This is a genomic window from Pseudoponticoccus marisrubri, from assembly GCF_001482405.1.
Lineage (GTDB): Bacteria > Pseudomonadota > Alphaproteobacteria > Rhodobacterales > Rhodobacteraceae > Pseudoponticoccus > Pseudoponticoccus marisrubri.
Genome location: NZ_LPXO01000009.1, coordinates 112,012 through 161,052 on the forward strand (window position 1 = coordinate 112,012; position 49,041 = coordinate 161,052).

At 68.9% G+C, this 49,041-nt stretch carries 46 protein-coding genes (1 of these 46 only partly in view); 20 read left to right on the top strand and 26 right to left on the bottom strand.

The genetic code is table 11. The annotated features are described in order from the left end of the window. A protein-coding gene (locus AVJ23_RS14880; RefSeq protein WP_058863000.1) for a hypothetical protein crosses the window boundary here: on the top strand, positions 1-615 show its 3' portion. 69 nt of this gene lie to the left of the window's left edge; 615 of the gene's 684 nt are visible here — the last part of the coding sequence; its start codon lies off the left edge, out of view; its stop codon occupies positions 613-615. A 375-nt stretch (positions 616-990) separates the two neighbouring features. On the opposite strand, the gene hemA is transcribed toward AVJ23_RS14880, so the two are convergent. From hemA to bchF, 14 genes are all read right to left on the bottom strand, one after another. Continuing rightward, a complete protein-coding gene (hemA, locus tag AVJ23_RS14890) occupies positions 991-2,205 on the bottom strand; it encodes a 5-aminolevulinate synthase (protein ID WP_058863002.1) in 1,215 nt (404 codons plus the stop codon). Then, a complete protein-coding gene (gene puhE / locus AVJ23_RS14895; protein ID WP_058863003.1) occupies positions 2,195-3,007 on the bottom strand; it encodes a putative photosynthetic complex assembly protein PuhE in 813 nt (270 codons plus the stop codon). Before puhE ends, hemA begins: the two co-directional genes overlap by 11 nt. 96 nt (positions 3,008-3,103) lie before the next feature. Beyond that, positions 3,104-4,228: a magnesium-protoporphyrin IX monomethyl ester (oxidative) cyclase gene (gene acsF, locus AVJ23_RS14900; RefSeq protein WP_058863048.1), complete on the bottom strand. Its 1,125-nt coding sequence runs from the start codon at positions 4,226-4,228 to the stop codon at positions 3,104-3,106. A gap of 11 nt (positions 4,229-4,239) precedes the next feature. After that, positions 4,240-4,536 (bottom strand): O2-dependent cyclase accessory protein, encoded by a 297-nt coding sequence (locus AVJ23_RS14905; protein ID WP_058863004.1) that lies wholly within the window; start codon positions 4,534-4,536, stop codon positions 4,240-4,242. A 20-nt stretch (positions 4,537-4,556) separates the two neighbouring features. Further along, the gene (puhC, locus tag AVJ23_RS14910) at positions 4,557-5,030 is read right to left on the bottom strand and encodes a photosynthetic complex assembly protein PuhC (RefSeq protein WP_058863005.1); all 474 of its coding nucleotides are present in this window, start codon (positions 5,028-5,030) and stop codon (positions 4,557-4,559) included. Between the two features lie 5 nt (positions 5,031-5,035). Continuing rightward, positions 5,036-5,647, bottom strand: coding sequence for a photosynthetic complex putative assembly protein PuhB (puhB, locus tag AVJ23_RS14915; protein WP_058863006.1), 612 nt, complete (start codon positions 5,645-5,647; stop codon positions 5,036-5,038). A gap of 16 nt (positions 5,648-5,663) precedes the next feature. After that, a complete protein-coding gene (gene puhA / locus AVJ23_RS14920; protein ID WP_058863007.1) occupies positions 5,664-6,428 on the bottom strand; it encodes a photosynthetic reaction center subunit H in 765 nt (254 codons plus the stop codon). A 19-nt stretch (positions 6,429-6,447) separates the two neighbouring features. Next, on the bottom strand, positions 6,448-7,878 hold the full coding sequence (locus tag AVJ23_RS14925; RefSeq protein WP_058863008.1) for an MFS transporter: 1,431 nt from the start codon (positions 7,876-7,878) through the stop codon (positions 6,448-6,450). Beyond that, positions 7,875-8,567, bottom strand: a complete 693-nt coding sequence (gene bchM, locus AVJ23_RS14930; protein ID WP_058863009.1) for a magnesium protoporphyrin IX methyltransferase — start codon at positions 8,565-8,567, stop codon at positions 7,875-7,877. The genes AVJ23_RS14925 and bchM overlap by 4 nt, the downstream gene beginning before the upstream one ends. After that, entirely contained in the window at positions 8,567-9,466 is a 900-nt protein-coding gene (gene bchL / locus AVJ23_RS14935; RefSeq protein WP_058863049.1) for a ferredoxin:protochlorophyllide reductase (ATP-dependent) iron-sulfur ATP-binding protein, read from the bottom strand. The genes bchM and bchL overlap by 1 nt, the downstream gene beginning before the upstream one ends. Positions 9,467-9,572: 106 nt before the next feature. Next, on the bottom strand, positions 9,573-13,136 hold the full coding sequence (locus tag AVJ23_RS14940; RefSeq protein ID WP_058863010.1) for a magnesium chelatase subunit H: 3,564 nt from the start codon (positions 13,134-13,136) through the stop codon (positions 9,573-9,575). Then, positions 13,126-14,670, bottom strand: coding sequence for a ferredoxin:protochlorophyllide reductase (ATP-dependent) subunit B (gene bchB, locus AVJ23_RS14945; RefSeq protein ID WP_058863011.1), 1,545 nt, complete (start codon positions 14,668-14,670; stop codon positions 13,126-13,128). The genes AVJ23_RS14940 and bchB overlap by 11 nt, the downstream gene beginning before the upstream one ends. Before the next feature lie 46 nt (positions 14,671-14,716). After that, the gene (locus AVJ23_RS14950; RefSeq protein ID WP_058863012.1) at positions 14,717-15,982 is read right to left on the bottom strand and encodes a ferredoxin:protochlorophyllide reductase (ATP-dependent) subunit N; all 1,266 of its coding nucleotides are present in this window, start codon (positions 15,980-15,982) and stop codon (positions 14,717-14,719) included. Next, positions 15,979-16,467, bottom strand: a complete 489-nt coding sequence (gene bchF, locus AVJ23_RS14955; RefSeq protein ID WP_058863013.1) for a 2-vinyl bacteriochlorophyllide hydratase — start codon at positions 16,465-16,467, stop codon at positions 15,979-15,981. Before bchF ends, AVJ23_RS14950 begins: the two co-directional genes overlap by 4 nt. Before the next feature lie 307 nt (positions 16,468-16,774). Here bchF and AVJ23_RS14960 point away from each other — a divergent pair, with 307 nt between their 5' ends. The 6 genes from AVJ23_RS14960 (at position 16,775) to AVJ23_RS14985 (ending at position 23,017) form a co-directional block, all read left to right on the top strand. Beyond that, positions 16,775-17,557 (top strand): cobalamin-dependent protein, encoded by a 783-nt coding sequence (locus AVJ23_RS14960; RefSeq protein ID WP_058863014.1) that lies wholly within the window; start codon positions 16,775-16,777, stop codon positions 17,555-17,557. Between the two features lie 41 nt (positions 17,558-17,598). Beyond that, complete coding sequence (gene ppsR / locus AVJ23_RS14965; protein WP_240484665.1) at positions 17,599-18,978, top strand: transcriptional regulator PpsR; 1,380 nt, start codon at positions 17,599-17,601, stop codon at positions 18,976-18,978. Between the two features lie 112 nt (positions 18,979-19,090). Then, on the top strand, positions 19,091-19,999 hold the full coding sequence (chlG, locus tag AVJ23_RS14970; protein WP_058863016.1) for a chlorophyll synthase ChlG: 909 nt from the start codon (positions 19,091-19,093) through the stop codon (positions 19,997-19,999). Next, positions 19,996-21,300 (top strand): BCD family MFS transporter, encoded by a 1,305-nt coding sequence (locus AVJ23_RS14975; protein WP_058863017.1) that lies wholly within the window; start codon positions 19,996-19,998, stop codon positions 21,298-21,300. The genes chlG and AVJ23_RS14975 overlap by 4 nt, the downstream gene beginning before the upstream one ends. Positions 21,301-21,305: 5 nt before the next feature. Beyond that, a complete protein-coding gene (locus AVJ23_RS14980; RefSeq protein ID WP_058863018.1) occupies positions 21,306-22,484 on the top strand; it encodes a geranylgeranyl diphosphate reductase in 1,179 nt (392 codons plus the stop codon). Continuing rightward, positions 22,481-23,017 (top strand): isopentenyl-diphosphate Delta-isomerase, encoded by a 537-nt coding sequence (locus tag AVJ23_RS14985; protein ID WP_058863019.1) that lies wholly within the window; start codon positions 22,481-22,483, stop codon positions 23,015-23,017. Before AVJ23_RS14980 ends, AVJ23_RS14985 begins: the two co-directional genes overlap by 4 nt. On the opposite strand, the gene AVJ23_RS14990 is transcribed toward AVJ23_RS14985, so the two are convergent. From AVJ23_RS14990 to AVJ23_RS15000, 3 genes are all read right to left on the bottom strand, one after another. Further along, positions 23,005-23,244: a hypothetical protein gene (locus AVJ23_RS14990; protein ID WP_058863020.1), complete on the bottom strand. Its 240-nt coding sequence runs from the start codon at positions 23,242-23,244 to the stop codon at positions 23,005-23,007. The genes AVJ23_RS14985 and AVJ23_RS14990 overlap by 13 nt on opposite strands. A 230-nt stretch (positions 23,245-23,474) precedes the next feature. Continuing rightward, a complete protein-coding gene (locus tag AVJ23_RS14995) occupies positions 23,475-24,500 on the bottom strand; it encodes a Gfo/Idh/MocA family oxidoreductase (protein ID WP_058863021.1) in 1,026 nt (341 codons plus the stop codon). A gap of 186 nt (positions 24,501-24,686) precedes the next feature. Then, a complete protein-coding gene (locus tag AVJ23_RS15000) occupies positions 24,687-26,891 on the bottom strand; it encodes an NADP-dependent isocitrate dehydrogenase (protein WP_058863022.1) in 2,205 nt (734 codons plus the stop codon). A 317-nt stretch (positions 26,892-27,208) separates the two neighbouring features. Here AVJ23_RS15000 and AVJ23_RS15005 point away from each other — a divergent pair, with 317 nt between their 5' ends. Next, positions 27,209-28,309 (top strand): AI-2E family transporter, encoded by a 1,101-nt coding sequence (locus tag AVJ23_RS15005; protein WP_084794622.1) that lies wholly within the window; start codon positions 27,209-27,211, stop codon positions 28,307-28,309. Positions 28,310-28,315: 6 nt separating this feature from the next. On the opposite strand, the gene AVJ23_RS15010 is transcribed toward AVJ23_RS15005, so the two are convergent. From AVJ23_RS15010 to AVJ23_RS15030, 5 genes are all read right to left on the bottom strand, one after another. Beyond that, on the bottom strand, positions 28,316-29,125 hold the full coding sequence (locus tag AVJ23_RS15010) for an N-acyl homoserine lactonase family protein (RefSeq protein WP_058863023.1): 810 nt from the start codon (positions 29,123-29,125) through the stop codon (positions 28,316-28,318). Beyond that, a complete protein-coding gene (locus AVJ23_RS15015) occupies positions 29,122-29,406 on the bottom strand; it encodes a putative quinol monooxygenase (protein WP_058863024.1) in 285 nt (94 codons plus the stop codon). The genes AVJ23_RS15010 and AVJ23_RS15015 overlap by 4 nt, the downstream gene beginning before the upstream one ends. Further along, positions 29,406-30,917, bottom strand: a complete 1,512-nt coding sequence (locus AVJ23_RS15020; RefSeq protein ID WP_058863051.1) for a tripartite tricarboxylate transporter permease — start codon at positions 30,915-30,917, stop codon at positions 29,406-29,408. The genes AVJ23_RS15015 and AVJ23_RS15020 overlap by 1 nt, the downstream gene beginning before the upstream one ends. Continuing rightward, a complete protein-coding gene (locus AVJ23_RS15025; protein ID WP_058863025.1) occupies positions 30,917-31,681 on the bottom strand; it encodes a hypothetical protein in 765 nt (254 codons plus the stop codon). Before AVJ23_RS15025 ends, AVJ23_RS15020 begins: the two co-directional genes overlap by 1 nt. An 89-nt stretch (positions 31,682-31,770) precedes the next feature. After that, positions 31,771-32,766 carry a Bug family tripartite tricarboxylate transporter substrate binding protein gene (locus tag AVJ23_RS15030; RefSeq protein ID WP_169795946.1) on the bottom strand — a complete coding sequence of 332 codons (996 nt, stop codon included), beginning with the start codon at positions 32,764-32,766 and terminating at the stop codon, positions 31,771-31,773. 143 nt (positions 32,767-32,909) lie between these two features. On the opposite strand from AVJ23_RS15030, the gene AVJ23_RS15035 reads away from it, so the two are divergent. The 11 genes from AVJ23_RS15035 (at position 32,910) to AVJ23_RS15085 (ending at position 44,630) form a co-directional block, all read left to right on the top strand. After that, entirely contained in the window at positions 32,910-34,007 is a 1,098-nt protein-coding gene (locus AVJ23_RS15035; protein ID WP_058863027.1) for an isocitrate/isopropylmalate dehydrogenase family protein, read from the top strand. Next, complete coding sequence (locus AVJ23_RS15040) at positions 34,004-35,050, top strand: Gfo/Idh/MocA family protein (RefSeq protein WP_058863028.1); 1,047 nt, start codon at positions 34,004-34,006, stop codon at positions 35,048-35,050. Before AVJ23_RS15035 ends, AVJ23_RS15040 begins: the two co-directional genes overlap by 4 nt. After that, positions 35,047-35,724, top strand: coding sequence for a GntR family transcriptional regulator (locus tag AVJ23_RS15045; RefSeq protein ID WP_058863029.1), 678 nt, complete (start codon positions 35,047-35,049; stop codon positions 35,722-35,724). Before AVJ23_RS15040 ends, AVJ23_RS15045 begins: the two co-directional genes overlap by 4 nt. Positions 35,725-35,813: 89 nt before the next feature. After that, a complete protein-coding gene (locus AVJ23_RS15050; protein ID WP_058863030.1) occupies positions 35,814-36,794 on the top strand; it encodes a substrate-binding domain-containing protein in 981 nt (326 codons plus the stop codon). A 110-nt stretch (positions 36,795-36,904) separates the two neighbouring features. Next, complete coding sequence (locus AVJ23_RS15055; protein ID WP_058863031.1) at positions 36,905-37,873, top strand: TAXI family TRAP transporter solute-binding subunit; 969 nt, start codon at positions 36,905-36,907, stop codon at positions 37,871-37,873. A 76-nt stretch (positions 37,874-37,949) separates the two neighbouring features. Next, positions 37,950-39,854 (top strand): TRAP transporter permease, encoded by a 1,905-nt coding sequence (locus AVJ23_RS15060; RefSeq protein WP_058863032.1) that lies wholly within the window; start codon positions 37,950-37,952, stop codon positions 39,852-39,854. Between the two features lie 119 nt (positions 39,855-39,973). Further along, positions 39,974-41,305 (top strand): histidinol dehydrogenase, encoded by a 1,332-nt coding sequence (hisD, locus tag AVJ23_RS15065; RefSeq protein ID WP_058863033.1) that lies wholly within the window; start codon positions 39,974-39,976, stop codon positions 41,303-41,305. Then, positions 41,302-42,057, top strand: coding sequence for an SDR family NAD(P)-dependent oxidoreductase (locus tag AVJ23_RS15070; protein ID WP_058863034.1), 756 nt, complete (start codon positions 41,302-41,304; stop codon positions 42,055-42,057). The genes hisD and AVJ23_RS15070 overlap by 4 nt, the downstream gene beginning before the upstream one ends. A 41-nt stretch (positions 42,058-42,098) precedes the next feature. After that, positions 42,099-42,809, top strand: a complete 711-nt coding sequence (locus AVJ23_RS15075) for an RraA family protein (RefSeq protein WP_058863035.1) — start codon at positions 42,099-42,101, stop codon at positions 42,807-42,809. Then, on the top strand, positions 42,806-43,777 hold the full coding sequence (locus tag AVJ23_RS15080; RefSeq protein ID WP_058863036.1) for a 2-hydroxyacid dehydrogenase: 972 nt from the start codon (positions 42,806-42,808) through the stop codon (positions 43,775-43,777). The genes AVJ23_RS15075 and AVJ23_RS15080 overlap by 4 nt, the downstream gene beginning before the upstream one ends. Before the next feature lie 97 nt (positions 43,778-43,874). Further along, positions 43,875-44,630, top strand: coding sequence for an HpcH/HpaI aldolase family protein (locus tag AVJ23_RS15085; RefSeq protein WP_058863037.1), 756 nt, complete (start codon positions 43,875-43,877; stop codon positions 44,628-44,630). A gap of 14 nt (positions 44,631-44,644) precedes the next feature. Here AVJ23_RS15085 and AVJ23_RS15090 read toward each other — a convergent pair whose 3' ends face one another. The 3 genes from AVJ23_RS15090 to AVJ23_RS15100 form a co-directional block, all read right to left on the bottom strand. Next, positions 44,645-45,661, bottom strand: coding sequence for a proline racemase family protein (locus AVJ23_RS15090; protein ID WP_058863038.1), 1,017 nt, complete (start codon positions 45,659-45,661; stop codon positions 44,645-44,647). Positions 45,662-45,703: 42 nt separating this feature from the next. Further along, on the bottom strand, positions 45,704-46,945 hold the full coding sequence (locus AVJ23_RS15095) for an NAD(P)/FAD-dependent oxidoreductase (protein WP_058863039.1): 1,242 nt from the start codon (positions 46,943-46,945) through the stop codon (positions 45,704-45,706). Between the two features lie 97 nt (positions 46,946-47,042). Further along, complete coding sequence (locus AVJ23_RS15100) at positions 47,043-48,002, bottom strand: dihydrodipicolinate synthase family protein (protein ID WP_058863040.1); 960 nt, start codon at positions 48,000-48,002, stop codon at positions 47,043-47,045. A gap of 96 nt (positions 48,003-48,098) precedes the next feature. On the opposite strand from AVJ23_RS15100, the gene AVJ23_RS15105 reads away from it, so the two are divergent. Next, entirely contained in the window at positions 48,099-48,740 is a 642-nt protein-coding gene (locus AVJ23_RS15105) for a helix-turn-helix domain-containing protein (protein ID WP_058863041.1), read from the top strand. A 153-nt stretch (positions 48,741-48,893) separates the two neighbouring features. Here the strand turns inward: AVJ23_RS15105 and AVJ23_RS23500 are convergent. After that, positions 48,894-49,041 (bottom strand): FCD domain-containing protein (locus tag AVJ23_RS23500; protein WP_157772680.1); only part of this gene is annotated, 148 nt, incomplete at its 5' end.

Here is a 49,041-nt window from a genome sequence, read left to right on the forward strand (position 1 = left end):
GCCCATGCGCTGGCGCAGGACAAGACGGTGCAGCGCCGGGTGCTGCGCCTGCTGACATTGATCACCGCGCGCTACAACTGGGCCCGGGACGAGCTGGCGGTGGGCCAGCGCGAGATCGCGCGGCTCTGGTCGGTGGATGAGCGCACGGTCAAGCGCGAGATGGCCCGGCTGCGCGCCGATGGCTGGCTGGTGGTGCGCCGGCAGGGGGCGCGCGGACGGGTGACCGAGTACCGGCTGGACCTGGAACGGGTGCTGGAGGACACGCGCCCGCAATGGGACGCGGTGGGCCCCGATTTCGCGCTGCGCATGGGCACGGCGGACGGCGAGGCGGCGCAGGTGGTGCCCATGCCGGTCAAGGGCCGCGTGCCGGCCCCGGAGGTGCGCGAGGGCACGGAATGGGCGCTGGCCCGGGCCCTGCTGCACGGCGAGGACGAGGCGCTCTATGCCTCGTGGCTGCACGGTCTGGAGCGCGCCGAGCGGGCAGGGGGGCGGCTGACCCTGCGCGCGCCCTCGCGCTTCCACGCGGCCTATGTGCAGACCCACCTGGAGCGGCAGGTGCTGGCAGCCTGCCAGGCGGTGGATGACGGCGTGACCGAGCTGCGCGTGACGTGGTGAGGGGGCGACAGGAAGGGCTGTGACGGAGGCTACAAGAGCTGGGCACGTGGTGGCACGAGGCTTTCGTTGTCAGGAGCGTCGCGCAGAGCCGGGAGCTGTTTGAGGGTGGGACATGAGCCTGTCTCCAGCGTGACCAGCCTTTGGGACTAGGAGTGCAAGCGCGGTCGGCCGCCGGACTTCGTGGCTGAACCCGGCGAGCTCTTGGCAAACGGATACCGGGAATTGCCGGCGGAGGGGCGCCACATGCTGGCGCTGCGTGGCCCGCTCGATTGAGTCCTGCTGTCGCAGGTCCTGGAAGAGGGCCTGCAGCTGGTGACGGAGGACCGCAAGCTGGCGGTCCATGACGGGCCCGTGGAGCCCGTCTGAGACGCCGTCTCAGGCCACCGCGTGGGCCAGCGCGCATTGCTTCCACAGCACGGTCAGCGCGTCGACCAGGTGGTCGATATCGGCATCGCTGTGCAGCGGGCCGGGGGTGAAGCGCAGCCGCTCGGTCCCCTTGGGCACGGTCGGGTAGTTGATCGGCTGCACGTAGATCCCCCAATCCTTCATCAGGATATCGGCCAGCATGCGGCACTTGACCGGGTCCTTGATCATCACCGGAATGATGTGGCTGGGATTGTCCAGATGCGGGATGCCCTGCCGGTCGAGCAGGTGGCGCAGCCGGGCGACCTGGGCGCGCTGCTGCTGCCGCTCGGCATCCGAGTTCTTCAGATGCGCGATCGAGACCTGCGCCGCCGCCGCCACGGCCGGGGGCAGGGCGGTGGTGAAGATGAACCCGGACGAGAAGGAGCGGATGAAGTCGCACAGCGCGTGGCTGCCGGTGATATAGCCGCCCATGCAGCCATAGGCCTTGCCCAGCGTGCCCTCGATCAGGGTGATGCGGTCGGCCAGGCCCAGCTCCTCGGAGATGCCGCCGCCGCGCGGGCCGTAGAGCCCCACGGCATGCACCTCGTCGAGATAGGTCATGGCGCCGTGCTTCTCGGCCACCTCGACGATCTCGGCCATCGGGCAGATGTCGCCATCCATGGAATAGACCGACTCGAAGGCCACGATCTTGGGCGCGTTGGCGGGCAGCGCGGCCAGCTTGCGGTCGAGATCCTCGGGGTCGTTATGCTTCCAGATGACCTTCTGCGCGCGGGAATGGCGGATGCCCTCGATCATGCTGGCATGGTTGAGCGCGTCCGACAGGATCACGCAATCGGGCAGGCGCGCGCCCAGCGTCCCCAGCGCCGCCCAGTTCGAGACATAGCCCGAGGTGAAGAGCAGCGCGCTGTCCTTGCCATGCAGGTCGGCCAGCTCGGCCTCGAGCTGCACGTGATGGTGGTTGGTGCCCGAGATGTTGCGCGTGCCGCCCGCCCCGGTGCCGCATTGCTGGACGACCTCGGTCATGCGGGCGATCACGTCGGGGTGCTGGCCCATGCCCAGATAGTCGTTCGAGCACCAGACGGTGACCCGGTCGGGCGCATCGTCATCGTGGCAGCGGGCGGCCGGGAAGGCGCCGCAATCGCGTTCCAGCTCGGCAAAGATGCGGTAATTGCCATCCGCCTTCAGGGTGTCGAGCTGCGCGGTGAAGAGTGCGTCAAACTCCATTTGGATCCTCCCGGGTGGTCTCGTTCAAAGCAGGGGGCGCGGGCAGCATCCAGCGCCAGAGTTTCGCGTCGGGCAAGGGCAGCACCATGAGCCAGTGCTCGGCCAGTGCCAGAAGGGTGATCGCGGTCAGCAGGGCAAAGCCGGTCGCGGAGCCTGCGGTCTCGGCGGCCAGCAGCCGTTCCAGCCAGCAGGCGGCGGCGAGGCTCAGCGCGGTGACCGAGGCGGGAAAGAGCCAGTTCAGGCTGCGCTGCCGGAAATGGCTGGGCAGATGGGCCAGCGCGGCGGGCAGGAACTCGGTATTGATGTGCGGCACGCCGAGATAGAGGTTCAGCTTGGCCGAGACGCGGGCGAAATAGAGCACCACGAATGTCCAGAGCCCGGCGGGATTGGCCGCGCCCCAGCCGGTCAGAAGCAGCCCGGCCAGCGCGGCGGCCAGTGCCATCTCGTGATAGGCGACCGTGCCCCAGGCGCGCAGGAAGCGCTCCCATTCCGGCAGGCGGGGCGGGCAGGGACGGCGCACCGGGCCGGTCACGGTGCCGGTGAGAAACGCGAACTCGATCCAGCCCCAGATCAGCAGCGCCGCGACGAAGCCCTGGTAGGCGGCGCCCGTGCCGGTGCCGGGCAGCGAGACGAGGTAGAGCCAGAGGCCCAGCCCCAGCACCGGCAGCCCGGCCAGCGTCGCGGCCTGCGCGGCGCGCGGGCCGCGGCGGTCGACCATGCGCACCACGACGAGGATCGCCCCGGTGGAGAACCACCAGAGAAAGAGCGCGGCCAGCCCCGCGATCCAGGGCGACCCGGTCATGCCGGGGCCCCGGGCGCAAGGGTACGCGCCGCGCAGCCCTGCCGGCCGGCGCGGGCGCCGGGAAGGATGGCAGAGGAAGGCGCGGCGCGACCCATCTCAGTAGGCCGGCTGCAGCCGGACCTCGGCCGGGCGGTCATGCCGCTTGGCCGGGATCGTGTAGAGCGCGGCAAAGGCGCGGGCCGCCCGCGCGCTGCCCCAGAGATTGCCCAGCCAGCCCGAGAGCCCGCCGCGCGTCTTGGCGGCGGCGATATCGACATTGGCCTTGTGCAGCCGCTCGAGATTGCGCTGCCAGCGCGGATGCTCGATATCCAGCGTGATCGGGAAGATCTGCGTGGTGATCGCCGAGGTCTTGGTGAAGACCTCATGCGCGTACCAGTCGGGATCGACGCCAAGCGCCTCGTGGAAGGCCGGGCGCTGATGGTCGCGCACATACATGGTGGCATAGACCGCGGTCAGGAAGAACTTGATCCACCAGACATTGTGGCCCGAGGTCAGCTTGGGGTCGGTCTTCATCAGCAGGGCAAAGGCCTCGCCATGGCGGAACTCGTCATTGCACCATTCCTCGAACCATTTGAAGATCGGGTGGAAGCGGTGCTCGGGATGCTGCTCGAGATGGCGGAAGATCGTGATGTAGCGGGCATAGCCGATCTTTTCCGACAGGTAGGTGGCGTAGTAGATGAACTTGGGCCGGAAATAGGTGTATTTCTTCTTCTGCGTCAGGAAGCCCAGGTTCACCGCGACACCGGCCTCGCGCAGCGCGTCATTGATGAAGCCCGCATGCCGCGCCTCGTCGCGCGCCATCAGCTGGAAGAGCTGCGTGACCTCCTTGTTCGATCCGCGGCGCTTCATCTCCTTGTAGAGCACGCAGCCCGAGAACTCGGCCGTGCAGGAAGAGATCAGGAAGTCGATGAATTCCTTCTTCAGCCCCGGCTCCATGTTGTCCCAGTCGACATGGTCCCAATCCGCGGTCTTGCGGAAATGGCCCTTGTTGGGGTCGGCCACCATCTCGGCGATCAGCGGGTCCCACTCGTCGCGCACGCCCTCGACGCTGATGGCGTCCAGCTCGTCGAAATCGGTGGTGTAGAAGCGCGGCGTCAGCAGGGTGTTCTGCATCGCGATGGCGGTGGCGCCGGCGCTGTCCAGCTTGGCCTGTTCCTCCTGGATGGCGAGGCTTTCCTCGGCCGTGGTGGCGTCGGCGGTGTGGCGGGCGGCCTCAGGCATGTTCTGGACGTTCATAGCGTCACCTCTTCGGAGAAGGAGAACTCGCACAGTTCCATGACCTCGAAATCGCCGGTCATGCGGGTCCAGAGCCGTTCCAGCGCCGAGGCGCGGACGATGATCGCCTCGCGGTCCTCTGTCACGATCTCGCCGAAGGGGGCCATGATCTCGGGGCCCTTCACCTGCACCTCGTCACCGGGATAGATCACGGCGCCGTTGTTGAAGCGCACATGCGCGTGCAGGCTTTCGAATTTGTGAGAGATCTCGACGGTGCAGGGCGCCCGTTCGATCTCGCGTGTCAGTAGTCCCATTATGCTGTCCTCCCAAGGTTTCAGCGTGTCGCGAGCAGCTTGGCGAAGGCGCCCGCGTTGTCGGCACCGAACCCCATCAGGTCGGCGCGCCACCCCGTGACGGGGTCGATGAGGGCCATGCGGCCGTTCTCGTAGGCTTGCAGCAGGACCGGCCCGTCATCGGGCAGGCGGGCCTTGCCGCGTTCATGCAGGATCACCCGGTGTACCCCGGCGATGAAGCCGCCCTGCTCGGGCGCGAGCCGGGCCAGAAGCGTGCCGGTCTCGTCCAGCACGGTGACCGCGCCGGACATCTCGCTGGACAGGTGCAGCAGACGTTCGGCCTTGACCGGCGAGACCGGTGGCACGGCTTCCAGCGGGCGGTCGGTCAGCCGCGCATAGGTGACGATCAGCAGCGCCGCGACGCACATCCCGGCCATGGCCCGCACGAGGATGCGGGGCACCATCGTGTGCCGGTCGGCATGGATGCGCGGGGGCCGGATCTCGGTCTGGGTCATGCCGCTCACTCCGCCGCCATCGCGATGGCCGTTTCCGGCGCGGCACGCTCATGCGCGCTGACCGCCAGAAGCTGCGCGACCTTCTCGGCATCGGGAATGCAGCGCAGCGCGGGCTTGGTGCGGAAATGCCAGGGCCGCACATGGGGCCAGCACACCAGGTAGGACAGCCGCGTGTCGCCCAGCGTGGTCAGCGCGATGGTGCCGGTGCCGTCCCGCGACAGGCTGAGATCGGCGGCGCCGATCTGCCGGTAGGGCAGGTTCAGCGTCACGGTCAGCGCCGCCCCGATGCGCATGGCGACGCGGCGGTTGGTGATCGTGTAGACCGTGGCGCGCGCCTGCACCCAGGCGGTGAGGATCAGCAGCGCCGCCACGATCCCGGCCAGGATGGCAAAGGGCAGCGCGGCGCCGATCGCCTGGCCCAGCGGCAGCTGGTCCATCACGGTGGCGAAGCGCCACAGGGCGAGCACGCCGAAGTACCCCATCACCCACCAGAACCCCAGCGCGGACCGGGTCAGGGCCCACCAGTCGGGGCGGCCCTGCCAGAGGATGCGCTCGCCCTCGGGCGGGCGCTCGGGCAGGCCGCGGACCGGCTCGGTGGCGAAATCGTCGTGGCTCATTGTGCCCTCCCTTGGCTTACAGCTGCGGTTCCAGCCGCGACGGGGTGGCATACAGGACGCCGCCGCCGTAATAGGCCGAGATCTTCTCTTCCTCGAGCTTGGTCACCCGGTCGTCATGCGCGTGGCGCGGCACGCCGGCGAACTGCGCGGCATAGAGCGTCTTGACGATCGCCTTGGAGCCCCAGAGCCGGACCAGCGTCATCGGCACCAGCCGCGACCCGCCGCCATCCTCGAGCGTGTATTCCAGGTAGCGCACCAGCTGCTCGGGTTCGTCGACCCACATGTCGGTGACCATGCCCACGATCTCGCCATCGCCCGACACCACGGGCAGCCCGCGCGGATCCTTGCCGGCGGCCATCACGAAGCTGTCCAGCTTGGCCATTGGCACGATCTTGGGATGGCCGCGCGCATCCAGCTCGGGCTCGTCGCGGCGCGGCGCCCAGGAGGCCGGCCCGACCCCGTCGGCCAGCGGATCGCCTGTGGGCTCGTAGGGAAAGCCGTTCGCCGTGGCGGTGCGCGCCAGCGCGATGTCGCTGCGGTCCGGCGCCTGGCCCGAGGGCACGGTGACCGGGTCGCGGCCATGCGGCAGCAGGAAGGTCTTGTCGTCCGGCACCGGGAACAGGCCCTGGTTGGCGGCCTCGTTGCCTTCCTCGTCCTGAAGGGGATAGCCCTCGCGCATGTTCTCGCGCTGGATGTAGAAGATCAGCAGGGCGAAGAAGCCCCAGAACAGCCAGAGCGTCAGGCTGGCGAGGTCGAAATTGCCGAAAAATGGTTCTGACATGGCTAAGGTCCTCCTGCCGTCAGGTGGGGAAATCGGCGAGGCCGATCCGCGACTGGGTGGGGATGCGCGCCGAGCGGCGGCGCACCAGCGGTCCGAGCGCGATGAGCGTGGCGAAGATCAGCGCGATCTCGGTGTGGTAGACGAAGGAATAGCCGGTGGAGGGGGTGGCCAGCACCTCGCCCCAGCGGCCCGACAGGGCGGCGGCATTGATCGCGTCGCGCATCCCGCCGCCAAGTGCGATGGACAGGCCTGCCGCCGTGGCCTGCGCCGCGCCCCAGGCCCCCAGCGCCAGGCCACGCCCGGCGCGGCCCTCGGTCGCCATGGTCATGGCCGCGGTCAGCGTGGCCACCGCGAACAGGCCCCCGCCGAAGCCGATCAGCCCGGCCCCGGCAAAGAACAGCGCGGCGGTCTGCAGGGGGGCTGCGAAGATCACCGCCGAGAAGGCCACCAGCCCGGCCAGCAGCGCCTGCCCGGCCAGCCGGTAGGGGTTCATGCCATGCGCCAGCTGCCGCGCGGCCAGCGCAAAGCCCGCCAGCGCGCCCGCCGCCCACATCGCCGTCAGCAAGGTGGTGGAGGAGACCGACAGGCCGAGGATCTCGCCGCCGTAAGGTTCCAGCAGCACGTCCTGCATGTTGAAGGCCATCGTGCCCAGGAAGACCACGACCAGCAGCCGCCCGGCCTCGCCGCCCACGGTCAGATCGGCCCAGGCGTCGCGGAACAGCGGCCGCGGCGCGGCGCGCTCCTCCCGGCTCATGGGGCGCACGCGTTCCTGCCGCCAGAGCGCCACCACGTTCAGCAAGAGCCCCGTGATCGCCGCGCCCTGCACCACGCGGATCAGCGTCAGCGGCGCGTAGTCGCTCAGGAGCCAGCCGATCACCAGCGCCGAGACGCCCATGCCGGCCAGAAACATCACGTAGAGCAGTGCGACGACGCGCGGTCGCGTCTCGTCCGAGGCCCGGTCCGAGGCCAGCGCCAGCCCGGCGGTCTGCGTCATGTGCAGCCCCAGCCCGGTCATCAGGAAGGCCAGCGCGGCCAGCACCTCGCCGGCGAAGGGCACGTGGTGGATCGGGTCGCCGCCCAGCACCAGCAGCGCGAAGGGCATCACCGCCAGCCCGCCCATCTGCCAGAGCGAGCCGAACCACAGGTAGGGCACGCGCTTCCAGCCGATGGCGCTGCGATAGGTGTCGCTGCGAAAGCCCAGAAGGGCGCGGAAAGGCGCCACCAGCACGGGCAGCGCGATCATCACCGCGACCAGCGTGGCGGCCAGGCTCATCTCGACGATCATCACCCGGTTCAGCGTGCCCAGCAGCATGACCGAGGCCATGCCCACCGAGACCTGGAACAGCGACAGGCGCAGCAGTTGGCCGAGCGGCAGGTCATCGCTCGCCGCGTCCGCGAAGGGCAGCAACCGGGTCGACAGGCGCTTGATCTGCTGCGGGCCGAGGATCATGGCGCGATCTCCAGGGCATGGCTGATGTAGAAGCCGCTGGTCACGCGGCCGAGATCGGTCACCTTGCCGGGCAGACGCCGGGCCAGCCGGCGCGGCGCCTGCGGCACCATGGTGGGCGAACGGTCGGCGCGCGGGAACAGCCGGCCGGCCTGCCACATCGCCATCAGCAACGGCGTGCGCGGCGGCACGGTGAAGACCACCGGCCCGTCACAACGCGCGGCCAGCCGTTCCAGCGCGGAGGCGATGTCGGTCGCGTCGTAATAGATCAGGCTGTCCATCGCGATCACCGCGTCGAACCGGCCCAGCTGCGGCATCAGCATGTCGCCGGCCTCGAACTGCACGCGCGCCGCCAGCTCCGGCGCCAGCCGGTCGCGCGCGATCTCGATCAGCGCGGGCGAGATGTCGACCGCCACCACCTCGGCGCCGCGCACGGCCAGCTCGGCCGTGGCCAGCCCCGTACCGCAGCCGGCATCCAGCACCCGCGCGCCGGCCAGGTCGGCCGGCAACCGCTCCAGCAGCCGCGCCCGCATCGCGTCACGGCCCGCCCGCACGGTCTGGCGGATCTTCGAGACCGGCGCGTCCGAGGTCAGCCGCGCCCAGACCTGCGTCGCGGTCTGGTCGAAATAGGTCTCGACCCGGGCGCGGGTGGCCTCGTAGCCCGCCGGTGCAGATGACAGCCGCCCGCCCATCAGTCGAAGCCCAGCAGTTCGAAGATGTCGCGGTCTTCCATGGGCGCGGGCGCCAGCGGCTCGGTGCCGCGCCACAGCGTCTCGGCCAGCCGCACGTATTCGGCACGGGCGGCGACGATGTCCTCCTCGTCGGGCATCTCGAACAGGGTCTTCTTCTTCAGCCGCGAGCGGCGGATCGCGTCGACATCGGGCAGGTGCGCGATGCGGTCGAACCCCACGGTGCGGCAGTAGCGGTCGACCTCGTCGGTCTCGCGCGAGCGGTTGGCGATGCAGCCCGCCAGCCGCACCTTGTAGTTCTGCGACTTGGCCTGCACCGCGGCGATGATCCGGTTCATCGCGTAGATCGAGTCGAAATCATTCGCCGTCACGATCAGCGCGCGGTCGGCATGCTGCAGCGGCGCGGCAAAGCCGCCGCAGACCACGTCGCCCAGCACGTCGAAGATCACCACGTCGGTGTCCTCCAGCAGGTGGTGCTGCTTGAGCAGCTTCACCGTCTGGCCCACGACATAGCCGCCGCAGCCGGTGCCGGCGGGCGGGCCGCCCGCCTCGACGCACATCACGCCGCCCCAGCCCTCGGTCAGGAAATCCTCGGGGCGCAGCTCCTCGGGGTGGAAATCGACCTCCTTGAGGATGTCGATCACCGTGGGCTGCAGCCGGCCGGTCAGGGTGAAGGTGCTGTCATGCTTGGGATCGCAGCCGATCTGCAGCACGCGCTTGCCCATCTTGGCAAAGGCTGCCGACAGGTTCGACGAGGTGGTCGACTTGCCGATCCCGCCCTTGCCGTAGACCGAGAACACCTTGGCGCCCTCGATCTTCATGTTGGCGTCCTGGTGCACCTGCACCGACCCCTCGCCATCCTGTCCCCGCTTGAGGGCGGGGATGTCGTCGCGTGGGCTCATGATGTCCTCCAAACGGGGCGAAGCGCCCCTGCTTTCATCTTTCCGGAAATACTCCGGGGTCCGGGGCAGCGCCCCGGTGCGGTGGTGGTCGAGGGCGCCTGCCTGCTCATTCCGCGGCCACCCCCTCGACCCGGTCTTCCAGCGCATCGGCCGCATCCTGCAGCGCGGCCAGCGTCGCCGCGTCGGGCTGCCAGTAGGCCCGGTCCGAGGCCTCGATCAGCCGGTTGGCCATGCGCGACGAGGCGACCGGGTTCAGCGCGGCCAGCCGGTCGCGCATCTCGGCATCCAGCATGAAGGTCTCGGACAGGCGCTGGTAGACCCAGGGCTCGACCGTGCCGGTGGTGGCCGACCAGCCCATCGTGTTGGTCACATGCGCCTCGATCTGCCGCACGCCCTCGGCGCCGTGATCCAGCAGCGCCTCGTAGAAACGCGGGTTGAGCGCGCGCGACCGGGTCTCCAGCGCGACCTGGTCGGCCAGGGTGCGGATGCGCCCCGCGCCGCGGGTCTGGTCCGAGATATAGACCGCCGCCTCGGTGCCGCGGGCGCGCTTCACCGCGCGGGAAATCCCGCCCAGCGTGTCGAAGTAATGGTCCACCGTGGTCACGCCCAGTTCGACGCTTTCGAGGTTCTGGTAGGCGACCTCGACGGTCTTGAGCGTCTCCTGCAGCAGCTCGGGCCGGGCGCTGGCGCGGCCATCGGGCCCGTAGGCATAGCTCTTGCGGGACTGGTAGGCATCGGCCAGTTCGTCCTCGTCGCCGAAGGCCGAGCTGTCGACCAGCTGGTTCACGTTGGAGCCATAGGCCCCCTCGGCATTGGAGAAGACGCGCAGCGCGGCCTCCTCCAGCGTGCAGCCGGTGCGCGTGGCATGGGCCAGCGCATGGGCGCGGACGAAATTCTGCTCCACCGGTTCCTCGGCAAAGGCGGCGGCGCGCGCCACTTCGGCCAGCAGGCGGGTCTGCAGCGGCAGCAGGTCGCGGAAGATCCCCGAGAGCGTCATGATCACGTCGATGCGCGGCCGGCCCAGCTCGGACAGCGGGATCAGGTCGCCGCCGGCCAGCCGGCCGAAACTGTCGAAGCGCGGCCGCGCGCCGATCAGCGCCAGCGCCTGCCCGATCGGGCTGCCATCCGACTTGATGTTGTCCGAACCCCAGAGCACCAGCGCCACGCTGCGCGGCAGCGTGTCATGGGTCTCCAGCAGGAGATCGGCCTGTTTCGCGCCCTCGCGGCAGGCGAATTCCGAGGGCATGCGGAACGGGTCGAAGGCATGGATGTTGCGGCCCGTGGGCAGGATGTCGGGATTGCGGACCAGATCGCCGCCGGGCACAGGGGGCGTGAAGCCGCCGGCCAGCGCGTGCAGCAGCGCCGGCATCTCGGCCTCGCGCGACAGGGCTTCGGCGGCGCGGTCGCGCGTCTCGCCCGGGCCCATGAGTTCGAGGTAGGAGGTCCGCGCGCGGTCCGACAGCGGCCGGCCCACCACGTGCAGGCCTTCGGGGATCAGCGCGTCCTCGGTCTCCAGCAGCTTGAGCCAGAGTGTCTCGGGCGCGCCGGACAGGTCCACCGCCTCGGCCTGTTCGGCAATCAACGCCTCCAGCTCGGCGCGTTCGGGCGCGTCGGGGGCGGTACCGCGCCAGCGGGTCAGGCTGTCCTTCAGCTCGGCCAGCCCCTTGTAGAGCCCCGAGGCCGCCAGCGGCGGGGTCAGGTGCGTCACCGTCACCGCGCCCGAGCGGCGCTTGGCCAGTGTCGCCTCGGAGGGGTTGTTGGCGGCGTAGAGATAGACGTTCGGCAGATCGCCGATCAGCCGGTCGGGCCAGTCGCCCGGCCCCGGCCCGGCCTGCTTGCCCGGCATGAATTCCAGCGCGCCATGCATGCCGAAATGCAGCACGACGTCGGCCTGCACGGTGTTGCGCAGATAGAGGTAGAACTGCGCGAAGGCATGGGTCGGGGCAAAGCCCTTCTCGAAGAGCAGGCGCATCGGGTCGCCCTCGTAGCCGAAGCCCGGCTGCAGCCCGACGAAGACATTGCCGAACTGCCGGCCCAGCACGAAGACGCCGCGCCCGTCGGATTGCACCTTGCCCGGCGCGGGGCCCCAAGCGGCCTCGATCTCGTCCAGGTGCGGGGTACCGGCCACGATGCTCTCGGCGTCGATGCAGGCGGCGACATTGGCCTCCTGCCCGTATTGCCCGGCATTGCCGCCCAGCACGGCGTCGCGCAGCTCCTCGACCGTCTCGGGCGGGGTCAGGTCATAGCCCTCGGCCGCCATCTCGTGCAGCGTGTTGTGCAGGCTTTCGAAGACGTTCAGATAGGCGGCGGTGCCGGCCGCACCGGCATTGGGCGGAAAGCCGAAGAGCACGATGGCCACGCGGCGCGTCGCGATGTCGGCGCGGCGCTGGCGGATTCGGGCGGTGACCTTGTCGGCCAGCCGATCGATCCGCTCGGGGCAGGGCGCCATGGCCTTGTCGGTGCCGGGTTGCGGCAGGCAGCCCTGCGCGCAGCCCTGGCAGCCGCCGGCGCCGTGACGGCCGCCAAAAACGCTGGGCTGCGTGGCGCCGTCCAGTTCCGGCAGCGCGATCAGCATGGTGGTCTCGATCGGGCCCAGCCCCTGGCTCGAGGCGGCCCATTGGCCCAGCGTCTGGAATTCCAGCGGATGCGCCGCGACATAGGGCAGGTCCAGCCCGCACAGCGTCTCGATCGCGGCGTCATTGTCATTATAGGCCGGCCCGCCCACGAGGCTGAACCCGGTCAGCGACAGCAGCGCGTCGATCTTCGGGCCACTTTCACCGCGAAAGAAAGCGTCGATCGCCGGGCGCCCGTCCAGCCCGCCGGCAAAGGCCGGCAGCACGCGCAGACCGCGGGCCTCGAGCGCGCGGATCACCGCGTCGTAATGCGCCGTGTCCGAGGAGAGCACGTAGGAGCGCATCATCAGAAGCCCCACCGTGCCCTGCGTGCCTTGGGACGCGGGCAGATCGGCGGGGTCGGTGGTGATGCGCCCCTCGAGATCGGGGTGGTAGAGCCCGGTTTCGGGGTATTCCAGCGGTGCCGGCGCCTCGCCCCCGCGCCAGTTGGCCTCGCGGCTGTAGCGCGACAGCAGGAAGCGGATCAGCCCCTCGATATTGTCGTCCGACGAGCCCAGCCAGTACTGCATCGACAGGAACCAGGCGCGCAGGTCCTGCGCCTTGCCGGGGATGAAGCGCAGGATGCGCGGCAGCCGGCGCAGCATCTTCATCTTCTGCGCGCCGCTCTCGGTCGAGGGCTTCGAGGATCCGCGCAGCTTCTTGAGCAGCTTCATCGTGCCCGAAGTGGGCGCGGACATGTCCAGCGTGCCCATCCGGGTCAGCCGCACGATCTGGGCATCGGCGATCATGCCGATCATCGCGTCGCAATGCGGGCGGCGGGCCTGCAGCGCGGGCAGGATCGGGGTGATGTGCTCTTCGAGAAAGAGCAGGTTGGCGATGACGATATCGGCGCTGCCGATGGCCTCGATGGCGCGGTCGCGCCGGTCGGGCGCCTCGCCCCATTCGGCCGCGGCATGCACGGTGACCGAGAGCCCGGGGAAATCCCGGGCCAATCGCCGCGCCGCGCGGTCGCAGGGGCCGGCGGCGTGGGAATCCAGCGTCAGGATCACCACCCGGTAGCCCGCCTGCGGGCCTGTCATGCCGAATTCATCGCGCATAGTGAGCCTTGGCCTCGTAGAGCGTGTCGATGTCGATCTCGTGCTGGCCGCGCATGGCGGCGAAGCTTTCGGTGTTGCGCCGCGCCTTGCCGCGCACGAAGAAGGGGATTTTCTTCAGCTCGCGCTCGGCCGCGGGGTGCCAGAGGATCTCGGCGCTTTGCGGGGGGTGCGAGAACTCCGCGGCCTCGGCGGGCGCGCCCTCGGGCTCGGACAGGGGGCGGGGCGCGTGGCCGCCATGGTGGCTGGGCCCGGCGGCGTCGTGGAACTCGAAATCCTCGCGGAACATGGTCAGCAGATGCTCTTCCAGCCCCATGACCAACGGATGCACCAGCGTGTCGAAGAGCACGTTGGCGCCCTCGGGGCCCATCTGGGGCGAGTAGCGCGCGGGGAAGTCCTGCACGTGCACGGGGGCCGAGATCACCGCGCAGGGAATGCCGAGGCGCTTGCCGATATGGCGCTCCATCTGAGTGCCGAGGATCAGCTCGGGCGCCAGCTCGGCGATGCGCTGCTCGACATCGAGATAATCGTCGGTGATCAGCGCCTCGACCCCGTAATCGCGGGCCAATGCACGGATCGGGCGGGCCTGTTCGCGGTTGTAGCAGCCCAGCCCCGCCACCTCGAAGCCCATCTCGTCGCGCGCGACGCGGGCCATGACGGCCACATGCGTGCCGTCGCCGAAGATGAAGACACGCTTGCCGGTCAGGTAGGTGCTGTCGACACTTGAGGAATACCATGGCAGGCGCAGGCGCGACGTGTCGAGCCGCGCCGGCTGGCCGGTAATCGCGGCCAGCTCCGCGACGAAATCGCGGCAGGCGCCGACGCCGATGGGCACGGTCTTCGTGAAGGGCAGGCCCAGCTCGCGCTCCATCCAGCGGCAGGCGGCCTCGCCCGTTTCGGGATACATCAGCACGTTGACATGGGCGGCGCCCAGCCGGGCGATGTCGGCGGGCGTCGCGTCATAAGGGGCGGTGACGTTCACGCCGATGCCCATCTCCTCGAGCATGGCGGCGAGCTCGGTCAGGTCGTCGCGGTGGCGGAAGCCGAGCGCGGTGGCGCCGATCAGGTTGGCCGTGGGGCGCGCGGTCTTCTCGACCGGGCGGGCGAGGGCCCGCACGATCTGGAAGAAGGTCTCGTCGGCGCCGAAATTCTCCTTGCGCTGGTAGGAGGGCAGCTCGAGCGGGATGACCGGGATCGGCAGGCCCATCGTCTCGGCCAGCCCGCCCGGATCGTCCTGGATCAGCTCGGCCGTGCAGGAGGCGCCGACCACCATGGCCTGCGGCGCGAAGCGGTCATAGGCGGCATGGGCCGCCTCGCGGAAAAGGGTGGCGGTGTCCGAACCCAGGTCACGCGCCTGGAAGGTGGTGTAGGTGACCGGCGGGCGGTGGTCGCGCCGCTCGATCATGGTGAAGAGCAGGTCGGCATAGGTGTCGCCCTGCGGCGCGTGCAGCACGTAGTGCAGCCCCTTCATCGCGGTGGCGACGCGCATGGCGCCCACATGGGGCGGGCCTTCATATGTCCAGACGGCGAGCTTCATGAGCGGGCGGAGCGCCTTTCGTGAGTATTTGGGAAGAGAAGAAGCCTCATGTCGCGCCCTCCAGCCGGAGCGCGTCGCGGCGGCGCAGCGGGCGGGCGAAAAGCCCCGCGAGATCGCCGGCCTGCTCGTAGAAATGCACCGGGGTGAAGACCAGCTCGATCGCCCATTTGGTGGTGAGCCCCTCGGCCTCGAGCGGGTTGGCGAGGCCGAGCCCGCAGACGCTGAGATCGGGCCGCGCGGCGCGGGCGCGGTCGAGCTGGCGGTCCACGTCCTGCCCCTCGGAGAGCGTCGGGCCGGGGGCGATGGCGGCGAGGTCGGGGCCCATGACCTGGCGGTGCAGGAAGGGGGTGCCGATCTCGACGGCCTGCATGCCGCATTCGACGGTCAGGAAGCGGGCCAGCGGGATCTCCAACTGGCTGTCGGGGAAGAAGAAGACCGAGCGGTCGGCCAGCGGCGCGGCGGCCTGGGCCACGGCGCGGCGGGCCCGGGCGCGGGGTGCGGCGGTCACCCGCTCGAAGACCGCGTCATCGACGCCGAACTCGGCCGCGATGGCGGCGAGCCAGGCGGTGGTGCCCTGTTCGCCGAAGGGGAAGGGGGCAGGCAGGTGGCGCGCGCCGCGCCGTTCCAGCGCGGCCAGCGTGTCGCCGAGAAAGGGCTGGGCCAGCGCGACCACCGTGCCGGGGCCGATGGCGGGCGCGTCCTCGGCCCGGGCGGCGGGCAGCAGGGCCACGTCCTCGATCCCCATGCCGGAGAGCAGCGCCAGCATCTGGTCCTGCACCGCGTCGGGCAGCGCGCCGGCCACCAGAAGCTGGCGCTTCTCGGTCGCGGCGAGCGCCGGCACCATGGCGGCGAGGCAGGCATCCTCGCCCTGGGTGAAGGTGGTCTCGATCCCCGAGCCGGAGAAGTTGATCACGCGGGTGCGGGGCCCGTGCTGGGCGTTCAGCCGCTCGGCCGCCTTTTCGAGATCGAGCTTGATGACCTCGGAGGGGCAGGATCCGACAAGGAAGAGTTGACGGATGTCAGTTCTGCGTGACAGGAGCCGCGCCACCTCGCGGTCGAGCTCGTCCTGCGCGTCGGCCAGCCCGGCCAGGTCCGTCTCTTCGAGAATCGCCGTGCCGAATCGCGGCTCGGCGAAGATCATCACCCCGGCGGCGCTTTGCAGCAGATGCGCGCAGGTGCGCGAGCCCACGACAAGAAAGAAGGCGTCCTGCATCTTTCGGTGCAGCCAGACGATCGAGGTCAGCCCGCAGAAGACCTCGCGCTGGCCGCGCTCGCGCAGGACGGGGGCGGATTGGCAGCCTTGCGCGCTCATGCCGGCACCTCGGCCTCGCGGCGGGCGACGCGCAGTTTCCACAGGAACTGGCCGGCATTGATGACATAGGCGAGATAGGCCGCCAGCGCCGCGATCATCAGCGCGCCGGGGCCGAGCGTGCCGGTCAGCAGCGCGTAAATATAGAATGAATGCAAGGCGATGACGGCAAAGCTGAAGACGTCCTCCCAGAAGAAGGCGGGCGCGAAGAGATACTGTCCGAAGACCTCCTTCTCCCAGATCGCGCCGGTCACCATGATCAGGTAGAGGCAGCCGGTCTTGACCAGGATCGACACGGTCGCGGCCTCGTAGCCGGCGCCGGTGGCGAGATAGCGCAGCACGAGCGCGAGCGAGACCAGGAACACCAGGAATTGCAGCGGGGCGAGCACCGCCTGGACGACGGTCCAGGGCGATGCGTCGCGGCGGGCGCGTTCCTCGCGTGTGTAGAGCGCCGTGGCGGCGCCCGGCTGGCTGGCGCGGTCCTGCATGGCCGACTCCCCCTCGTGTTCCGTGATTGACGGTAGCGGCTGTTTTCACGAAGTGTCAATTGAAACTTACAGTCTGACGTTGACACCGGGCGGGACGAATGACGTTGCGACCGATCCGCCCGATTGCTTGACTCTTTGTTTTCAATAAGAAATATTCTCTTGACCAAGCGCCCGAGGTCATCTCTGTGAGAGTCTGTCCATTCTCTTTGACATTTTGGCGGCCGTCCCTGACACTGAAGGGGTGGATATCGCAGGCGATCACGGAGCTTCGTCGGTGTGAGTATCCCCAGGGGGGAAGGCGGAACCGATGCACGGCGACGATCATACCTCGTCAACACAAGACAGCAGCGGCAAGCCGCGCCTCGCGTCCTTTGCGCGCCAGGTGCTGGGCGAGGTCAGTCAGCGACCCGGCCAGAACCGCAGCGAACGGCATGATGCCTATGGTGTCTGGTTGGCGGATTTCAGCATCACCACGGCCTATACGGACCGCGCCGCGCTCGACGAGCTGGAGCGGCGCCGCATGAGTGTCGACGACCTGATCCTGCAGGGCATCCCGCGCGCCTCGGCGCTGCTGGGGCATCGCTGGATGACCAACGAGCTGAGCTTTGCCCGGGTGTCGCTGGGCTCGGCGCGGCTGTTCGGGCTGTGCCGCTCGGTGACGGCGGACTGGTCGCGGGTCAGCCCGCTGGAATCCGGCCTGTCGGTGCTGCTGTGCACGATCGATTTCGAGGATCACCTGATCGGCGCTTCGGTGCTGGCCTACAAGCTGCGCAAGGCCGGGCACTCGGTGCGCAGCATGACCAAGGCCACGCCCGAGCAGATTGTCGAGAAACTGGACGTCGGGTCGTATGATTGCCTGATGCTGTCCGCCTCGACCCTCGACAGCCTTGCATCCATCGAACGGGCGGTTAAACACGTTCGGACCGCTGCTTGCGTCCAGCCGACGATCATCCTGGGCGGCGCGATCCTGTCCGAGGTGGACGGGTTGAAGAACAAGACGGGCGTGGACCTGGTGACGAGCGACATCAATACGGCCCTCGGCCAACTGGTCGGTGCGGCACCTGCTCCGCTGCCGAAAGTGGCTGAGTGATGACGGCAAACAACGCAAACTGGCCCCGCGGATACATTCCCATGATCGAGCCGGATTTCCTGCCGGGAATCCTCTCTGCGGCGTCCGACCTTGCGTTCGTGCTGTCCAAGACCGGGATCGTCACCTCTGTCGTGCTGGACGAGGACCAGCCCGAGCGCGAGAGGCTGAGCCACTGGGTGGGCCGGTCGATGCGCGATTTCCTCGCCGTCGACAGCCAGTCCAAGTTCGACGACATCCTGACCCGCATGGCCGATGAATGGGCGATCTCGACCCCGGTCGAGCTGAACCATGTCGACGAGGAGGCAAGCTGGACATACCCGGTCAGCTACACGGTGCACCGGGTTGGCCCGGATGGCGACATCCTGCTGCTGGGCCGTGACCTGCGCATCGTGGCCGAGACCCAGCAGCAGCTGGTGCAGGCGCAGATCGCGCTGGAGCGCGGCTACGAGGAGCGGCGCGAATATGATGCGCGCTACCGGATGTTGCTGGCCAGCACCTCGGACGCATTCCTTTTCGTGTCGGCCAGCGACGGGCGCATCCGCGACCTGAACGCGCCGGCCGCCAACCTGCTGGGCGGCGCGCGCGACGAGCTGACCGGCGCGCCGGTGGCGCAGGAGTTCAAGGATCGCCGCCGCGGCGAGTTCGTCGAGAACCTCGTCAGCCTCGCGCTGTCGGATGTCTCTTCCGAGCTGGCGGTGCAGACGCGCCGGTCACGCCGCGACGTGCTGATCACACCGACGGTGTTCCGCGCGGCGGGCGAGCGGTTGATCCTGTGCCGGCTGACGGTCGAGGCCGGGCGCCACCAGGTGAACGACCGGCTGACGCACAATCTCAACCTGCTCTTTGCCAAGGGCACGGACGGGATGGTCTTTACCGACACCAAGGGCATTGTCGAGGCGGCGAACGAGGCGTTTCTCGAGTTGATCGACGCGGCCAATGTGTCAGAGGTCAAGGGTCGCTCGCTGGGCGATTTCATGGCGCGCGGGCAGATCGACCTGTCGGTGGTGCTGGAAAACGCCATGCGTTCCGGGCACATGCGGATCTACTCGACCAAGATGACCAACGAGTTCGGCACCCGCACCCCGGTCGAGATGTCGGTGGTGCATCTGAACAACGGCGCCAAGCCGGCGATGGGCTTCCTGATCCGCGATGCCAGCCGGGTCGAGGCGGTGCGTTCGGCGGTGCAGATGCCGGTGCCCAACATGGCCGATCACAACGTGGCCGAGCTGGTCGGGTCGGCCACGCTGAAGGAAATCGTGGCCGAGACCAATGACGTGATCGAGAAGATGTGCATCGAGACGGCGGTGGAGCTGACGCGCAACAACCGCGCCGCGGCCGCCGAGATGCTGGGCCTGTCGCGTCAGAGCCTCTACGTCAAGCTGCGCAAATACGGCCTGCTCAAGAAGGACGAGGACAGCTGAGCCCGCCCGGGCCCGCCGTCGTCCCCCCGATCCCCCGCGAAATGCCCCCTGCGCGCAGCTGACACACAGGCTTGGCTTGCGCGACTCGGAAGTGTCAGGCTAACATGACACTATGAGTGTCACGTACAAAGCAGAGCCCCGCCGCTGGCCCGAGCCCGCCGCCGCGCTGCGCCTGATCAAGCCGATCACCTGGTTCCCGCCCATGTGGGCCTATCTCTGCGGCGCCGTCTCGGCCGGGGTCGCGGTGGACGGGCGCTGGGGGCTGGTGCTGCTGGGCGTGATCCTGGCCGGCCCGGTGGTCTGCGGGATGAGCCAAGCCGCCAATGACTGGTGCGACCGGCATGTCGACGCCATCAACGAGCCCGACCGGCCGATCCCCTCGGGGCGCATTCCCGGCCGCTGGGGCCTCTGGATCGCGCTGGCCATGACCGTGCTGTCACTGGCCATCGGCTGGCAGCTGGGCCCCTGGGGCTTCGGCGCGACGCTTGTCGGCGTGGCCGCCGCCTGGGCCTATTCGGCCGAGCCGGTGCGCCTGAAACGCTCCGGCCTGCTGGGGCCGGGACTGGTGGGGCTGAGCTATGAGAGCCTGCCCTGGTTCACCGGTGCCGCGGTGCTCAGTGCGGGCGCGCCCGGCTGGCCGGTGGTGATCGTCGCCGCGCTCTACGGGATCGGCGCGCATGGCATCATGACGCTCAACGATTTCAAGGCGCTGCAGGGCGACCGGCAGATGGGCGTCAACTCGCTGCCCGTGACGCTGGGCCCCGAACGCGCGGCGCGCGTGGCCTGCTGGGTCATGGCGCTGCCGCAGCTGGCGGTGATCGGGTTGCTGCTGCTCTGGGGCCGGCCGTGGCACGCGCTGGCCGTGGCCGCGGTGCTGGCTGGACAGGCGGCGGCGATGCGTGTTCTGCTGCGCGACCCCGAGGGCCGCGCGCCCTGGTACAACGGCACCGGCGTCATGCTTTATGTCTCGGGCATGATGGTCGCGGCCTTCGCAATCCGCACTTTGGGAGTTTCTCCATGACATTGAGCTGGCTGGGCATCCTCAGGCTGGGCCTCGTGCAGATGGCGCTTGGCATGATCGTGGTGCTGACCACGGCGACGATGAACCGGGTGATGGTGGTCGAGCTGGCCCTGCCGGCGATCCTGCCGGGGCTGCTGGTGTCGCTCTATTACGGGACGCAATTCCTGCGCCCGCATTTCGGCCACGGGGCCGATACCGGCGGCAAGCGTACCCCCTGGATCATCGGCGGTGTCGCGGTGTTGGGTCTGGGCGCCATCGGCGCGGCCCTGTCGGTGGGGCTGATGGCGCGGTCCGTGCCGCTGGGCATCGCCGCCGCGGTGCCGTCCTTCCTGCTGATCGGGCTGGGCATCGGCGCCGGGGGCACCAACCTGCTGGCGCTTCTGGCCGCGCGTGTGGGCGAGGGCCGGCAGGCCGCCGCGGGCAGCGCGGTCTGGATCATGATGATCTTCGGCCTGGCCGCGACCGGCATCACCGCCGGGCAGCTGCTCGACCCCTACAGCCCCGCGCGGCTGGTCGCGGTGACCGCCGGTGTCGCCGCCCTCGCGCTGAGCCTGACCGTGCTGGGTGTCTGGGGGCAGGAGCGGCGCACCGCCCCGGCCGCCTCGGCCGAGACGCGCCCGCTGGCCTTCCGCGCCGCCGCGCGCGAGCTTTGGGCCGACCGCCGCGTGCGCGGCTTCACCATCTTCGTCTTCGCCTCGATGCTGGCCTATAACTTGCAGGACCTGATCTTGGAGCCTTTCGCCGGTCATGTCTTTGCGCTCAGCGTCGGGGAAAGCACGGCGCTTGGCGGCATGCACCATGCCGGTGCGCTGATCGGCATGCTGGCGGTGCTGATCTCGGGCACGGCCCTGCGGCGCTGGGTGGTGGTGCCGATCCGGGTCTGGATCGTCGGCGGCTGCCTGCTGTCGGGGGCCGCGCTGATCGCACTGGCCTATGGCGGCACCCGCGCGCCCGACTGGCCGCTGGCGGCCAATGTTTTCACGCTGGGGCTGGCCAACGGCGCCTTCGCCGTCGCCGCCATCGGCGCGATGATGGGCCTCGCCCGCGAGGGCGACGAGGCGCGCGAGGGGATCCGCATGGGCCTCTTCGGCGCGGCGCAGGCCATCGCCTTCGGGCTGGGCTCGTTCCTGGGCACGGCGGCGGCGGATGTGATGCGGGGCCTCGTGGCCTCGGACGCGCTGGCCTATGGCGCGGTCTTCGCCGCCGAGGGGGGCGTCTTCCTGATCGCCGCCCTGCTGGCGCTGTCGCTGGGACGCGACGAGAAACCGGCCGGATCGGCCACCATGGTACCGGGGGAGTGAGCGAGATGTATGATGTGGTTGTCGTGGGAGGCGGCCCGTCGGGCGCCACCGCCGCCGAAGACCTGGCCCGCGCCGGCAAGCGCGTCGCGCTGCTGGACCGCGACGGGCGGATCAAGCCCTGCGGCGGGGCCATCCCGCCCCGGCTGATCGCCGATTTCGCCATTCCCGACGATCTGCTGGTGGCGCGGATCACCACGGCGCGCATGATCTCGCCCACCGGGCGGCGCGTGGACATCCCGATCGAGAACGGCTTCGTCGGCATGGTCGACCGCGCCGATTTCGACGAGTTCCTGCGCGTGCGCGCCGGCGAAGCCGGGGCCGAGCGCAAGACCGGCACCTTCCAGCGGATCGAGCGGGATGGCGGCGGCACCCATGTCGTTTATCGCGACAAGGCCAGCGGCGAGAGCACGCGGCTGACCACCCGGCTGGTGATCGGGGCCGATGGCGCGCGGTCCAACGTGGCGCGCGGCGAGGTGCCGGGCGGCGACACCATTCCCTATGTCATCGCCTATCACGAGATCATCGCCGCCCCGGAAGCGCAGGGGGCCTATGATCCCGACCGCTGCGACGTGATCTATGATGGGCGCATCTCGCCCGATTTCTACGGTTGGGTCTTTCCGCATGGCAAGCAGGCCAGCGTCGGCATGGGCACCGGGATCGACGGCATCGACCTGAAGCAGGCCACGGCCGACCTGCGCGCCGCCTCGGGGCTTGCGGGCTGCGAGACGATCCGGCGCGAGGGCGCGCCGATTCCGCTGAAGCCGCTCAAGCGCTGGGACAACGGGCGCGACGTTGTGCTGGCCGGTGATGCGGCCGGCGTCGTGGCGCCCAGCTCGGGCGAGGGGATCTACTATGCCATGGCCGGGGGCCGGGTGGCGGCCACCGCGGCGATCGCCTGCCTCGCCTCCGGACGGGCGGCCGACCTGCGCCTGGCGCGGCGGCTCTTCATGCGTGAGCACAAGACCGTGTTCCACGTGCTGGCCTCTATGCAGAACGCCTATTACCGCAGCGACAACCGGCGCGAGCGCTTCGTCTCGCTCTGCCATGACATCGACGTTCAAAAACTCACCTTCGAGGCCTATATGAACAAGGCGCTGGTGCGGGCGCGCCCGATGGCGCATATCCGCATCGGACTGAAGAACATCGCGCATCTGACCGGGTTGGTGAGGCCGGACTACACATGACCATCATGATCCCCGCCTGGATCGACGGCACCTTGCAGCCGGTCGAGAAGCTTGACGCCCATATCCGCGGGCTGCGGCACAAGGCGGTGTCGGTCTTCGTGACGAAGGGCGATCAGGTGCTGATCCAGCGCCGGGCGATGGGCAAGTACCATACGCCGGGCTTATGGGCGAACACCTGCTGCACCCATCCCGACTGGGAGGAACCCGCCGCGGCCTGCGCGCTGCGCCGGCTGAAGGACGAGCTCGGGATCACCGGCGTCACGCCGGTGCATCGCGGACGAGTCGAGTACCGCGCCGATGTGGGCGGCGGTCTGACCGAACACGAGGTGGTCGAGATCTTCCGCGCCGAGGCCACGCCGGCCATGACGCTGCAGCCCAACCCGGACGAGGCGATGGATGTGCGCTGGATCGGGCGCGCCGCGCTGGAGGCCGAGATCGCGGCCAAGCCCGAGCGTTTCACGCCCTGGCTGCGGATCTACCTGGCCCGTCACGCGGCACTGGTTTTCGGCGAAAGCCCGGTTCAGAACGCGTAGACCATCATCAGCACGTTCGGCGTGATGAAGGCGAAGGCGATGCAGAGCAGCTGCGCCACGTGAACGGCCTTCTGTGCGCGCGGCTTGCGGCGTTCCTCGTCGAAGGCGGCAACCGCCAGCATCAGCGCTGCGGTCTCGCCGGTGCGCGCCTGTTTCTCGCGTTCGATCTTGCTCTTGGCGGCATTGAACCGGGCGCGCAGTTCCTCTTCACTGAGCCTGTTGGACATGGTCGTTCCTCTCGTCTCCCTCTGACCCGATTTAAATGGCGCGTTTCCGTGGCGTGACCAGAGCCGCGCGGGCAGAAAATGCGGCCTGCACCCGGGCCCGGCACAAACCTCCTGCGGTTTGAAACCGGCCGGCGCCGCGGGTCCGCGCCCTGTGGCAGTGGCGCGGAATTCTCCCGCCCGGCCAGCGCGTTGCGGAGCATGCCCCTCGCTGTCCTGCGCGAGCCCCGGTGTCACCCCGACGCTCCCCCATCGCGGTCGTAGAAGGCGGGCCGCGCGATCATCTCGACCGGCATCCGCTGCCCGGTCTCCAGCGCGCGCACCCCGGTCTCGGCCACGAGGGCCGCGCAGTAGCCGTCCCAGCAATCCGCGGCGGTGGCGGGAAAGGCCCCCGTCTGCACGAAGCGCAGGAAGTCGCGGTTCTGGCGGCGATAGGCCTCGGCATAGCGGCCGCGCCAGTCGCTGTCATAGCGCGTGGCAGAAGACAGCGCGGCGTCCAGCCGGGTATGCACCACATTGTTCATCGAGACGGACCCGGCTTCGCCCACCAGTTCGGCGCGCACGTCATAGCCATAGGCGGCGTTGTTGTTGACCTCGATCGTGACCAGCTGGTCATCCGTGGTCTCGAGCATCATCACCACTGGCGCGACGCGGTCATCCGAGCGCTGCGGCTGCGCGGCCCAGATGCTGCGATACTCGGTGCCCAGCACGTGGCGCGCCACGTCGAATTCATGCGGGGCGGAATTGGTGATCGCCATGGCGCCGGTGAACTCGGCATTGGGTGTCTCCACGTTGCGGTGGAAATTGTGCATCATCAGCGCGCGTCCCAGCGTGCCGTCGCGCAAGGCCCGTGTCATCTCGACATAGGATTGATCGTAGCGGCGCATGAAACCGATCATGATCCGGCGCGCGCCGCTTTCCTGCTCGGCCTGCATGACCTCCAGGCATTCTTCGGCGCTTTGCGACAGGGGCTTTTCGCACATCACCGGCTTGCCGGCCCGCAGCGCGGCCAGCGACAGCGGTGCATGGGTGACATCTGGGCTGGCCACGATCACCGCATCGACATCGGCGCGCGCGATGACCGCCTCGGGATCGGTGGCGGTATCGACGGCGCCGAGCGCCTCGGCCACCGATCGTGCGCGCGCGGCGTCCCTGTCACAGACCACCTGCAGCTGCGCGCCGGGCAGGTCCTCGGCCACAATACGGGCGTGATCGGCCCCCATCACCCCGGCGCCGATCACGGCGATGCGTATGCTCATCTCTCCCCCCCGTTCGATGGCGTGCTGGCGGGTAGATTGGACCGGAAGGGGCGCGGGCGTCAAAGCCCGATCCGTCGGGGCGCGCCGTCATTCGGCGGGGGGTGACGAACCCAACAAAAAGGACGGCGCGCGATGCCGCACGCCGTCCCCTGTTCTCTGCCACCCCGTCGGGGCGGGCACCGCTTGTCAGCCGATAATGCCGTTCAGCGTCGCCGAGGGGCGCATCACCGCGGCGGTCTTGGCCGCGTCGGTGTGGTAGTACCCGCCCAGATCTGCCGGCTGGCCCTGTGCCGCGGCCAGTTCGCCGGTGATCGCGGCCTCGCCTTCGGCCAGGGCCTTGGCGATGGGTGCGAAATGCGCCGCAAGCTCGGCATCGTCACCCTGCGCGGCCAGGGCCTCGGCCCAGTAGCGGGCGAACCAGTAATGGCTGTCGCGGTTGTCGGGCTCACCCACTTTGCGCGAGGGTGACCGGCCATGGTCGAGAATGCCCTGCGTGGCGGCATCGACCGCCTCGCCCAGCACGCGGGCCTTGGCGTTGTCCTTCTGGTCGGCGAGGAACTTGAAGCTTTCCCCCAGCGCGCAGAATTCGCCCAGGCTGTCCCAGCGCAGGTGGTTCTGTTCCATCAGCTGCTGCACGTGCTTGGGGGCCGAGCCGCCGGCGCCGGTCTCGAACAGCCCGCCGCCCTGCATCAGCTTGACGATGGACAGCATCTTGGCGCTGGTCGCCAGCTCGAGGATCGGGAACAGGTCGGTCAGGTAATCGCGCAGCACGTTGCCGGTGATCGCGATGGTCGACTCGCCCTTGGTGATCGTCTCGAGCGAGGCGACGGTGGCCGCGCGCGGTGCCATGATCTCGAACTTGTCGGCCACGCCGCGCGCTTCGAGGATGGGCGTGACGTACTTGATCAGCTCGGCGTCATGGGCGCGGCTTTCGTCCAGCCAGAAGATCGCGCGGTAGCCGGTGGCCTTTTGGCGGTCGATGGCCAGGTTGACCCAGTCCTCGATCGGCGCCTTGCGCGCGCTGGCCGAACGCCAGATGTCGCCGGCCTGCACGTCGTGCTGGTGCAGCACCGTGCCGTCATCCAGCACCATCTTGACGGTGCCGGCCTCGGGCATCTCGAAGGTGGTGGGGTGCGAGCCGTATTCCTCGGCCTTCTGCGCCATCAGGCCGATATTCTGCACGGTGCCGGCGGTGGCCGGGTCGAGCTTGCCATTGGCCTTAAAGAACTCGATCGCGGCGTCATAGACCGGCGCGTAGGAGCTGTCGGGGATCACGCAGTTGGTGTCGTGCTGCGCGTTGTCCGGGCCCCAGCCCTTGCCGCCATCGCGGATCAGCGCCGGCATCGAGGCGTCGATGATCACGTCGGACGGCACGTGCAGGTTGGTGATGCCCTTGTCGGAATTCACCATGTACATCGGCGGACGCTCGGCGCGCACGGCCTCGATGGCCTGCTCGATCTCGGCATGGCCCTTGACGCGCTCCAGCAGGTCGCCCAGCCCGGAATTCGGGTTCACGCCCAGCTCCTTCAGCTTGGCGCCATGCGCCTCGAAGACCGGCTTGAGCCAGGCCTTGACCGCGTGGCCGAAGATGATCGGGTCCGAGACCTTCATCATCGTAGCCTTCATGTGCAGCGAGAACAGCGTTCCCTCGTCCTTGGTCTTGGCGATCTCGTCCTCGAGGAACGCATCCAGCGCGCTGGCCGACATGTAGGTGGCGTCCACCACGGTGCCCTCGGGGTAGGAGACGCCCTCTTTCAGCACGGTCTCGCCCGCGCCGGTTTCCAGCACGATCCTGGCGGTGGCCGCCTTGGGCAGCGTGGCCGAGACCTCGTTGGAGTAGAAATCACCGCCCGACATCGAGGCGACGCGGGTCTTGCTCTCGGCCGTCCACTCGCCCATGCGGTGCGGGTTGGACTGGGCGAATTTCTTGACGGCGGCGGCGGCGCGGCGGTCCGAGTTGCCTTCGCGCAGGACCGGGTTCACGGCCGAGCCCTTGATCCCGTCATATTTCGCCTGGACGGCCTTTTCCTCGTCGGTCTTCGGCTCGTAGGGGTAGTCGGGCAGCGCGTAGCCCTGCGACTGCAGTTCCTTGACGGCGGCGACCAGCTGCGGCACCGAGGCCGAGATGTTGGGCAGCTTGATGACGTTGGCCTGCGGCGTCTTGACCAGCTCGCCCAGCTCGGCAAGGTCGTCGGACTGGCGCTGTGCGTCGGTCAGGTATTCGGGGAAGGTGGCGAGGATCCGGCCCGCCAGCGAGATGTCCTTGGTGCCGACCGACACGCCGGCGGCGGCGGCGAAGGTCTGGATGATCGGCAGGAGCGAGGCCGAGGCCAGTTCCGGTGCCTCGTCGACCTTGGTGTAGATGATATCGGGAACGGTCTGATCTGACATGGGCTTCCCCCTTTCGCTGAGTCGGCCCTTGCATAGGCCATGCGCCGCCCGCCGTCTACAGTATGCGTCGGTATACAATGCCGCATCGTGCCATGTTTTTCGGCAGGCAGGGGGTGGATCGGCACATGGGCTGGCCCGTGTCGTCGCGGCCTCGGGCGGCCGATAGCGTTACCGGTCCGGGCCGCGCGATGCGCGGGTTGAGCAAGACGTGAAGGCGCGGCGCATGGTCTTGCCCGCACCCCTGTCCTAACGTACCGTGAAGGCTGGACAATATACGGGGAAGCCGCCCCCTCTCCGCCGGGGGCCGATCTGAGCGCATGACACAACTTTCCGGCAACCCGGGCACGCCGAACCATTTCGAACGCCTCCAGCTGTGGTGCCTGGGCATCATCGCCTTTGCCGTGATCCTGTTCCTGCTGGTGCAGGCCAAGTTCCTGCTGATCTCGCTGGCCATCGCGATCATCCTGTTCTCGCTCACCTCGGACGCGATCGGCTATTTCCAGCGGATGCGCATCGGCGAGGCGCGGTTCTCGGTCGGCGTGGCCTCGGCGCTGGCGGTACTGCTGATCGCCTCGGTGCTGATCTCGATCTCGGCCGTGATCCTGACCCAGGCCAACGCGATCGTGCAGATCGTCATGCAATATGCCGTGCCCGCGCAGCAGGCGCTGGCCGAGCTGTTCGGCTGGATGGGCGAGGATGTCGAGCAGGCGGTGCTGGACTGGCTGAACGGCGTCCGGCTGGGCCCGTGGCTGACCGCCATGGCGGGACAGGCGGGCAACATCGTCTCGGGCGCGGTGCTGGTCACGCTGTTCGTCGGGTTCCTGTTCCTCGAACGGCTCTGGTTCTCGCGCAAGCTGACCAGCCTGATGGGGGACGCGGAGAAGGCGAAGCGGGCCGAGCGCATCATCTCGTCGATCATGCACCGGGTGAACCGATACCTCGTGGTCAAGACGCTGATCAGCACGCTGACCGGCGCGATCGTCTACGCGGTGATGTGGCTCTTCAACCTCGAGCTGGCCTTCGCCATGGCGGCGCTGACCTTCATCCTGAACTTCATTCCCAACGTGGGCTCGATCGTCGCCACCTTCGCGGTGGCCATCGTGGCCTATGTCCAGACCTCCGACACGCTGGTCGGCGCGGCGATGTTCACCATCGTGGGCGCCATCCAGTTCTTCATCGGGCAGGTGCTGGACCCGTTCCTTCTGGGTAAGACGCTGCGGCTGTCCTCTTTCGGGATCATCGCGTCGCTGGCCTTCTGGGCGGCGGTCTGGGGGGTGCCGGGCATGTTCCTGGCGGTGCCGATCATGGTCTCGGTCATGATCGTCTGCGCGCATACGCAGGGGCTGCGCCCCGTGGCGGTGCTGCTGTCGCGCCAGGGGCTGATCGACCCGGATGTCGATTCCGAGACGGACGGCTAGGCGCGTTCAGCCGAAGAGGTCGGCGTCGGGCTCCTGCCGCGGCCCGTGATCCAGGCGGAAGACATGCGCGGCATGTTCCGACGGGTAGAGCCGGCGCACCAGCGGGTCATGCCCCGGCACGATCAGCCCGGGGCGCGAGGCAAGCGCGCGCAACGTGTCGAACCCGTCCAGCATGGTCTGCAGGTCGACCACGATGGGAAAGGGCTTCCGCGTCAGCACGTTCTCGTAGTAATGCGCCGCGTCCGAGGCCAGCACCAGCCAGCCGGCCTCGGTGCGCACGCGCACGCATTGCAGGCCGCGGGAATGGCCGCCGATGCAATGCACCGTCACGCCCTCGGCCACCTGCGCATCGCCCTCGTGAAACACCACCTTGCCGGAATAGAGCCGCTGCACCGCCTCGCAGACATGGCCCGCCGAGAAGGGCGCGCGCAGCGTGCCGTGGTACATGCAGGGGCCCGTCGCATAGTGCATCTCGGCCGCCTGCATGTGCAGCACCGCGTTCGGAAACAGGTGCAGCCCGCCGGCATGGTCATAATGCAGATGGGTGACGATCACGGTCGAGACCGCTTCGGCCGCGATCCCCAGCGGCTTCAGGGCGTCGCGGGGGTCCAGCTCGATCGGGCGGCCCCGCGTGGTGCCCTCGGCCGTATCATAGCCGGTATCGACAAGGATCACCTCGTCGCCCCGGCGCAGCACCCAGATGTAGTAATCCATCGCGTGCGGCGCGTCGTGATTGTCGTCGAACAGGAAGCTGTCCGCCCGGGTGCGGCTGTTGCGCTCGGCATATTTGACCGCGTGAACCTGCCATGTGCTCATCGGATCACCTCGTCCCAGGTGGTCACGGTCTTCTCGGCGATCATCCCGGCCACCTGCGCGTCGAAGGCCTTGAAATGCGCGCTGTCGAGATGCGCATCGAAGGCGGCGGCGCTGTCGTAGATCTCGTAGAGGAACACCTGCTCGGCGCCATCGGTGCAGATGTCGAACTGCCGGCAGCCGGGCTCGTCGGCCAGCGAGCGGCGGGCATTCTCGGTCATCAGCGGCAGGAAGGCGGCGCGCGTGCCGGGGTGCAGGGTGAGGGTCACGGTGACGGCGAACATCAGGTCATGCGTCCTTTCAGGCGGTAAAGCGCCCGTTTCGCCCCCGGCAGCGGGCCGAGGATCAGGGCGAGGATCAGTGCCAGCAGGATGGCCGATCCGGGGCGCGAGACAAAGACCGAGAGATCCCCATCCGACAGCAGCAGCGAGCGGCGGAAGGTCTCGTCGAACATGCCGCCCAGGATCACGCCGATCACCAGCGGCGCGATCGGGTAGCAGAGCAGGTTCATCAGGTAGGCGACGAAGCCGATCCCCAGCATCAGGTAGAGATCGTTGAGCCCGCCGCCCACGCTGAACGAGCCGATCGTCGTCAGCACCATGACCAGCGGCAGAAAGACGGTCTGCGGCAGGCGCAGCACCTTGATGAAGACCCGCGCGGTGAACAGGCCCATGATGAACATGGTGCAGCTGGCAAGCACGAGGATGGCGACGACGCGCAGGATGATCTCGGGGTCGATGGTGGGGCCGGGGATCACGTTGTTGATCTTGAACGCGCCCATCAGCGCCGCGGCGGGCGGCGAGCCGGGGATGCCCAGCACCAAGAGCGGGATCAGCGCACCGCCGATGCAGGCATTGTTGGCGGTCTCGGAGCTCAGCAACCTCTCGAGGCTGCCCTTGCCGAAGCGGTCCCCCTCGGCCGAGACGGTCTTGCCCACGCCGTAGCTGACCCAGCCGGCCACGTCCTCGCCCACGCCGGGCAGCGCGCCCACGCCGGTGCCGATCACGCCTGACCGCCCGATCGTGGGCAGGTAGCGGCGCAGCGCGGCGGTGTTGGGGAGGATCCGCCCGGTCAGCGCGGCGACCTCGCCGGTCTTGGCAGGGCGCATCCCGGCGATGATCTGCGGCACCGCGAAGGCGCCCATCAGCACCGGCACGACGGCGATGCCGCTGAGCAGGTAGGACCAGCCGAAAGTGTAGCGTGTCTCGCTCAGGATCGGGTCCATGCCGACCATGGCCAAGGCCAGCCCGACCAGGCCGGCGATCCAGCCCTTGATCGCAAGATCCTCGCTCATCAGCGTGCCCGACAGAAGGATGCCGAACAGCGCCAGCAGCGCCTTTTCCGGGCTCGCGATGTTCTTGGAGATTAGCAGCAGCACCCAGACGAAGACCAGCAGCGCCAGCGTGCCCACCAGCGTGCCGATGAAACTGGCCGTGGTGGTCAGCCCCAGCGCCTCGGCCCCGCGGCCCTGCCGGGCCAGCGGGTAGCCGTCCATCGCGGTGGCCGCGCTGGCCGCGGTGCCGGGGATGTTGAGCAGGATCGACGGGTAGGAGCCGCCATAGATCGCGCCGACATAGGCGCCCAGGAGCGCGATCAGCGAATAGTCCAGCGGCACCTTGTTGCCGAAGAACCCGGTCAGGATGGTCACCGCCAGCGTCGCGGTCAGGCCCGGCAGCGCGCCGAAGCTGATCCCGAGGAAGACCGAGACGATCAGGTAGAGATAGGTCCAGGGGTCGCTGACCAGCGCGGCAAAGGCGCTGCCGAACCCCGCAAGCTGGCCGAACAGGAACTCCATCAGGATCTCCACACCGGGCGCAGGTGCACGTAATAGCCGTACTCGATCTGCGAGAAGATCAGCCCGCCCCGGTTGGGCACGTTCTGGCGAAAGCCGAAGGCCATGGCGCAGACCAGCAGCAGCGGCACCCCCACGGCCAGCACCGGCGTCAGTCGCCGCGCCGGGCCGCGCGGGCCGGTCCACTGGTGCCAGAGCGTCAGCGCGACCAGCAGCGCAAGCGTCACCCAGTCATCGCCGTGCTGGCCCCAGCTGGCACGCGGGAAATACAGCACAAGGGCGGGTAGCGCTGCCGCGCCCATGGCCAGCAGAGGCACCAAAGGGCGGGGCTGCGCCCGGCCGTGAAACGCGGCGATCATCGCGGTGATCAGCAGCGCCGAGGCCAGGATGAAATCCACCCGCGGCACCAGCGCCGCGATATAGGCCAGCAGCATCAGCGCCAGCGCTGAGAACCGCGCGATCTCGGCACCCGACCAGCCAAGCCCCGCCGCGCTCAGCGCGCGTGCTGCCCCGCCCGACCGGATGGAGATCCCCAGCAGCACCAGCGACAGGCAGAACAGTGCCCCGAACAGGCCCAGCGGCACCATCGCGGCCGAGGTGTACCAGGCCGCGCTGTTCACGCCGGCGCTGTTGGCCCCGCCCAGCGGGATGTCCAGCGTGCGCCACAGGAAGAAGAGCGACAGCGCGATCAGTGCCAGCGCGCTCCAGAAATCGCGCGCGCGCAGTTGCGCCCGGGCCTCGGCCTCTGCTTCTGATGATACCTGCACGCGTGCCCCTCCCCTGGCCGGACGTGGTTCGGGCGGGCGCGTCCGCCCCGCCCCGTGACGGGCCCCGACGATCGCGGGGCCGGCCCGTGTCAGGGCTTCTCGATGCCCAGCTCCTCGGGCATGACCTTGGCAGCGCCCAGGTCCTTGAGCGTGTAGGCAAAGGTGCTTTCCAGCGTCGAGAACAGCGCCTGCGCCTCTTCCCCGAACTGCCCGCCGATGTCATAGTTGTTGGCCACGGCCCAGTCTGCCACCGTGTCCGAGGCCATGGCCGCCTCGAATGCCTGCGCCAGGGTGGCCTTCACGTTATCCGAGGCCGAGTCATGCACGGCAAAGCCAATGGCCTGTTTCAGCGGCAGCACCTCGGCGAGGCCCGGGTAGCTGTCGAAGGCCGAGGGCACGGTCATGCCGGCGATCTCGGCGCTCTCGGCGGTCAGCATGGCCAATGGCTTCAGCTCGCCCCCCTCGATCAGCGGCGCCTGCTCGGCCAGCGAGGTCACGACCAGCGCCACCTCTCCGGCCAGCGCGGCCTCCTGCCCGGGGGCGGACCCCTTGTAGGGGATGAATTTGAAGCTGACATCGGCGCCCTGTTCCAACGCCAGAAGGTTCAGGTGGTGGATCGAGCCCGCCCCGCTGGCCGCCGCCGGGATGCTGCCCGGGTCGGCCTTGGCGGCCTCGACCAGGTCGGCCAGGCTGTCATGCGGGCTGTCGGCGGGGACCGAGATCAGGTCGGGCGAGCCGCCGACGATGAAGGGATACCAGTAGTCGAATGTCTTGTCCCAGCCGCCCTGCACCGCGGCGGTGACGTTGGATTCCGACAGGCCCACCAGCGTGTAGCCGTCATCGGGCTGGTTGGCGACATAGACCATGCCGTTCGATCCCGCGACGCCGCCGGTCTGGTTGATCACGTTGATCGAGACCGGCAGGTGCTTTTCCATCTCGGCCATGATCATGCGGTTGATCGTGTCGGTGCCGCCGCCCGCGCCCCAGACCACCGCCGTGGTGATGTCGCGATAGGGGTAGTCCTGCGCCGCCGCCGCGCCGCCCAGACCCGTGGTCAGGGCCAGCGCGGCCAATGTCTTCGTCATCGAAACCGTCATGTCGTCAATTCCTCCCGATTGGCTTTGCGTTGTTTATTGCGTAATTTTGTGTATGCATTAATAAACGCGCTGTCAACGCCCCGTGCCGCGGGGTGTCGGCGTTCCCGAACACAGAAGAGGCCCAGCCAGAGATGAACAGTACATTCGAAATCGCGGTGTTCGAGGGCGACGGCATCGGCCCCGAGATCACCGCGCCCACGGTCGCCCTGCTGAACCATTTGGCCGGCAAAGCCGGAGGCTATGACCTGCGCTTTGTCACCCTGCCCGCCGGGGCGGGGCATTATGCGCGCACGGGGGAATCGCTGCCGGCGGAGTCGCTGCGCCAGGCCGCGCAGGCCGACGCGATCCTGCTCTCGGCCATGGGTCTGCCGGATGTGCGCTATCCCGACGGGACCGAGATCTCGCCCCAGATCGAGCTGCGCATCGCCTTCGACCTGTTCGCCGGGGTGCGGCCGGTGCGCGTACGGCCGGGCCAGCCCGGCCCGCTGACTCTGCCTGAAGGGCGGGAGATCGACTTCGTACTGGTGCGCGAAAGCACCGAGGGGCTGTTCCACTCGATGGGCAAAGGCGAGGTGACCCGCGACGAGGCGCGCGAGACGCTGCGCATCACCCGCGACGTCTCGGAAAAGTTGTTCCGCTTCGCCTTCGACCTTGCAGCCACGCGCAAGCAGGCCGGGCGCGGGCCGGGACGGGTGACCTGTGTCGACAAGGCCAATGTCTTCCGCGCCTTCGCCTTCTTCCGCGGCATTTTCGACGAGATCGCGCAGGACTATCCCGATCTGACGGCGGATCACGCCTATGTCGACGCCACCGCGCTGTGGATGGTGCAGAAGCCGTGGGAGTTCGACGTGCTGGTGACCGAGAACATGTTCGGCGACATCCTCTCGGATCTGGGCGCCGGGCTGATGGGGGGCCTGGGCCTTGCGCCCTCGGCCGATATCGGGCTGCGGCAGGCGGTGTTCCAGCCCTGCCACGGCTCGGCCCCCGACATCGCGGGACAGGGCGCGGCCAACCCGCACGCGATGATCCTCTCGGCGGCGCTGATGCTGGACTGGCTGGGGATCCGGCACGAGAATGCCGAGATGCGCGCCGATGGCCGCCGCCTGCGCGAGGCGGTCGAAGCCGTGGTCGCGCGTGGCGACAGCCTGACCCGGGATCTTGGCGGCACGGCCGGCACGGCGGCGGCGGCCGAGGCGGTGCAGCGTGCGCTGGACGGCGCCCCGGCATGACCGCCGCGGCCCCCAGGACCCCGCTGCGCGTCGCGTGCATCGGCGCGGGCTATTTCGCCCGGTTCCACTATGACAGCTGGGCGCGCATGCCGGACGCCCAGACCGTCGCCGCCTGCGATCTCGACCGCGCGCGGGCCGAGGCGACCGGCCTGCCCGCCTATACCGATCCCGCGCGGATGCTGAGGGAGGTGGCGCCCGACCTGCTGGACATCATCCTGCCGCCGCAGGCCCATGCGGCGACGATCCGGCTGGCGCTGCGGGCCGGGGTGCGGCGGATCATTTGCCAGAAACCCTTCTGCGCCGATCTCGACGAGGCCCGTGCCGTCACCGCCGAGGCCGCGCCGGCCGGCGCGGTCATCGTCGTGCACGAGAATTTCCGCTTCCAGCCCTGGTACCGCGCGGTGAAATCCGCGCTGGAGGCCGGCGCGGTCGGCACGCTGCAGCAGGTGACCTTTCGCCTGCGCCCCGGCGACGGGCAGGGACCGCGCGCCTATCTCGACCGGCAGCCCTATTTCCAGCAGATGGAGCGCTTCCTGATCCACGAGACCGGCGTGCACTGGATCGACACGTTCCGCTGGCTTCTGGGCGACCCGACCCATGTCTATGCCGACCTGCGCCGGCTGAACCCTGCGATCCGCGGCGAGGATGCGGGGATCGTGCTGTTCGATTTCCCGGGCGGCGTGCGCGCGGTGTTCGACGGCAACCGCCACGTGGACCATGCCGCCGACAACCAGCGCCGCACCATGGGCGAGGCGCTGATCGAGGGCACCGGGGGCGTGCTGGAGATCGGCGGCGACGGCGCGGTGCGGCTGCGCCGGCATGGCAGCCTGACGCAGGAAGAACTGTTGCCGCCCGACCGGCATGACGGGTTCGGCGGCGATTGCGTCCATGCCTTGCAACGGCACGTGGTTTCGGCTTTTCTTTCGGATACGCCGCTCGAGAACACGGCGCGCGACTATCTGAGGGTGATCGAGATCGAACACGCCATCTATGCCTCTGCCGCCTCGGGACGGAAGTGCCCGCTGGAGCCTGTCGGCGCGTGAACGAGGCGCGCCGCAAGCCGATCTCCAACGCGCATCGCGCGGTTCTGCAACTGCGCGAGATGATCTTCTCGGGCGAGCTGGCCGCCGGGTCCGATCACCTCGAGACCGAACTGGCCGACCGGCTGGGCATGTCGCGCACCCCGGTGCGCGAGGCGGCGCTGCTGCTGGAAAGCCAGGGGTTGCTCGAGATGCGGCCGCGCAAGGGCGTGCGCATCCTGCCGGTCTCGGCCGAGGACATGCGCGAGGTCTATGACGTGCTGACCGAGCTTGAAAGCCTCGCCGCCGAGCGCGCGGCCGAGCGCGGGCTGACCGAGCAGGACCTTGCCGCGCTGCACGCCGCGATCGACGACATGGAGCGCGCGATTTCCGCGGATGACCTCGAGGCCTGGGCCGCGGCGGATGACCGGTTCCACGCCGAGCTGGTCCGGCTGGGCGGCAATTCCCGCATCCGCATGATCGTCGCGATGATGAGCGACCAGGTGCGCCGGGCCAAGGCCTCCACCCTGTTCCTGCGCCCGGTGCCGGTAAAGTCGAACGAGGATCACCGCGCGGTCTATGCCGCCATCCTCGCCGGTGACCCCGCCACCGCCCGCCGCATCCATCGCAACCACCGCCGACAGGCGCGCGACGTGCTGACCGGCATCCTTGAACAGATGCGGCTGCGCACCTTGTGACCGGCGGTTGCGTGAGGGTTTCGTGAAAAGATGCCCGCGACAGTGTGAAAAGTTTTCACGGCGCGGAGAATCGCCCTAGGGTCCGGGGCATGAAAAAGGTCACTGCCAAGGATGTCGCCGCGGCTGCCGGTGTCTCGGTCTCTGCCGTGTCGCGGGCGTTCCGGCCCGATGCGCCGCTCTCGGAGGCCAAGCGGAAGGCCGTCTTCTCGGCCGCGACCCGGCTGGGCTATGTCAGCAGCACCGACAAGCTGTTGTCGCGGCAGGCCACCAACACCATCGCCATGGTGGTCAGCGAGATGCAGAACCCGTTCTACCCCATCGCGGTGGACCATCTCGTGGGGCAATTGGCCGAGCGTGGGCTGAAGGCCATCGTGCATGTCGTCACCTCGGCGGACGAGATCGACACGATCATGCGGCAGGTGCTGGATTTCCGGACCGAGGGCGTGATCCTGGCCAGTTCCACCATGTCGTCGCAGCTGGCGCGCTCCTGCCGCGAAAACGGTCTGCCGGCGGTCCTGCTGAACCGCGTGCAGCCGGATAGTTCCATGATGGCCGTGTGTTGCGACAATTACGGCGGGGCGCGGCAGATTGCCGGGCGGTTCCTGTCGGGCGGGCGGCAGCGCATCGCCTTTGTCGGCGGGCGGCGCGACACCTCCACCCATCTCGAACGGATGCGCGGCTTTCGCGACGCGCTGGAAGAGGCGGGTCAGGGCATGGCCCATGCGCTGGACGGCGCTTTCGACTACCAGAAGGCCTTTGCCGCGGGGCAGGAGCTGCTGACCCGGCGCCCGCTGCCCGATGCCGTGTTCTGTGCCAATGACATCATGGCCGTCGCGGTGCTGGACGCGGCGCGCGGCAAGGGGGTGCGGGTGCCCGACGACATCGCCGTGATCGGCTTCGACGACATTCCCATGGCCGCCTGGGAGGCCTACCGCTTGACCACGATGCGCCAGCCGCTGCGGCGGATGCTGCATCAGGCAGTCGAGATCATCACCAGCGCCGGCGCCGAGCTCGACTCGGGCGACATCCGTATCCTGCCCGGCGAGATGATGGTCCGGGACAGCGGATAGTGAAAAAATTTCAACGCCCCTGACGAATCTTGCAAAGGTGCGCGGTTCTGTGGCTCCTCGCATGTCATGCGCCCAAATTCCGGGCGATGGATGATTATGGGAGGACCCTCATGAACCTGCGTACCCTGCTGTCCACGGCTGTCGTTGCGGTTGCCGGACTGGCCACCGCCGTGCCCGCGCTTGCGGAAACCCGGCTGGCCTTCGGAGCCACCAACTCGCAAAGCGCGCATTATGCCTATTTCGCGGCGCTGTCGAAAATCGTGAACGACGCCTATCCCGACACCTACCAGGCCTCGGTCGTCGAGACCGGCGCGACGGTCGACAACCTCAAGCGCATGGCGCGCGACCAGCTGGATATCGGCCTGATCACCACCTCGACCCTGTACCATGCCTATAATGGCGTGAAGTCCTTCGACGGCCGCCCGGTCGAATCCAAGCTGCTCTGGGCCTATTCGCTGGCGCCGCAGAACGTCGTGGTGCGCCGTGATTCCGGCATCACCGAACTGGCCGATATCGACGGTCAGAAATTCGGCCCCGGCATGCGCGGCTCCTCGACCGAGGCGACGGCGCTGGAAGTGTTCGACCTGCTGGACATCGAGCCCGACTGGGTGCGCGGCACCAATGGCGAGCTGGCCAATGCGATCAAGGACGACCGCTCCGAGGGCTTCGTGAAAAGCGCCGTGGGCACCTCCTTCGACGCGCTGACCACCGATATCGCGGCCTTCACCCCGCTGCAGGTGCTGGGCATCAGCGACGAACAGGAAGCGGCGATCCGCGAGACCCTGCCCGAGCTGTCGATCGTCGAGATGCCGGGCGGCGAGATGGAGAACTCGGGCCCCTACACCGTCTGGGGCTTCATGATCGGCGTCTCGGCACGCCCGAACATGGACGAGCAGACCGCCTATGACATCACCAAGGCGGTGATGGAGAACATGGCCGAGCAGGAAGCGGCCTTCCCCGCGGTGCAGGGCCAGAACCTGCCCGAGCTGACCCTGCAATACGCGACCAGCCCGCTGCACCCGGGCGCGATCCGCTACTACGAGGAAATCGGTCTGACCGTTCCGGATCACCTGAAGTGATCTGACAGACCTGACACGGGCGGGGCGGCGACACGCGGCCCCGCCTTCACGCCTTCCTCAGCCCAGAGGTGCCGAGATGACTGACCTCCCGTTCCTGACCAAGATCCGCCACGCGGCCATCGCGGCGCTGGCCGTTCTGCTGGGGGCCTTCGTGTTCTACACGTCCTTCAACGGGCCCTTCGAGTCGCTGGTGCAGCGATCGCTCTTCGTGATGACCATCGCCACGCTGGCGGTGCTGATGCATCCGCTCTTCGCGGGTAGCCGCTGGCGACCGCTGGGCATGGCGATCGATGCCGGGATGGTGGCCATGGTGACGGTCTCGGGCACCTACATCATCGGCAATTACGAGACCATCATGAACGACCTGCCCTGGGCCACGCCCCGGGACAGCGTGATGGCCTTCGGCACCCTGCTCTGCGTGCTGGAGCTGGCGCGGCGCACCTCGAACTGGGTGTTCCCGCTGATCGTGCTGGCCGCCGTGGCCTATGCCTATTTCGGCTACCTGATCCCCGGGCAGTTCGGCCATCGCGGCTTCGACATGGGCTACCTGACCGAGATCATCTTCCTGTCCGACCGCGGGCTCTGGGGGATGCTGGTCAACGTGGCCTCGACGACGCTGGCGGCCTTCGTTCTGTTCGGCGCGATCCTGCTGCACACCGGCGCGGGCGAGACCTTCTTCGACCTGTCCGCGCGTTTGGGCGGGTCGCGCCCGGGCGGTGCCGCCAAGATCGCCACCTTCGCCTCGGGCTTCTTCGGCGCGATCAACGGCTCGACCGTGGCCAATGTCGCGACCACCGGCAACTTCACCATCCCGCTGATGAAGCGCCTGAACTACCCGCCCGCCTATGCCGGCGCGGTCGAGGCCATCGCCTCGACCGGCGGGCAGCTGGCGCCGCCGATCATGGGCACCGCGGCCTTCGTCATGGCCGAGCTCGTGGGCGTCAATTACTGGGCCATCGCCCTGGCCGGCGTGGTGCCCGCGCTGCTGTTCTACCTTGGCATCTATTCCACCGTGCACGTGATCGCGCGCCGGCAGAGCTTCCGCCCCGTGGGCGCCGACGACCTGCCCGACTGGCGCGGCGCCATGAGCTTCACCCGGCTGGCGCCCATCGCGGCCGGGCTTGGCGGGCTGGCCTTCGGCGTGATCAACGGCAACTCGGTCGAGCTGACCGCCTGCTACGGGATGATCGCCATGCTGGTTGCCGTGCTGGTCGCGCGCATCGCCGGCGGCGAGGATCCGCGCGCCGTGCTGGGCATCATCCTGCGCGCGCTCGAGGCGGGCGGCAAGGGCGTCGTCATCGTGGGCATCCTGCTGGTCGGCGCACAGGTCTTTGTCGCCATGATCAACCTGACCGGCTTCGGCGTCGCCGTGACCTCGGCCGTGCTGGCCATCGGCCAGGGCCAGATCTGGCTGATCGCCGGGCTGATGGCGATCGTCTGCCTGATCGCCGGCATGGGCCTGCCGACCTCGGCCGCCTATGTCATGGTCGCCGCGGTCTTTGCGCCGGCGCTGATCCAGCAGGGAATCGACCCGCTGGTGGTGCACATGTTCGTGCTGTATTACGCGGCGCTTTCGGTCATCACGCCGCCGGTCTGCCTGGGCGTGTTCGTCGCCTCGACCATCGCGCAGGCGCCCTGGATGAAGGTCGCGGTCGAGACGCTGCGCCTTGGCGCCACGGCCTATGCGCTGCCCATGCTGTTCCTTGCCTATCCCGGCATGCTGGGCGGCGGAGGGGCCGAGGGGATCGCCCGCGCGGTCATCTCCGGCACGGTCTTTGCCCTGGGGGTCGCGCATCTTCTGGGCGGGGCGCGCCTGCCCTGGGGGTCGCTGTCGCGCATCCTCTGGGCGGTGCCGGTCGTGCTGGCCCTGATGCCGCCGTGGTGGGCGACGCTGGGCGGCGCGGTGCTGGTCGCGGGGCTGATCCTGCTGTCGCGCCAGGCCACCGACGCGCATGACCGCGAGACCCTGCAACCGGCCTGACCCCCTGCATCGGGGCGCTGCGCCCCGATCATCCAACGCATTTCGACGGCCCCGCACCGACGGGCGGGGCCGCGCCTGACCCCACGCGGCTGGGACATCAATCGAGAGGAGATATCGACATGGCCATCACCTACCTGAAACGTGGCAAGCCCGAAGCCGACCGCGCCGAGGATGACGCCAAGACCGCCGCCATCGTGGCCTCGACGCTCAAGGATATCGAGCAGCGCGGCGATGCCGCCGTGCGAGAGCTGGCCGTCAAGTTCGACAAGTATGACCGCGAGACCTATCGCCTGACCGAGGCCGAGATCGAGGCGATCATCGCCAAGGTCAGCCCGCAGGACCTGGCCGACATCAAGTTCGCGCAGGAGCAGGTCAAGACCTTCGCGCAGGCGCAGCGCGACTCGATGCTCGACATCGAGGTCGAGACCATGCCGGGCGTGATCCTCGGCCACAAGAACATCCCCGTGCAGTCGGTCGGCTGCTACGTGCCCGGCGGCAAGTTCCCCATGGTCGCCTCGGCGCACATGTCCGTGGCCACTGCCAAGGTGGCCGGCGTGCCGCGCATCGTGGCCTGCACGCCCCCCTTCAACGGCGAGCCGAACCCCGGCGTGATCGCCGCGATGCATCTGGGCGGCGCCGACGAGATCTACGTGCTGGGCGGCATCCAGGCCGTGGGCGCCATGGCCATCGGCACCGAGACGATCGACCCCGTGCACCTGCTGGTGGGGCCTGGCAACGCCTTCGTCGCAGAGGCCAAGCGCCAGCTCTTCGGCCGTGTCGGCATCGACCTCTTCGCCGGCCCGACCGAGACCATGGTCATCGCAGACGAGAGTGCCGCCGACGCGGAACTCTGCGCCACCGACCTGCTGGGCCAGGCCGAGCATGGCTATAACAGCCCCTGCGTGCTGCTGACCAATTCCGAGAAACTGGCCCGCGAGACCCTGACCGAGATCGACCGTCTCCTCGACATCCTGCCCACCGCAGGCACTGCCAAGGTGTCCTGGGAGGATTATGGCGAGGTCATCGTCTGCGACACCTATGACGAGATGCTGGCCGTCGCCGATGACATTGCCAGCGAGCACGTGCAGGTCATGACCGACCGCGACGACTGGTTCCTCGACAACATGACCTGCTACGGCGCGCTGTTCCTCGGCCCGCGCACCAACGTGGCCAATGGCGACAAGGTGATCGGCACCAACCACACCCTGCCCACCAAGAAGGCGGGGCGCTACACGGGCGGGCTCTGGGTCGGCAAGTACCTGAAGACCCACAGCTACCAGAAGGTGACCACGGACGAGGCCGCCGCCCGGATCGGCGCCTATGGCTCGCGGCTCTGCCTGCTCGAGGGTTTTGTCGGCCATGCCGAGCAATGCAATGTCCGCGTGCGCCGCTATGGCAGCGTGAACGTGCCCTATGGCGAGGCGGCCTTCCTGCCCGAGGCGGCGGAATGAGCCTGCCGCGCACGCCCTCGTTGCGCCTCGATGGCAAGCGCGCGCTTGTCACCGGGGCCTCCTCGGGCATCGGCCAGGCCTGCGCCGTGGCGCTGGCCGAGGCCGGCGCCCATGTCGTCTGCGCCGCGCGCGGCCGCGACCGGCTGGACTGGACCGTGGCCGAAATGCAGGAAGAGGGCTGGTCGGCCGAGGCGCTGGCGTTGGATATCGGCGATCTCGACGCGATGAGCGTGGCGCTGGACGGCCAGCGCTTCGATATCGTGGTGAACTCTGCCGGGCTGGCCCGGCACACGCCCGCGCTGGAGACCACGCCCGAGGATTACGATGCGGTCATGGGCGTCAACCTGCGCGCCGCCTATTTCCTGTCGGTCGCGGCGGCGAAAGGCATGGCCGGGATCGGTGGCTCGATCATCCATGTCAGCAGCCAGATGGGCCATGTCGGCGGCATCGACCGCGCCGTCTACTGCGCCTCGAAACACGGGCTGGAAGGCATGATCAAGGCCATGGCCATCGAGTGGGGTCCGCAGCGGATCCGCATCAACTCGATCTGCCCGACCTTCATCCGCACGCCCCTCGGCGAGCAGACGCTTGCCAATCCCGAGCGGCGGAAGTGGATCGAGGAGAAGATCAAGCTGGGCCGCGTCGGCGAGGTCGAGGATGTCATGGGGGCGGTGCTCTACCTCGCCTCCGGGGCCTCGGCGCTGGTCACCGGCACCTCGCTGCTGATAGACGGCGGCTGGACGGCGGATTGAGCCCGGCCGTCACACCCCACGCGACTAGGGAGATTGCCGCCATGGCTGACACCCCGCTTCCCGACGACCTGCTGGCGCTGTTGCGCGAGGTCGACACACCCACCGTCTGCAATGCCATCGAGGTGGCGCAGGGAAAACGCGGGTTCAACCGCTTCACCCGCGGCACCATGCAGCATTCCCGTCCCGGCGACCCGGCCATCGTGGGCTTTGCCCGCACGGCGCGGATCTCGGGGCTGGCCCCGCCGACCGAGCCGCCCGAGGTCATCCGCGCGCGCCGGATGGACTATTTCCGGTCGATGGCCGGGGGGCAGGGGCCGACCGCGGCGGTGGTCGAGGACGTGGACTATCCCAACTGCATCGCCGGCTGGTGGGGCGAGGTGCATGTCGCCGTGCACAAGGGGCTGGGCCTGGCGGGCGCCGTCACCAATGGCGTGCTGCGCGATCTCGACGTGATCGACGAAGGCTTCCCGGTGCTGGCGGGCTCCATCGGGCCCAGCCACGGCTACGTACACGTGGTCGAGATCGGCACCGAGGTCAGCGTGATGGGCATAAAGGTCCAGCAGGGCGAGCTGATCCATGCCGACCGTCACGGCGCGCTGGTCATCCCCGCCGAGGTCATCCCCGATCTGAAGCGCGCGATCGAGACCGTCATCGCCAGCGAGGCCATCGTGCTGGGCCCGGCCCGCGAACCCGGCTTCGACATCGACAGGCTGGAAGAGGTCTGGGCCGAATTCGAGGCGGCCCGCACATGAGCGCGCAAACAGACAGACCGCGGATCCTCGTGACCCGCAAGCTGACCGAGGCCGCGGAACAGCGCCTTGCCACGCGGTTCGACGTGCAGTTCAATGCCTCCGACACGCCGATGAGCGCCGAGGCCCTGACCCAAGCCATGCGCGACTTCGACGCGCTGGTGCCCACCGTCAGCGACCGGATCACCGGCGAGATGCTGCGGACCGAGGGCCGGCGCGTGCGCATGATCGCCAATGTCGGCGTAGGTTTTTCCAATATCGACGTGGCCACCGCGCAGGAGCTGGGCGTCGCGGTCTCCAACACGCCCGACGTGCTGACCGATGCCACCGCCGATATCGCGCTGCTGCTGATCCTCGCCAGCACGCGCCGCGCCTATGCTGCTGAAAAGACCCTGCGCGACGGCGCGTGGACGGGCTTTTCCGTCGTGGACGGGCTGGGCACCAGCATCCAGGGCAAGGTGCTGGGCATCATCGGCATGGGGCGCATCGGGCAGGCGACGGCGAAACGGGCCGCCGCAGGTTTCGGCATGGAGGTGGTGTTCTACAACCGCTCGGACCCAGGCGCGCTGAGCTTTCCGGCCCGGCGGCTGGACAGCATCGACGCGGTGATGCAGGCGGCGGACGTGGTCTCGGTCCATGTGCCCGGGGGTGGCGCTGCGCCGCTGGTCACGGCAGAGCACATCGCGCAGATGAAACCCTCGGCCCATCTGGTGAACACGGCCCGCGGCGACAGCATTGACCAGGCGGCGCTGGTCGCGGCCCTGCAGTCGGGTCGCATCGCGGGGGCGGGGCTCGACGTCTTCGCCGATGAGCCGCATGTGCCCGAGGCGCTGCGCGCCATGGACACGGTCACCCTGCTGCCGCATGTGGGATCGGCCACCCAGGAGGTGCGCACCGCGATGGGCCTGCTGGCGGCCGACAATCTCGAGGCCTTCTTTGCCGGGCGGGATCTTCCCTGCCGGGTGGCCTGACAGGCTTGACCGCACGCGCGGGTGGCAGGACCCTGCCGCCCGGATGGCAGATCGCAGGCGGCCCCGGCGGGGCCGCGCTACTCCGGAAGGACCGAAGATGAGCACATTCAAGCAACGCATGGCCTCGGGCGAGATCCTGGCCGGAACCTTTCTCAAGACCCCGGCCCACGAGATGATCGAGGTGCTGGCCAAATCCCGGCTGGATTTCGTCTGCCTCGACGCCGAACACGCGCCCTTCGACCGGGCGCGCATGGATGCCTGCCTTGCCGTGGCCCGCGCGCTCGACTTCCCGGTGCTGGTCCGCCTGCCGGCGGGCACGCCGTCGGAGGTGCTCAAGGCGCTGGACAGCGGCGCGGTGGGCGTCGTCGTCCCGCATGTGGACAGCGTCGACAAGGCGCGCGAGATCGCCCGCGCCGCGCGGTTCGGAGAGGGTGGCCGCGGCTATGCTGGCTCGACCCGCTGGGCCGGTTTCGCCACCCGCCCGATGAAGGACGTGCTGCAGCAGAGCCTCGACGAAACCATCGTGATCGCCCAGATCGAGGAGCCCGCCGGCGTCACCGCTGCCGCCGAGATCGCCGCGGTGGACGGGATCGACGGGCTCTTCGTCGGCCCGGCCGATCTGGCCGTCTGCTACGGCAAGACCGACATGTCCGACCCGCAGGTGCGCGAGGCGATGCGCCAGACCGGCGCCGTGGCGCGGGATGCGGGCAAGGCCTTCATGACCTTTGCCGCCAATGCCGGCGCCGCGCCCGCGCTGAAGGAGATGGGGGTGACCATGTTCTTCATCGGCTCGGAACACGCTTTCATGCTGGGCGGCGCCAATGCCGAGGCTGATGCGCTGAAAGCTGGCTAGACGCGCCCGGCCCTTCACGCGCCCCAGGTGTCGGACAGGGTGAAACCCTGCGGGAACGGGTCGGACGGGTCCAGCCCGATCTGCGTCATCGCATGGATCCAGGACTGGCCCGACACCCGGTTGCGGATGGCGGGCAAATTGCCAACCTGCGTCTCCTCCACCAGCTCGGTCACGAATTCGCTGCCGATGAGCGAACGCGAGACCATCCGGTCGCCGGGGCGCATATGCCCGGCCGCGTGCTGTGCCGCCATCTCGGCATTGGAGCCGGTCCCGCAGGGCGAGCGGTCCACCCGCCCGGGGCGCATGGTGGTGCAGGTTCGCAGCGCGCCATCCGCATCGCGGCCGCGGAACATGACGTAGGCCAGCCCGTCCAGCTCGGGCACGGTCGGGTGCCGCGCGGCGCAGTCCGGCGCGATCTGCTTGTGCAGCGTGATCCCCGCCATAGCCAGCGCGCGCGCATTGCCGGGAACAAGGTCCAGCCCCAGCGCCGCCGCATCGACCAGCGCATAGAACACTCCGCCGAAACACATGTCATAGGTGATGCGCCCGAACTCCGGTGTACCGAGCGTCGCGCCCCGCGCGGTCACGAAGGCCGGCGGCATGTCGAGCGTCACGCGGAGGACCTTACCCTCGGCACAGGCACAGGTGGCGCGCACCAGCCCCGCGGCCGTGTCGAGGCATACCACGGTCTCGGGCTCCCGCATCGGGATCATGCCGGTCTCGAGCAGGGCGGTGGCCGTACACATGGCATTCGACCCCGACATGGCATGCGCCTGGTCGGGTTGCAGGATGATCAGCCCGACATCCGCCTCTGGCCGTGTCGCGGGCACCAGCAGGCAGAACGACCCCGCCGGGCCCGAGCGCGGCTCAGAACACAGAAACCGGCGCAGGCTGTCATCGACCGTGTTCAGGTGGTGCAGCTTGGCTGCCATCGTGTCGCCGGGTACGTTCAGCAGGCCCCCGGTGATCACCCGTCCGATCTCGCCCGCGCAATGCACGTCGACGGTCTGAAGCGTTCGTGTCCAGCGCATGGCGCTCCTCCTGTTTCATGCGGCAGCACCGTGTGCGCCCTGTCAGAACCGGTCGACGCGGTAGGGGTGCAGGTCCAGCTCGGGCGTCTCGCCCCGGATCAGCTGCCCCATCAGCCGCGCGCAGGTGGCGGCCTGCGTCAGGCCGAGATGCCCATGCCCGGTGGCATAGAAGACGCCCGGTGTTTTGGCCGAGGCCGACATGATCGGCACGGTATCGGGCAGGGCGGGGCGGTGGCCCATCCACTCGGTGACCTCTCCGACGGCCAGGTTGGGCAGGGCGCTGCGGGCATGGCGGACCGTGACCCTCGCGCGTCGGTAATCCGGGGCCGCCTCGAGCCCGGCCATCTCGACCGTGCCGCCGACGCGCAGCCCCCCGGCGGTGGGCGTGATCATGAAGCCGCGCGCCGGCCAGATGAGCGCGTGGCGCAGCGCGATGCCCGGCTGCGCGATCTGCGTGTGATAGCCGCGCTCGGTCTCCAGCGGGATCGGCTCGCCCAGCTGGCGCGACAGCGCGCCCGTATGGGCCCCGGCGCAGAGCACGACCTCATCCGCCGCGTGCCGCGTCCCGTCCTCCAGCCGGACGGACTCGATCCGCGTGCTGCGCTCGAACCCGGCAACCCGGCCGCGCAGGACCGTGCCGCCCAGCTCTTCGAGGCGCGTCACCAGCCGGGTGACATAGCGGTGGGGATCATCGATCGAGCGGTTCTCGGGCAGGAGCACCGCCTTGCCGATCCCCGGGCCGATCTCGGGCTCGCGCGCCTGCAGCGCGTCGCGGTCCAGCACCTCGTGGGCAAAGCCGAACCGTTCCAGCAACGCAAGGTGATCGCGATCGGCGCGGAACGCGGCCTCGTCGGCGTAGAGCGCGAGGCAGCCCGTTTCGGACAGCGCCTCCGGGGCGCCGATCGCGTGCAGCAGCGCCTGCGTGTCCGACAGAGCCCGTTCGCAGAGCGCCGCGCCCGCCGCCTCCAGCGCGCGCAACCGGCGTGGGCGGCCGGCGGCAAGGAAGCGCAGGAACCACGGCATCAGCCGCGGCAGGGCGCGTGGGCGGACCGTCACCGGCCCCTCGGGATCCAGCAGCCAGCCGGGGATCTGCCTCCAGACCGACGGGCGCGAGGCGGGCAGGAACTCGGTCACCGCGATCGAGGCCATGTTGCCATAGGACGCCCCGCGCCCGGGTGCGTCCCGGTCGACCAGCGTGACCTGCCGGCCGCGCCGTTGCAACTCATGCGCGATGGCCGCCCCGATGACGCCCGCGCCGACCACGATGGTTCCTGCCTGGCTCACATGCGCCTCGCCTGAAGTGAGGGGGACGGTGGGACCGGAGGCCGCTTCCGTCAAGACATCTCGCGGATCGATCGCGCGGCCCGCTGCGATCCGCGACCTAGAGGCATTCGGCGATCGCGCCGCCCTGCTGCGACCAGCGGGCGAACCAGCGGTTGAACTTGTGGAACTGCGCCTCGCAGAAGCCGGCCTGCGAGGGTGAGAGCGCGTCGGTCTCGTTGATGTTGAGACGATAGGCCTCTTCGCCTTTCAGGGTCATCATGTGCTTGAAATAGAGCACCAGATCCACGCCTTCGTCGAATTTCGCCAACACCGCGAAGGCCTCGGACAGTTCGCGGGCGCGCTGGTCGGCCTCGGGGCAGCCCTCTGCCGCGCGGCGCGACAGGGCGACCTGCAGCAGCGTCTCGCGCGGGAAGATCGTGCCGATGCCCGTGACCGCGCCGACCGCCCCGTAATTCACGAACCCGCTATAGACCTCGGTATCGACGCCCACGAGCAGCAGGACATCGTCATTCTGCGAGGTGATGTATTCCGCGGCATAGGCCAGGTCTGCCTTGCCGCCGAACTCCTTGAACCCGACCAGGTTGGGGTGCTCGGCGCGCAGTTGGAAGAACAGCTCGGCCCGCGTGGCATAGCCGTAATGCGGGCTGTTGTAGATGATCGCCGGGATATCGGGTGCGGCAGAGAGGATGGCCTTGAAGTGATTGCGTTGCGCCGCCTCGGACTGGCCGCGCGACAGCACGCGCGGGATCACCATCAGCCCGGCCGCCCCGATCCGTTGCGCATGGGCGGCATGGGCCACGGCCGCGCGGGTGTTGATCGCGCCGGTGCCGACGACGACCGGCACGCCGGCCTCGGTCAGGCGCGCCACGCCGTCCTGTCGCTGTGCATCGGTCAGCAGCGGCCAGTCCCCGCAGGAGCCGCAATAGACCACGCCCGACATGCCGACCGCGATCATCTCCTGCCCCTTGCGCACCAGCGCGTCGAGATCCGGCTGCCGCTCCGGCGTGCAGGGGGTCAGCAGCGCGGGGATGGTTCCGCGAAAGACGTCGCTGTTCATGGGATCCTCCGGCAAGGGGCGGGTGCGGATGCTGGTCTGTTGAGTCAGGTGTGGGACGTACTATAATAATGCAAAAATGGTAAGAAAAGAAAAATCATGGTCGAAAACGAAAAGCTTGCCCCGGGTGACACCCCACCCTCGGAGGAGGACTGGGAGGTCGAGCGCAAGCGCCTGCGCGCCGAGCTCGGCGCCCGGATGAAGGCGGTGCGTCAGTCCGGCGGCCTGACGCTCGATGCTGCCGCGCAGGCCACCGGGCTGGCGCTGTCGACGATCCACAAGATCGAGAACGGGCGCGCCTCGCCCAGTTACGAGAACCTTGTGCGCATCGCCCGGGGCTACGGGGTCAGCCTCGAACAGCTCTACGCGGCCGATCATGACAGCCGGCAGACCACCCGGATGACCGTCACCCGCGCAGGCGAGGGCGCCCCGGTCCGCGTGACGGGCTATCGCTCCGAGGTGCTGTGCAACGCGCTGACCGACAAGAAGATCATCCCGCTTGTCGCGCGGATCGACCGGCGCGCGCCCTACGCCCCGGAGGAGCTGCAATCCCATGCCGGCGAAGAGACGCTCTACGTGCTCTCCGGCCGGATCGAGCTGGTCGTGGAGCATTACAAGCCGGTCGTGCTCGAGCCCGGTGATTGCGCCTATTTCGACAGCACCCTCGCCCACGGGCTGCGCGCGCTCGACGACACCGAGGCGGTCGTCTTCTGGGCCGGCACCCAGTTCGACGTGGACTAGGGATGCCGGGACCAGCGTCCCCCCGGGACGGCACCCAGTTCGACGTGGACTAGGGATGCCGGGACCAGCGTCCCCCCGGGACGGCACCCACGGGATCGAGGGCTACCTGCAGAAGCGCACCGTCTACCAGGCGTATTGACGGCCCCGATCGGCTCAGACGTCGCCGAAGGTCTCGCGCACCTGCGCCCAGGCGCGGTCCAGGTGGTCGCGCAGGCAGGTCTCGGCGGCGTCGGGGTCGCGCATCAGGATCGCCTCGAAGATCGCCGCATGCGCCTCGTAATTGGCGCGGTTGCGGTCGGGC

Excerpts from the sequence above, each read along its gene's own strand:
- bchM (WP_058863009.1), bottom strand. The coding sequence starts at position 8,567 with ATGGGCGGGCGGCTGTCATCTGCACCGGCGGGCTACGAGGCCACCCGC.
- AVJ23_RS15020 (WP_058863051.1), bottom strand. The coding sequence starts at position 30,917 with ATGGAGTTCCTGTTCGGCCAGCTTGCGGGGTTCGGCAGCGCCTTTGCC.
- AVJ23_RS15040 (WP_058863028.1), top strand. The coding sequence starts at position 34,004 with ATGACCGCCGCGGCCCCCAGGACCCCGCTGCGCGTCGCGTGCATCGGC.
- AVJ23_RS15010 (WP_058863023.1), bottom strand. The coding sequence starts at position 29,125 with ATGAGCACATGGCAGGTTCACGCGGTCAAATATGCCGAGCGCAACAGC.
- AVJ23_RS14985 (WP_058863019.1), top strand. The coding sequence starts at position 22,481 with ATGACCATCATGATCCCCGCCTGGATCGACGGCACCTTGCAGCCGGTC.
- AVJ23_RS15075 (WP_058863035.1), top strand. The coding sequence starts at position 42,099 with ATGGCTGACACCCCGCTTCCCGACGACCTGCTGGCGCTGTTGCGCGAG.
- AVJ23_RS15035 (WP_058863027.1), top strand. The coding sequence starts at position 32,910 with ATGAACAGTACATTCGAAATCGCGGTGTTCGAGGGCGACGGCATCGGC.
- AVJ23_RS14990 (WP_058863020.1), bottom strand. The coding sequence starts at position 23,244 with ATGTCCAACAGGCTCAGTGAAGAGGAACTGCGCGCCCGGTTCAATGCC.
- AVJ23_RS14980 (WP_058863018.1), top strand. The coding sequence starts at position 21,306 with ATGTATGATGTGGTTGTCGTGGGAGGCGGCCCGTCGGGCGCCACCGCC.
- AVJ23_RS14975 (WP_058863017.1), top strand. The coding sequence starts at position 19,996 with ATGACATTGAGCTGGCTGGGCATCCTCAGGCTGGGCCTCGTGCAGATG.
- AVJ23_RS15015 (WP_058863024.1), bottom strand. The coding sequence starts at position 29,406 with ATGTTCGCCGTCACCGTGACCCTCACCCTGCACCCCGGCACGCGCGCC.
- puhE (WP_058863003.1), bottom strand. The coding sequence starts at position 3,007 with ATGACCGGGTCGCCCTGGATCGCGGGGCTGGCCGCGCTCTTTCTCTGG.
- AVJ23_RS15060 (WP_058863032.1), top strand. The coding sequence starts at position 37,950 with ATGACTGACCTCCCGTTCCTGACCAAGATCCGCCACGCGGCCATCGCG.
- AVJ23_RS14995 (WP_058863021.1), bottom strand. The coding sequence starts at position 24,500 with ATGAGCATACGCATCGCCGTGATCGGCGCCGGGGTGATGGGGGCCGAT.
- AVJ23_RS14960 (WP_058863014.1), top strand. The coding sequence starts at position 16,775 with ATGCACGGCGACGATCATACCTCGTCAACACAAGACAGCAGCGGCAAG.
- puhC (WP_058863005.1), bottom strand. The coding sequence starts at position 5,030 with ATGACCCAGACCGAGATCCGGCCCCCGCGCATCCATGCCGACCGGCAC.
- AVJ23_RS14940 (WP_058863010.1), bottom strand. The coding sequence starts at position 13,136 with ATGCGCGATGAATTCGGCATGACAGGCCCGCAGGCGGGCTACCGGGTG.
- bchF (WP_058863013.1), bottom strand. The coding sequence starts at position 16,467 with ATGCAGGACCGCGCCAGCCAGCCGGGCGCCGCCACGGCGCTCTACACA.
- AVJ23_RS15090 (WP_058863038.1), bottom strand. The coding sequence starts at position 45,661 with ATGCGCTGGACACGAACGCTTCAGACCGTCGACGTGCATTGCGCGGGC.
- acsF (WP_058863048.1), bottom strand. The coding sequence starts at position 4,228 with ATGCCTGAGGCCGCCCGCCACACCGCCGACGCCACCACGGCCGAGGAA.
- AVJ23_RS15070 (WP_058863034.1), top strand. The coding sequence starts at position 41,302 with ATGAGCCTGCCGCGCACGCCCTCGTTGCGCCTCGATGGCAAGCGCGCG.
- AVJ23_RS15105 (WP_058863041.1), top strand. The coding sequence starts at position 48,099 with ATGGTCGAAAACGAAAAGCTTGCCCCGGGTGACACCCCACCCTCGGAG.
- AVJ23_RS15005 (WP_084794622.1), top strand. The coding sequence starts at position 27,209 with ATGACACAACTTTCCGGCAACCCGGGCACGCCGAACCATTTCGAACGC.
- AVJ23_RS15030 (WP_169795946.1), bottom strand. The coding sequence starts at position 32,766 with ATGACGAAGACATTGGCCGCGCTGGCCCTGACCACGGGTCTGGGCGGC.
- AVJ23_RS15085 (WP_058863037.1), top strand. The coding sequence starts at position 43,875 with ATGAGCACATTCAAGCAACGCATGGCCTCGGGCGAGATCCTGGCCGGA.
- puhA (WP_058863007.1), bottom strand. The coding sequence starts at position 6,428 with ATGTCAGAACCATTTTTCGGCAATTTCGACCTCGCCAGCCTGACGCTC.
- AVJ23_RS15050 (WP_058863030.1), top strand. The coding sequence starts at position 35,814 with ATGAAAAAGGTCACTGCCAAGGATGTCGCCGCGGCTGCCGGTGTCTCG.
- AVJ23_RS14925 (WP_058863008.1), bottom strand. The coding sequence starts at position 7,878 with ATGATCCTCGGCCCGCAGCAGATCAAGCGCCTGTCGACCCGGTTGCTG.
- hemA (WP_058863002.1), bottom strand. The coding sequence starts at position 2,205 with ATGGAGTTTGACGCACTCTTCACCGCGCAGCTCGACACCCTGAAGGCG.
- bchL (WP_058863049.1), bottom strand. The coding sequence starts at position 9,466 with ATGAGCCCACGCGACGACATCCCCGCCCTCAAGCGGGGACAGGATGGC.
- puhB (WP_058863006.1), bottom strand. The coding sequence starts at position 5,647 with ATGAGCCACGACGATTTCGCCACCGAGCCGGTCCGCGGCCTGCCCGAG.
- hisD (WP_058863033.1), top strand. The coding sequence starts at position 39,974 with ATGGCCATCACCTACCTGAAACGTGGCAAGCCCGAAGCCGACCGCGCC.
- AVJ23_RS15055 (WP_058863031.1), top strand. The coding sequence starts at position 36,905 with ATGAACCTGCGTACCCTGCTGTCCACGGCTGTCGTTGCGGTTGCCGGA.
- ppsR (WP_240484665.1), top strand. The coding sequence starts at position 17,599 with ATGATCGAGCCGGATTTCCTGCCGGGAATCCTCTCTGCGGCGTCCGAC.
- AVJ23_RS15000 (WP_058863022.1), bottom strand. The coding sequence starts at position 26,891 with ATGTCAGATCAGACCGTTCCCGATATCATCTACACCAAGGTCGACGAG.
- AVJ23_RS15100 (WP_058863040.1), bottom strand. The coding sequence starts at position 48,002 with ATGAACAGCGACGTCTTTCGCGGAACCATCCCCGCGCTGCTGACCCCC.
- bchB (WP_058863011.1), bottom strand. The coding sequence starts at position 14,670 with ATGAAGCTCGCCGTCTGGACATATGAAGGCCCGCCCCATGTGGGCGCC.
- AVJ23_RS15080 (WP_058863036.1), top strand. The coding sequence starts at position 42,806 with ATGAGCGCGCAAACAGACAGACCGCGGATCCTCGTGACCCGCAAGCTG.
- AVJ23_RS14905 (WP_058863004.1), bottom strand. The coding sequence starts at position 4,536 with ATGGGACTACTGACACGCGAGATCGAACGGGCGCCCTGCACCGTCGAG.
- chlG (WP_058863016.1), top strand. The coding sequence starts at position 19,091 with ATGAGTGTCACGTACAAAGCAGAGCCCCGCCGCTGGCCCGAGCCCGCC.
- AVJ23_RS14950 (WP_058863012.1), bottom strand. The coding sequence starts at position 15,982 with ATGAGCGCGCAAGGCTGCCAATCCGCCCCCGTCCTGCGCGAGCGCGGC.